The 56,570-nt window shown below is 62.8% G+C and carries 54 protein-coding genes (2 of these 54 only partly in view); 22 read left to right on the top strand and 32 right to left on the bottom strand.

Annotated elements, in window-relative coordinates; translation table 11 throughout:
* The 6 genes in view from EEB13_RS11195 to EEB13_RS11170 are tightly spaced (at most 57 nt apart) and all read right to left on the bottom strand, a layout consistent with a single transcriptional unit that may run on beyond the window.
* Positions 1-177, bottom strand: the 5' end (the start) of a protein-coding gene (locus tag EEB13_RS11195) for a CocE/NonD family hydrolase (RefSeq protein ID WP_141485272.1). It extends 1,545 nt beyond the left edge of the window; 177 of the gene's 1,722 nt are visible here — the first part of the coding sequence; the start codon lies at positions 175-177; its stop codon lies off the left edge, out of view.
* A 13-nt stretch (positions 178-190) separates the two neighbouring features.
* On the bottom strand, positions 191-1,132 hold the full coding sequence (locus EEB13_RS11190) for an MBL fold metallo-hydrolase (protein ID WP_141485271.1): 942 nt from the start codon (positions 1,130-1,132) through the stop codon (positions 191-193).
* Position 1,133: 1 nt separating this feature from the next.
* Complete coding sequence (locus tag EEB13_RS11185) at positions 1,134-2,051, bottom strand: alpha/beta hydrolase (RefSeq protein WP_045065921.1); 918 nt, start codon at positions 2,049-2,051, stop codon at positions 1,134-1,136.
* A 12-nt stretch (positions 2,052-2,063) separates the two neighbouring features.
* Positions 2,064-3,191 (bottom strand): FAD-dependent monooxygenase, encoded by a 1,128-nt coding sequence (locus tag EEB13_RS11180; protein ID WP_045065919.1) that lies wholly within the window; start codon positions 3,189-3,191, stop codon positions 2,064-2,066.
* A gap of 14 nt (positions 3,192-3,205) precedes the next feature.
* Positions 3,206-4,159 (bottom strand): phosphotriesterase, encoded by a 954-nt coding sequence (locus tag EEB13_RS11175; RefSeq protein WP_045066811.1) that lies wholly within the window; start codon positions 4,157-4,159, stop codon positions 3,206-3,208.
* A 57-nt stretch (positions 4,160-4,216) separates the two neighbouring features.
* The gene (locus EEB13_RS11170) at positions 4,217-5,230 is read right to left on the bottom strand and encodes a phosphotriesterase (RefSeq protein ID WP_141485270.1); all 1,014 of its coding nucleotides are present in this window, start codon (positions 5,228-5,230) and stop codon (positions 4,217-4,219) included.
* A gap of 148 nt (positions 5,231-5,378) precedes the next feature.
* Between EEB13_RS11170 and EEB13_RS11165 the strand changes: the two genes are divergently transcribed.
* On the top strand, positions 5,379-5,966 hold the full coding sequence (locus EEB13_RS11165; protein ID WP_045065917.1) for a TetR/AcrR family transcriptional regulator: 588 nt from the start codon (positions 5,379-5,381) through the stop codon (positions 5,964-5,966).
* Between the two features lie 12 nt (positions 5,967-5,978).
* Here the strand turns inward: EEB13_RS11165 and EEB13_RS11160 are convergent, their stop codons facing one another.
* From EEB13_RS11160 to EEB13_RS11135, 6 genes are all read right to left on the bottom strand, one after another.
* Positions 5,979-7,640 carry an MFS transporter gene (locus tag EEB13_RS11160; RefSeq protein WP_141485269.1) on the bottom strand — a complete coding sequence of 554 codons (1,662 nt, stop codon included), beginning with the start codon at positions 7,638-7,640 and terminating at the stop codon, positions 5,979-5,981.
* A gap of 222 nt (positions 7,641-7,862) precedes the next feature.
* On the bottom strand, positions 7,863-8,786 hold the full coding sequence (locus tag EEB13_RS11155; protein WP_141485268.1) for a LysR family transcriptional regulator: 924 nt from the start codon (positions 8,784-8,786) through the stop codon (positions 7,863-7,865).
* A 24-nt stretch (positions 8,787-8,810) separates the two neighbouring features.
* A complete protein-coding gene (locus tag EEB13_RS11150; protein ID WP_141485267.1) occupies positions 8,811-9,938 on the bottom strand; it encodes an NAD(P)/FAD-dependent oxidoreductase in 1,128 nt (375 codons plus the stop codon).
* Positions 9,935-10,129: a ferredoxin gene (locus EEB13_RS11145; protein ID WP_045065909.1), complete on the bottom strand. Its 195-nt coding sequence runs from the start codon at positions 10,127-10,129 to the stop codon at positions 9,935-9,937. Before EEB13_RS11145 ends, EEB13_RS11150 begins: the two co-directional genes overlap by 4 nt.
* A complete protein-coding gene (locus EEB13_RS11140) occupies positions 10,126-11,301 on the bottom strand; it encodes a cytochrome P450 (protein WP_141485266.1) in 1,176 nt (391 codons plus the stop codon). Before EEB13_RS11140 ends, EEB13_RS11145 begins: the two co-directional genes overlap by 4 nt.
* A 75-nt stretch (positions 11,302-11,376) precedes the next feature.
* Positions 11,377-12,144: an IclR family transcriptional regulator gene (locus EEB13_RS11135; RefSeq protein ID WP_141485265.1), complete on the bottom strand. Its 768-nt coding sequence runs from the start codon at positions 12,142-12,144 to the stop codon at positions 11,377-11,379.
* Between the two features lie 57 nt (positions 12,145-12,201).
* Here EEB13_RS11135 and EEB13_RS11130 point away from each other — a divergent pair, with 57 nt between their 5' ends.
* From EEB13_RS11130 to EEB13_RS11115, 4 genes are read left to right on the top strand one after another with little or no spacing between them, the layout of a single operon-like run.
* On the top strand, positions 12,202-13,338 hold the full coding sequence (locus tag EEB13_RS11130; protein ID WP_141485264.1) for a cupin domain-containing protein: 1,137 nt from the start codon (positions 12,202-12,204) through the stop codon (positions 13,336-13,338).
* Entirely contained in the window at positions 13,335-14,171 is an 837-nt protein-coding gene (locus EEB13_RS11125) for a fumarylacetoacetate hydrolase family protein (RefSeq protein WP_092805015.1), read from the top strand. The genes EEB13_RS11130 and EEB13_RS11125 overlap by 4 nt, the downstream gene beginning before the upstream one ends.
* The gene (locus tag EEB13_RS11120) at positions 14,168-14,866 is read left to right on the top strand and encodes a maleylpyruvate isomerase family mycothiol-dependent enzyme (protein ID WP_141485263.1); all 699 of its coding nucleotides are present in this window, start codon (positions 14,168-14,170) and stop codon (positions 14,864-14,866) included. Before EEB13_RS11125 ends, EEB13_RS11120 begins: the two co-directional genes overlap by 4 nt.
* An 11-nt stretch (positions 14,867-14,877) precedes the next feature.
* Entirely contained in the window at positions 14,878-16,131 is a 1,254-nt protein-coding gene (locus EEB13_RS11115) for an FAD-dependent oxidoreductase (RefSeq protein WP_141485262.1), read from the top strand.
* 10 nt (positions 16,132-16,141) lie between these two features.
* On the opposite strand, the gene EEB13_RS11110 is transcribed toward EEB13_RS11115, so the two are convergent.
* Positions 16,142-17,410, bottom strand: coding sequence for a reverse transcriptase family protein (locus EEB13_RS11110; RefSeq protein ID WP_141485261.1), 1,269 nt, complete (start codon positions 17,408-17,410; stop codon positions 16,142-16,144).
* Between the two features lie 327 nt (positions 17,411-17,737).
* On the opposite strand from EEB13_RS11110, the gene EEB13_RS11105 reads away from it, so the two are divergent.
* Together EEB13_RS11105 and EEB13_RS11100 are read left to right on the top strand one after the other, a co-directional pair.
* On the top strand, positions 17,738-18,208 hold the full coding sequence (locus EEB13_RS11105; RefSeq protein ID WP_033237083.1) for an NfeD family protein: 471 nt from the start codon (positions 17,738-17,740) through the stop codon (positions 18,206-18,208).
* A complete protein-coding gene (locus tag EEB13_RS11100) occupies positions 18,205-19,062 on the top strand; it encodes a slipin family protein (protein ID WP_080711885.1) in 858 nt (285 codons plus the stop codon). The genes EEB13_RS11105 and EEB13_RS11100 overlap by 4 nt, the downstream gene beginning before the upstream one ends.
* A gap of 11 nt (positions 19,063-19,073) precedes the next feature.
* Here the strand turns inward: EEB13_RS11100 and EEB13_RS11095 are convergent, their stop codons facing one another.
* On the bottom strand, positions 19,074-19,751 hold the full coding sequence (locus tag EEB13_RS11095; RefSeq protein WP_141485260.1) for a pyridoxamine 5'-phosphate oxidase family protein: 678 nt from the start codon (positions 19,749-19,751) through the stop codon (positions 19,074-19,076).
* 84 nt (positions 19,752-19,835) lie between these two features.
* On the opposite strand from EEB13_RS11095, the gene EEB13_RS11090 reads away from it, so the two are divergent.
* Positions 19,836-21,230 carry a PLP-dependent aminotransferase family protein gene (locus tag EEB13_RS11090; RefSeq protein WP_141485259.1) on the top strand — a complete coding sequence of 465 codons (1,395 nt, stop codon included), beginning with the start codon at positions 19,836-19,838 and terminating at the stop codon, positions 21,228-21,230.
* 41 nt (positions 21,231-21,271) lie between these two features.
* Positions 21,272-23,392: an NAD(P)/FAD-dependent oxidoreductase gene (locus EEB13_RS11085; RefSeq protein ID WP_141485258.1), complete on the top strand. Its 2,121-nt coding sequence runs from the start codon at positions 21,272-21,274 to the stop codon at positions 23,390-23,392.
* A 35-nt stretch (positions 23,393-23,427) separates the two neighbouring features.
* Here EEB13_RS11085 and EEB13_RS11080 read toward each other — a convergent pair whose 3' ends face one another.
* The 6 genes from EEB13_RS11080 to EEB13_RS11055 form a co-directional block, all read right to left on the bottom strand.
* Positions 23,428-24,444: an isopenicillin N synthase family dioxygenase gene (locus EEB13_RS11080; RefSeq protein WP_141485257.1), complete on the bottom strand. Its 1,017-nt coding sequence runs from the start codon at positions 24,442-24,444 to the stop codon at positions 23,428-23,430.
* 215 nt (positions 24,445-24,659) lie between these two features.
* On the bottom strand, positions 24,660-25,763 hold the full coding sequence (locus tag EEB13_RS11075; RefSeq protein ID WP_033237087.1) for an inositol-3-phosphate synthase: 1,104 nt from the start codon (positions 25,761-25,763) through the stop codon (positions 24,660-24,662).
* Positions 25,756-26,319: a PadR family transcriptional regulator gene (locus tag EEB13_RS11070; protein WP_033237088.1), complete on the bottom strand. Its 564-nt coding sequence runs from the start codon at positions 26,317-26,319 to the stop codon at positions 25,756-25,758. The genes EEB13_RS11075 and EEB13_RS11070 overlap by 8 nt, the downstream gene beginning before the upstream one ends.
* A 114-nt stretch (positions 26,320-26,433) precedes the next feature.
* Positions 26,434-27,204, bottom strand: a complete 771-nt coding sequence (locus tag EEB13_RS11065; RefSeq protein WP_141485256.1) for a DUF1707 domain-containing protein — start codon at positions 27,202-27,204, stop codon at positions 26,434-26,436.
* A 9-nt stretch (positions 27,205-27,213) separates the two neighbouring features.
* Positions 27,214-28,023 carry a DUF1707 domain-containing protein gene (locus EEB13_RS11060; RefSeq protein ID WP_141485255.1) on the bottom strand — a complete coding sequence of 270 codons (810 nt, stop codon included), beginning with the start codon at positions 28,021-28,023 and terminating at the stop codon, positions 27,214-27,216.
* Positions 28,024-28,043: 20 nt separating this feature from the next.
* The gene (locus EEB13_RS11055) at positions 28,044-28,883 is read right to left on the bottom strand and encodes a DUF1707 domain-containing protein (protein ID WP_141485254.1); all 840 of its coding nucleotides are present in this window, start codon (positions 28,881-28,883) and stop codon (positions 28,044-28,046) included.
* A 128-nt stretch (positions 28,884-29,011) separates the two neighbouring features.
* On the opposite strand from EEB13_RS11055, the gene EEB13_RS11050 reads away from it, so the two are divergent.
* From EEB13_RS11050 to EEB13_RS11040, 3 genes are all read left to right on the top strand, one after another.
* Positions 29,012-29,452, top strand: coding sequence for a DUF5318 family protein (locus tag EEB13_RS11050; RefSeq protein WP_072782680.1), 441 nt, complete (start codon positions 29,012-29,014; stop codon positions 29,450-29,452).
* 574 nt (positions 29,453-30,026) lie between these two features.
* Positions 30,027-32,177: a transglycosylase domain-containing protein gene (locus EEB13_RS11045; RefSeq protein ID WP_141485592.1), complete on the top strand. Its 2,151-nt coding sequence runs from the start codon at positions 30,027-30,029 to the stop codon at positions 32,175-32,177.
* Positions 32,178-32,194: 17 nt separating this feature from the next.
* Positions 32,195-33,808, top strand: coding sequence for a glycosyltransferase family 87 protein (locus EEB13_RS11040; protein WP_410055749.1), 1,614 nt, complete (start codon positions 32,195-32,197; stop codon positions 33,806-33,808).
* A 1-nt stretch (position 33,809) separates the two neighbouring features.
* Here the strand turns inward: EEB13_RS11040 and EEB13_RS11035 are convergent, their stop codons facing one another.
* Positions 33,810-34,046, bottom strand: coding sequence for a LuxR C-terminal-related transcriptional regulator (locus EEB13_RS11035; RefSeq protein WP_307718111.1), 237 nt, complete (start codon positions 34,044-34,046; stop codon positions 33,810-33,812).
* A 263-nt stretch (positions 34,047-34,309) separates the two neighbouring features.
* Here EEB13_RS11035 and EEB13_RS11030 point away from each other — a divergent pair, with 263 nt between their 5' ends.
* Positions 34,310-38,155, top strand: a complete 3,846-nt coding sequence (locus EEB13_RS11030; protein WP_141485252.1) for a hypothetical protein — start codon at positions 34,310-34,312, stop codon at positions 38,153-38,155.
* Positions 38,156-38,162: 7 nt separating this feature from the next.
* Here EEB13_RS11030 and EEB13_RS11025 read toward each other — a convergent pair whose 3' ends face one another.
* The 3 genes from EEB13_RS11025 to EEB13_RS11015 are packed head-to-tail and all read right to left on the bottom strand — an operon-like array spanning position 38,163 to position 40,881.
* The gene (locus tag EEB13_RS11025) at positions 38,163-38,915 is read right to left on the bottom strand and encodes a DUF4190 domain-containing protein (RefSeq protein WP_141485251.1); all 753 of its coding nucleotides are present in this window, start codon (positions 38,913-38,915) and stop codon (positions 38,163-38,165) included.
* A gap of 47 nt (positions 38,916-38,962) precedes the next feature.
* Entirely contained in the window at positions 38,963-39,547 is a 585-nt protein-coding gene (locus EEB13_RS11020; RefSeq protein ID WP_033237096.1) for a GNAT family N-acetyltransferase, read from the bottom strand.
* Complete coding sequence (locus EEB13_RS11015; RefSeq protein ID WP_141485250.1) at positions 39,544-40,881, bottom strand: glycosyltransferase family 87 protein; 1,338 nt, start codon at positions 40,879-40,881, stop codon at positions 39,544-39,546. Before EEB13_RS11015 ends, EEB13_RS11020 begins: the two co-directional genes overlap by 4 nt.
* Before the next feature lie 201 nt (positions 40,882-41,082).
* On the opposite strand from EEB13_RS11015, the gene rpsF reads away from it, so the two are divergent.
* The 5 genes from rpsF to dnaB all read left to right on the top strand — a co-directional run bounded on the left by rpsF (position 41,083) and on the right by dnaB (position 44,615).
* Complete coding sequence (rpsF, locus tag EEB13_RS11010) at positions 41,083-41,370, top strand: 30S ribosomal protein S6 (RefSeq protein ID WP_003941237.1); 288 nt, start codon at positions 41,083-41,085, stop codon at positions 41,368-41,370.
* Positions 41,371-41,435: 65 nt separating this feature from the next.
* Positions 41,436-41,960: a single-stranded DNA-binding protein gene (locus EEB13_RS11005; protein WP_033237097.1), complete on the top strand. Its 525-nt coding sequence runs from the start codon at positions 41,436-41,438 to the stop codon at positions 41,958-41,960.
* A gap of 39 nt (positions 41,961-41,999) precedes the next feature.
* Positions 42,000-42,242 (top strand): 30S ribosomal protein S18, encoded by a 243-nt coding sequence (gene rpsR, locus EEB13_RS11000; RefSeq protein ID WP_003941245.1) that lies wholly within the window; start codon positions 42,000-42,002, stop codon positions 42,240-42,242.
* A gap of 18 nt (positions 42,243-42,260) precedes the next feature.
* The gene (gene rplI, locus EEB13_RS10995; protein ID WP_033237098.1) at positions 42,261-42,716 is read left to right on the top strand and encodes a 50S ribosomal protein L9; all 456 of its coding nucleotides are present in this window, start codon (positions 42,261-42,263) and stop codon (positions 42,714-42,716) included.
* A 492-nt stretch (positions 42,717-43,208) separates the two neighbouring features.
* Positions 43,209-44,615: a replicative DNA helicase gene (gene dnaB / locus EEB13_RS10990; RefSeq protein ID WP_080711886.1), complete on the top strand. Its 1,407-nt coding sequence runs from the start codon at positions 43,209-43,211 to the stop codon at positions 44,613-44,615.
* Between the two features lie 180 nt (positions 44,616-44,795).
* Here the strand turns inward: dnaB and EEB13_RS10985 are convergent, their stop codons facing one another.
* From EEB13_RS10985 to EEB13_RS10975, 3 genes are all read right to left on the bottom strand, one after another.
* Positions 44,796-45,245: a hypothetical protein gene (locus tag EEB13_RS10985; RefSeq protein WP_033237099.1), complete on the bottom strand. Its 450-nt coding sequence runs from the start codon at positions 45,243-45,245 to the stop codon at positions 44,796-44,798.
* Positions 45,246-45,428: 183 nt separating this feature from the next.
* Complete coding sequence (locus tag EEB13_RS10980; RefSeq protein ID WP_095887478.1) at positions 45,429-46,223, bottom strand: thioesterase family protein; 795 nt, start codon at positions 46,221-46,223, stop codon at positions 45,429-45,431.
* A 307-nt stretch (positions 46,224-46,530) separates the two neighbouring features.
* The gene (locus tag EEB13_RS10975) at positions 46,531-48,075 is read right to left on the bottom strand and encodes an FAD-binding protein (protein ID WP_141485249.1); all 1,545 of its coding nucleotides are present in this window, start codon (positions 48,073-48,075) and stop codon (positions 46,531-46,533) included.
* 475 nt (positions 48,076-48,550) lie between these two features.
* Between EEB13_RS10975 and EEB13_RS10970 the strand changes: the two genes are divergently transcribed.
* Positions 48,551-49,330, top strand: a complete 780-nt coding sequence (locus EEB13_RS10970) for a GntR family transcriptional regulator (RefSeq protein WP_141485248.1) — start codon at positions 48,551-48,553, stop codon at positions 49,328-49,330.
* Positions 49,331-49,901: 571 nt separating this feature from the next.
* Positions 49,902-50,894: a phosphotriesterase gene (locus tag EEB13_RS10965; RefSeq protein WP_141485247.1), complete on the top strand. Its 993-nt coding sequence runs from the start codon at positions 49,902-49,904 to the stop codon at positions 50,892-50,894.
* Between the two features lie 189 nt (positions 50,895-51,083).
* On the opposite strand, the gene EEB13_RS10960 is transcribed toward EEB13_RS10965, so the two are convergent.
* The 3 genes from EEB13_RS10960 to EEB13_RS32010 form a co-directional block, all read right to left on the bottom strand.
* On the bottom strand, positions 51,084-51,509 hold the full coding sequence (locus EEB13_RS10960) for an acyl-CoA thioesterase (protein ID WP_141485246.1): 426 nt from the start codon (positions 51,507-51,509) through the stop codon (positions 51,084-51,086).
* 252 nt (positions 51,510-51,761) lie between these two features.
* Positions 51,762-52,349 carry a hypothetical protein gene (locus tag EEB13_RS32015; protein ID WP_261984498.1) on the bottom strand — a complete coding sequence of 196 codons (588 nt, stop codon included), beginning with the start codon at positions 52,347-52,349 and terminating at the stop codon, positions 51,762-51,764.
* Entirely contained in the window at positions 52,346-53,257 is a 912-nt protein-coding gene (locus tag EEB13_RS32010; protein ID WP_261984497.1) for a hypothetical protein, read from the bottom strand. The genes EEB13_RS32015 and EEB13_RS32010 overlap by 4 nt, the downstream gene beginning before the upstream one ends.
* Before the next feature lie 110 nt (positions 53,258-53,367).
* Between EEB13_RS32010 and EEB13_RS10950 the strand changes: the two genes are divergently transcribed.
* Together EEB13_RS10950 and EEB13_RS32455 are read left to right on the top strand one after the other, a co-directional pair.
* Entirely contained in the window at positions 53,368-53,553 is a 186-nt protein-coding gene (locus EEB13_RS10950) for a hypothetical protein (protein ID WP_141485245.1), read from the top strand.
* Positions 53,554-53,729: 176 nt separating this feature from the next.
* Positions 53,730-53,990, top strand: a complete 261-nt coding sequence (locus EEB13_RS32455; protein WP_141485244.1) for a DUF1214 domain-containing protein — start codon at positions 53,730-53,732, stop codon at positions 53,988-53,990.
* A gap of 119 nt (positions 53,991-54,109) precedes the next feature.
* Here the strand turns inward: EEB13_RS32455 and EEB13_RS10940 are convergent, their stop codons facing one another.
* Positions 54,110-55,798 (bottom strand): flavin monoamine oxidase family protein, encoded by a 1,689-nt coding sequence (locus tag EEB13_RS10940; RefSeq protein WP_141485243.1) that lies wholly within the window; start codon positions 55,796-55,798, stop codon positions 54,110-54,112.
* Positions 55,799-55,908: 110 nt separating this feature from the next.
* On the bottom strand, positions 55,909-56,570 hold the 3' portion of the coding sequence (locus EEB13_RS10935) for a M20 family metallopeptidase (RefSeq protein ID WP_141485242.1). It continues 523 nt past the right edge of the window; the window shows 662 of its 1,185 coding nt (coding positions 524-1,185); the start codon falls outside the window, past its right edge; it ends in the stop codon at positions 55,909-55,911.

Raw genomic sequence — 56,570 nt, 5'->3', positions numbered from 1 at the left:
AAGCGCCTGCAGCTCTTTGCCGTAGGGGCTCAGTGCAACGAGTGCCGGCCGCGGTTTTCCGTCGACGCCCTCGTAGGCGTCTGCCGCCAACTCGATCCCGTCGCGCATCGGGATCCGGATATCTTTGCGGATGTGGATTGCCTGTCCACCTGCGTTGAATGTTTCGAATTCGGCCATGGGTCAACGACTCCTATTCTTCTTCGTCGTACTGAGTGCGGTAGCCGTGCATCGTCGTGAAGAACGGGGACGGTTCGAGACTCGGGTCGCCCTCGTAGCCGAGTTTGTCGGCGACAGGTTCAAACGGTGAGTACGCCGAGTCCGTCTCCGGCAGACCGCCGCACAGGCACTGGTGCGCTGCGCCGCGGACGCCGACCTCGATGTCGACACTCTCGCGTAGCGCCTCGGACGCCTGGTCGCGGTCGAGTTCGACGCCGTAGGCGACGCCGTCGGCCCGGCGGTACGGATGCCCCAGATACAGGTGGTTCGGACGGATCTCGTCACGCAGGTACTGAAGACTCGACCGGTACGCGAGAGGATCTTCGTAGCCGGGGAAGCCGTTGGCCGCTCCGTGGACCTGCACGGCGTCGCCGACGAACACGTCGTTCTGGCCGTCAACCACGTAGGCAACCGATCCGGCCGTGTGGCCGGGGATGGAATGCACCGATACGGTGACACCGCCACCGAGGGAGAGGGTTTCGCCGCCTCGAACCAGGATGGACGGCTCCATCTCGCCGGAGATGACAGCTTTCGTCGACGCCATCTGCTTCTCCACACCCTGCGGGTCGTCGAGGTATCGCCCACGCCCCGTCAGGTATTCGTCGACGTGCGCCTGCCGCGAGCGCAACAGGTGTGCGTCGGCCTCGTGGATCACAACCTGCGCACGCCTGCCCGTGAGTTCCCACAGTGCGTGAGCGCCACCGATGTGGTCAATGTGGCCGTGAGTCAGCAGGATCCAGCGAACATCCTCGATTCGGCGTCCGATTGCCTCGAGTGCCGGGGTCATTCCCTGCGCCGGCGACGACGCGATCCCGGTGTCGACGATTGCGAGTTCGGGGGCGTCGATCAGGAAGCTGTAGAGGCCGAATCGGCCCCACGGCGAGACGAGCGGATGAATCTTCACGTCGTCTGTCATGTCACTCACCGGTGGAACGAATGAAGGCGGCAGTCTCCCCGAACACCTTGTGGTACTCCGGGATCCAGGAGAAATTCTGCGCGAAACCGTGGTTGGCACCGGCATAGCGGCTCACCGTCACCTCGACGCCGGCTTCCTTCAGGCGCTGGCCGTACAACTCGCCCTCATCGCGCATCGGGTCGTACTCGGCCGTGACGATCAGTGCCGGGGGTAGCCCGGAAAGATCCACACGCTTGATCGGTGAGACAAGCGGGTTCGCCGCGTCCGCACCGCTCTCGAAGTAGAAACTGTTGAAGCCCTTCAGTCCGGCCGTCTCCACGCCGTACCCCTCGGCGTTCTCCCGCAGGGATTCGTAGCGATCGACGTCGAAGTCCAGATCCAGCGAGGGGTAGAGCAGTACCTGGTGCGTGATGCGGTCGAATCCCTCGTCGTGTGCCAGTGCAGCGACGGCGGCAACAAAAGTGCCACCAGAACTGTCGCCGGCCAGTGCGAGCGTCTTCCCGTCCCACTTCAGAGCCTCGCCGTTCTCCGCTGCCCAGCGCACTACCGCGTGGCAATCCTCGAGCCCGGCCGGGAAGGCCGCCTCGGGAGCGAGACGGTAGTCGACGGAGATGACCTTGAGGCCGGTCTCCTTCGCGAGGTTGCGCGCAACGTGGTCATGCGTGTTCAGGCTGCCGAGGAAGAACGCGCCGCCGTGGAAGTACACCAACAGTCCGTACGCGTCGGCGTCGACCGGTGTGTAGATCCGGACGGGCACATCGCCCGCGGTCGTGTCCTCGACAGCGTGCAGTGGCAGACGTTCTTTCAGCGGAGCTACGTGCGTCTCATCGCCGGCGCGCATGAGCGCCGGGTCGAGCGGTCCCTCGGGCGGGGCCGGCAGAGTGGCGATGAGCTCAGCGATCTGGGGATGCAAGGGCATGTCGTGGCTTCCTTACTTGGTCGCAGCCGGCTGAGCTGCCGTCTTCTGGCCGGGGAACACGTCGTTGACTTCGTCTTCGGTCCAGCCCTGACGCGAGATGCGCTGCAGCTCGTCCGTCACCGGCTTGCGGTTTGCCTGGTACAACGCCAGTGCTTCCTTGACGGAATCTGCTTCCTTCAGAGCGTCGGCGAGACCGCCGGCGTCCAGGATCGCCGAGTTCGCGCCCTGGCCCTGGTGATGCAGCATCGAGTGGGCAGCGTCGCCCACGAGGGCAACAGAGTCGGTGTGCCACACGTCAACCGGGTCGATGTCGTAGACCGCGCGAATGCTCACCGTGTCCATGTCGAGGTCGCGAGCGATGTTCACGATCCGCTCGTCGAAACCTTCGAGTGTCGCCAGGATGTCTTCCTTGGTGATCGTCGGCGCCCACGTGCTGTCCGGGCACAGCGCCGTGATGTCGAAGGAGACCTGGCCGCGGTGGCGCAGTGGCAGCAGGTAGACCTTCGTGCCCCGTCCGATGTACATGCGGAGGTTGTCGTCCGTCGCCATCCCGTAGGCGTCGTCAACCGAGATGACCGTGCGGTACGCGTGCTCACCGGAGAACACGGGGCCCTTGTCGCTGAAAAGCTGTTGACGCACAACCGACTTGATGCCGTCGGCGCCGATGACCAGATCGGCTTCGACGGTGGTGCCGTTGGTGAAGGTGAGGACGGAGCGATCGCCCTTGTCCTCGAGGGTCTCGAGTTTGTGGCCGAGATGCACCATGCCTTCGGGGAGTACGCCGAGTAGAGCGTCGATGAAGTCGCCGCGGTGGATCAGGTGAGTCTTGGTGCCCTCGGTGTCGCCGGGGACAGCGGGCCACTCCTCCTTCATGATCGGATCATTTGTGCCCGTGAGGATTTCGAAGTAGTCACTCGGTGAGCTGACCTGCGCGACGGCGTCGAAGATGCCCCACTGGCGGAAGCGATCCATGGTGGACGGACGCAGACCGATGCCGGCGCCGACCTCCCGGATCTGGCTAGCTTGCTCGTACACGTTGACATCGGCGCCGAGCAGGCTCAGGGCCTTGGCTGCCGCAGCACCAGCGTATCCCGCGCCGACGATGGCGATTTTCAGGTTCTCGAGCTCTGAAGACTGCATTGTTCTTGTCCTTGTCAGTTCTGGATGGTCAAGAAGTCGGCCGGGTTCTCGACGAACAACTTGGTGATGGTGGCTTCGTCCAACCCGGCTTCGCGCAGGTCGGGAATGAGGTCTTCGAAGAGGTAGTTCAGGGTGTGGCCCTTGACGCCGGGCCATCCGAGCGGGCTGCAGTTGGCGTCGACGCCCGCGAGTGCCTGATCCAAGTGGCCTTTGCCGAGGAAGCGCAGGAAGTGGTCAAGACGCTCCTTGCGGGGGCGCGCCCAAAACGGGGGGTCCGGGAGTTCGGTCTCGTAGCCGAACGTGTCGAAGCCGACGCGTCCACCCTGTTCGGCAATCCAGGTGTCACGCGTCTTGTCGGCGTTCACACCGTCGTCGACGTGCCCGAACAGCACCCGATCCAGCGGCAAGCCCTCGTCGTTGAAGATTTTGATTGCGTTCTCGGCGTCGATAGCCAGGTGCGTCAGGATCGGCACGCCGGTGCTCAGCGCAGCGCGAGCGGCCGCGCGGTAGATGCGCTTGTCCAGATCCGTCATCCGGCCACCGCGGCTTACGCCGACCTTGATGACACCGGCCTTGCTGCCGGTATTGCCGATACCGACGGTGATCTCGTGAACGAACTGACTGGTGAGGTACTCGACGCTTGCTCGTTCGAAGAACGGAAGTGCGGTGTCGCCGCCGACAAAGCCGGTGCACGCGATGATGTGGACGCCGGTCTTGGCGGACAGTGACTTGTAGTAGTCGACGTCACGGCCGTTGCAGATTCCGGTGACGTCGACGAAGGTTCCGCCGCCGTACTCGTGGAATTTCCGAAGCTTGGGGACGGTCTCGGAGTACCGCTCCTCGGGGGTCTTCCACCACTTCGTGTCCAGCTCCGAGCCCGGCATGCCATACCCGATGTGCTCGTGGATGGCCACGATCCCGAGTTCCTCGGCGGGGATCGACCCCAGAACGGTGTTCACTCTCGACACAACACTCACCTCTAAGAAGATTCGAAAATTGGATGGTTATCCGTTGTCGCGGTGGGGTCAGCCCACGGCTCGCGTCGACGTAGCCCCTGACGCACTGAGCAAGTCGCGCGGGTTGTCGACGAGGATGCGTTGCACATCCAGCTCGCTCAGCCCCTGCGCTGTGAGGGCGGGGACAAACGTCGACAGGATGTAGCTGAACGGCAGATCGTTCCCGGGATGACCCTTGGCGACGCCGGTTGCGTTGCTGGAGAGCAGAATCCGGTTTCCGTAGCCGGCCTCGACCAGCTCGCCAACCAAAGCGGCACGCTCGGCGTCGGTGATGTGGACGTCATCTGCTGTGCCTACGTGGTCCAGCGCGACATAGGCGCCGCGGCGGGCGATTTCGGCCGGGGCGCCGGCGGCGACGGCATCCTTTCGGTCGAGTCCGCCGACGATGACACGCTCGGCCGGTAGCTTCTCGTCCGCGAGGATCTCGAGGTCGGCAACCGCATCGTTGCCGTAGCGAATGGAGACAGGGGTGCCGGTGGCGAGCGCGGCGCGGGCCGCTCCGCGGAACAGGCTTTCCTCGGTGGCGGTCATTCCCTCGTGATTCGCGGCGGTAGCCACCAGTCCGGGGATGCCGCGACGCTCTACGCGCGGAATCACCATGCCATCGGCGATTTCCTGAGTGAATAGTTCGGCGAACTTCTCCGCCGGCCAGGGCGTCGGCGGATTGGTCTGCGGCGTAAGGAAATAACCGCCGAGCATCTCCTCCGGACCGAGGCCCGTCGACGTGACGATGTGCACGCCGGTGGTGCGTGAGAGAGCCTCGTACAGCTTGACGTCGCGACCGTGGAACATGCCGGTGGCGTCGACGATCGTCGCTCCGCCGTGTTCTCGGAAGTCCTTCAGTTTGTCCGCCAGGGTCTCGAAGATGTCGGCGCGGTCCATCGTGATGTCGAATGCGTATTCCGCACCCGGAAGCACTGACAGCAGTGCTTCGTGGACCGCGACAACACCCAGCTGGTCGGCGGGAACGGGGCCGAGAACGGTGTTGACGGTGTTGCCTTCAGCGATCTGGTCGACCTTCATCGGCATTTCCTTTCGTCATCGTCATGCCGGCATGACGTGGTAGCGATCACAGTAGCCATTAACATTACAAAGCGTCAAGTGAGTTGGTTAACAGGCATCTGACTTGTCGCACTGATCTGTGGCTTTGCTGCGGCTAGAATCTGTGGCCATGTCGCTTCGCGCCGCTCAAAAACAGATGACCTACGAGCTCTTCCTTGCCAAGGCGCTGGAATTGTTCGGCGAGAAGGGTTACTCCGCGACCACGATCGACGACATCGCGTCGGCCGCAGGTTCGACCCGGACTACCTTCTACCTGCACTTCTCGTCCAAGGCCGACGTGATGAGTGCGCTGCTGACAAAGGTCGACGCGATCCTCACCGCGGCCGACAACCCCACGCTGACCGCGGTGGTTGCCTCCGGCTCGCGAGGCGAGATCCACGCGTGGCTCGACCGCAAGTTCTCCCAATGGGACGAGATCAAGCCCTACCTCACCGCGTCCTACGAGGCGTCATACGAGCCGGACGTCGAGGCCAAGACCGAGCAGTGGTTCGAGTCCGCCGTCGAGGACATGACCGCGGGGCTGGACACGGCAAAGCGTCTGCCGGCCGACCGGCGCCGGATCCGCTGCGTGCTGGCTTTCGGTCAGCTCGAGCACCTCTCGCGGCGCTACTTCTCCATCGGCTGGCGGACCCCGCGCGAGATCTGCCTCGACGAGATCACCGAATCCTGGTGCTACCTGCTCGCAGCGGACAACTGAGGTTCACCGGCCTTATCGGACGTTGACGTCGTCGGCCACATTGGCGATCTCATGCAGTACGTCGGTGCCCAGATCGACTGCGGCTTCGGACTCCGGGCGGCTTCCGAAGAGTCCGAACAGGGTCAGGACACCGGACGCGGCAGCGCACAGCGCACACACCAGGAACGCCAGGCTGTAACCGCTACCGAGCGACGAGAACGCCAGATCGCTGATGGCGGAAGGCATTGCGAGCATTGGATTGTCAGGTCCGGGTGCCAGGCTCGGATCGGTCGGCACCGGAATGACCGGCATCGAGTTGAGCGCCATCGCGCCGCCCTGCTCGCCGATCCCCATGGCAGCGCCGGCATGAGCCTGACCGAGATCGGATTCACCGACAGCCGCGCCGAGGCCGTCCCTGACCTCGTTGTTGGCGACACTGTTCGCAATAGCGGCGACGAGAACGGGTCCGAGAGCAAAGCCGAAGTCACGCAACAGGTTTGTCGTGGCACTGGCCATGCCGGCCAAGCGCAACGGCACGGTGTTGATGGCCACCGCGGTGATCGACGCGACCGTGAAGGCGAACCCGACGCCGAGCAGCAGCATCGGCACGATGAAGTCCGTCCACGTCGAGGTCCGGACGTCGAACTGCGAGCAGATGAAGCCGGCGATCGCGATCAGTGCAAAGCCCGACGTCAGCACCCAACGCGGTGAAACGCTGTGGATCAGGCGGGATACGAGCGGTACCAGCAGGAACGCGGGACCCTGGATGACCAGGAACAACACGCCGATTTTGAGCGGTGAGACATGCTGAACCGCACCGAGCCAAATGCTCATCGAGAAGCAGAGGCCCAGGAACGCGAACATGCCGACGACGGCGGTGATACCCGAGATCGCGAAGACCCGGTTGGCAAACAGATTCAGGTGCAGAAGTGGCACTTCGGTGCGCAATTCGATGACGACAAACGCGGCCAGGGATACGACGCCGATGACAAAGCCGACGACGATCGTGGTGTTGCCCCAACCGATCTCGGATCCCTGCGTCAGTGCCCAGAGGAGGGCGATCAGGCCGACCGCCAACGTTGCCTGGCCGGGCAGGTCGAGCTTGCGGCCTTCCGGCGACGACGAGTCCTGCGCGCCCAGTGAAACGACAAACGAGATCAGTGCTGCGGCGATCACTGCACCGAAAGCCCAACGCCAGCTGCCGAATTCGGTGAGCACGGCGGCCATCATCGGTGAGAGTGCGGCACCGAGGGACAGGAAGCCCGCCCACAGTGCGATCGCCCTGGCGCGGGCCTGGGCGTCGGGCGCTGCAGCGGCGATCATCGCCAGCGAGATCGGGTAGAGCGCGCCGGCGCCGATGCCCGCGATGGCCTGGCCAATCCACATCAGGTGAACTTCCTGCGCACTTGCACACAGGGCTGCGCCGACGACGATCAGCAGCGCTCCGCCGAGTAGCAGTCGTTTGCGGCCGAACATGTCGCCGAGCACGCCGAAGGTCAGTTCGAACACCACCATCGTCGTGGCAAAAGCGGCGCTGATCCACGTGAGTTCTGCGCCGGAGATGTTGAAGTCCTGCTGGAAGGTTCCGTTCAGGGCGCCGGGCAGCGAGTACGCCACCTGGGCCACCATGACGGCCAGGCATGCGGCTACGAGAGTCGCTACGTAGCGCGATGGCCGCGCAGTCGGGTTACTCATTTCTGTGAGCTCCTTGCTCGAGGATTCCGAACCGCCGGATCGGCAGTCCGAGCGCGCTTGTGATACGTGTCACGCACTGAGTGAGCAAGGTGTCACATCGGTTTACTCTCTGTCAAGCGAATTCTGTATCGCGGGTAATGGTGGACAGAGCGAGCATGTTTTCGGCAAAGTTCACACCCCTTCCAGCGCGCTGAAAGGGGTGTGAAATCGAGGAAAAGGGTGCTAGCTGGGCGCGGCTACTTCGACGAGAATCCCCCGCAACCAGGATTTGAACTCGGCATCGGCCAGGCGTGGGTTCCACACCATGTCGACGACGAGCGGTGCGACCGGTAGCGGGAACTCCTCGATCCGCAGGTCAACCCGCTCCGCCATCGCGACCGCGACGCGATAGGTGTGCAAGGCAACTCCACCGGCCGTTGCCACCAGGTGCGGGATGAGCAGGTGATCGGAGATCAACGTCCCGATGCGGTAGTCCACTCCGTGCGCGTCCATCGAGGCGTACGGCGGCACGCGGTGACGGGAGTCGTACGTGACATGAGGCAACGACGTCAGCAGTTCCAGTGCAGATGCCTCGGGGTCGCTGTCTCGGTGGGCGATCACCACCCACCGGTTCTCGTACAGACGCTCGCGCGGGTACGGCGAATGAAAGGCTTCTGACAGAAGTACGACGTCCACGCCGTTGTCGGTGAAGTCGGCAGCCTGTGGCGCGACAAAATTGCGGATGCGCAGCGTCGCATTCGGGGCCCGCTCGGCGATCAGTCTCGCCAACTCCGCCCCGACCACGAAAGCGGTGCTGGTAGTCATCGCAACTGTGATGGTGCGGCTGTCGTGAGCAGGGTCGAAGCCTGGGAAGTTCACCACTCGCGCAGTCTGGCGTAGCACTTCACGCAATGGATCGATCAGCTCCAGCGCGCGCGGAGTGAGCACCAGTCCGCTCCCCTGCCGCACGACCAGATCGTCCCCGATCATCCGGCGCATCCTGCCCAGGGCGTGACTCATCGCGGGTTGGGTCATGCCCACCCTTGCGGCGGCTCGCGTGACCGAACCCTCTTCGAGCAGCGCAAGCAGCGGTACCAGCAGGTTGAGGTTGACCCCGCCGAGGCGCTCCAGGCCGAGATCGCCCTCGTGGTTCCGGGGTTGGTTCATCCACACGAAGTTACGCGGCCTGCGTCATCCGGCGGTCGAGGCCATGCGTCGCAGTCTCGGGATCGCGATGCGGTGGTTGACCGCGACGGCGACGCCGCGGCCGTCGTCGTGAGTCCAGCGCATCACCGACGGTCCTTCTGGGCGCTCGCCGACGAGGAACTTGGGTTCGCCCACCACCGGCAGGTGACCGGTGGCCTTGAGGTTCAACCCGAACTGCTCGGTCCAGAAGTACGGATCGAGGTCGAGCTCCGGCGCGTCATCGCCGCTCAAGAGTGCGACGGCGGCAACTTTTGCCTGTTCTATTGCGCTGCTCCACAACGGAATCCGTCGTATTCCTTGACGCGTGGGGATGGCCGTGACGTCCCCGGCTGCCACGATGGTCGGCCGAATCCGCCCTCGTGAATCTGCTTCGAGACGGCCGTCTGCGAGTCCGCTGGTAGCCAACCATTCCGTGTTGGGTATATCGCCGATCGCAGTGACGATCAGCTCGGCCTCGATCCGCGATCCGTCCCGCAGGATCACTCCGCGAGGGCTGTCGATGCGAGCGGCCGACCCGTCGACGATGGTCAGTCCCTGCGCCACCGCGGTCGCGGTGAACGCTTCAGACAGGTGTGGACCCAGATGCGAGAGCATCGGCCTGCCGTCGGCCACCACTGTGACCTGGCAACGCGCGGCAATGGCCGCTGATGCGATCTCCATGCCCAGCGGGCCGGCCCCGACGACTACGACGGACGGCTGGGCGGCCAGTCGTTCGCGCAGAACCCAGGCATCGTCGAGCGTGCGCAGCGTCAGCTCCGCACTCTCCACGCCTCCCAGCCGGCGAGCCCGTGAACCGGACGCGATGACCAGTCCGTCGTACGGCAAATTTGTACCGTCGTCGAGGTGCACCCGGCGTGATTCGACGTCGAGACCGACTGCCGCCACCCCGAGCAGCTCGGTGGCCTGGTGCATCGGCGAAGCCAGTTCGGGGGAGCCGCCGTCGACCAGGAGTGCCTTGGAGAGTGCCGGCCGTGAATATGCCGTCCAGGGTTCGTCCCCCACGATGGTCAGGCTGCCGTCGAATCCGGCGGTTCGAAGGCTGTCGCAGGCTGTCTGGCCTGCAATTCCATTGCCGACCACCAGAATTCGTCGACGAGCGTCAGCGCCGTTCATGCCAGTTTGAGTGCGGCGACGGGGCAGACCCGGACAGCTGCGCCGGCGTCGGCAAGCTCGCGGCTTCCCTCGGCGAACTCTTCGAGGTCGAGGACCAGTTCGCCCTCGTCGTCGAGGTGCATCAACTCGGGGGCAACACTTTCGCATAGACCATGGCCTTCGCAACGGGGCCGATCGAGCACGATTCTCATGCGGGGATCACTTTCAGGACGTCGAGTTGATTGATCGAGCGAGTAATGTTGCTGGGCAACAGAATCGGATCGGCAGCCACAATCCGTCGAGCGTGCTTGGCCAGTGCCCTGATGACAGCCTGGCCTTCCAGACGAGCCAGCCCTTGCCCGGCGCAGCCGTGCGAGCCGTAACCGAAGGAAAGATGGTCCACCGGATTCCGTTCGACCGAAAAGGCGTCGGGATTCTCGTAATGCCGTGAGTCGCGATTGCCCGCGCCGAAGAGAATCGCAACCTGGGATCCGGCCGGGACCAGCGTTCCGTCGATCTCTACATCCTTGGTGACAAAGCGCCCCCATGCATGCACCGGCGCCCAGAAGCGGAGCGTCTCGTTGAATGCTGCCGGTGCCAGCTCGGGATTCTGATGGACTAGATCGAATTGGTTCGGAAAGGCTGAGAACAGCGCGACGATGTTGCCGATCGCGGCGATCGTCGTATCGACTCCCGCGCCCAGATACTGGTGGATGATCTTGCCTGCAGTATCGGGCGGGATCGCTCCCCGGGCCTCGGCATCGAATATGCCGCGGCCCACAGATTCTGGTGCCAGATCCTCGGCGCGGACTTGCGCGCACCAGCCGTAGAGCTCTCCGGCAACGGGGAAGTTCTCGGCAGTTCGTTGGTTCATCGGGCCGATAACCTCCATCGCGGCTTGTCCCCAGCGCAGCATGTCGTTGCGCACCGAGCCGGTGAAGCCGATCAGGTCAGCGACGATCTCGAGGGGAAATGCGCGTGCCAGCGCATCGATGGCGTCGAACGATCCCTGGGTAACCAGGTCCGCGACCAGGGCATCGGCCTTGCTCTGGATCTGGCCCGCGAGCCCGCGCAACGCCCGTGGGGAGAGGTTCTCCGTCAGTGTCGCCCGTAGTTCGGTGTGAACAGGTGGATCCGACGCCAGCGACGTGCCTTCTAATGCCTCGTTGACCATCGGGTTGAATCCGATGCTGCGAGACGAGAACGTGCCGGGATCAGCCAACGCGTCGCGGATCGCGTCGTAGCGCGTCAGGGCGTAGACGTCATTGGTGGTCAGATGCACCACTGCGCCGAGTTCGCGGAGTTCGGCGTAAATCGGATAGGGATCGGTCAGGACGTCGTCGGCGAACAAGTCGACGGTGGAAGTGGCGGGAGAATTGGGCATACACCCAGTGAAGTGACTGCAGTCACATAAATCCAACTCATATTTTGCATAGAGAAACATGCATCAAATTGATGTTCAGTGAGCCAGGTCCGCCTCGATGCGATCGGCAGCCATGCGCAGGGTCGCTACCAGGGATGGCAGCTGCTGCCGGTCGTAGCGCACGGAGGGGATTGAAACAGACAGTCCGGCAAGGGCTTTGCCGTTGGCATCACGCACCGGTACTCCGACGGCCACGACACCGCGCTCGGAGCGGCCCTGGTTGACCGCAAACCCTTGCTTGTGGATCCGCGCCAGCTCGGTATGTAGTTTCGGCAGGTCCGGCTGGTCGGTCACATCCGCGTCTGACCTGCTCTCGTAGGCCTGGCCCAGTTCGTCGGCGGAGAGTTCGGCGAGCAGTAGCAAACCGCCGGAAAGGCGGTGTGCCGGAAAGACCATGCCCTCGCGTGATCCGACGCGCAGTACCTGGGCGGACTCCACCGAGACGATGAACCGGGCCTCGACGCCGGTGCGAATGGTCAGATTGGCAGACTCTCCGACCGCCTGGACCAGGAGTTCCATGTGCGGCAGCGCGGCCGATCGAAGCAACGAGGTCGCGGAGCGCGAGTGTTCGGCCAGTTCCAGGACTGGTCCGGCGCCGTACTGACGGCCGGGGTGCTGCACCGCGAAGTCCCGATAGACCAGCATTTGCAGTAGTCGGTGTGCTGTCGATCTGGCGACCCCGAGTCGCTCTGCCGCTTCCGCGACGGTCAGGTTTCCCTCCAGTTGCAGGATTGTCGCCAATCTCAGTGCATGGTCGACGCTGGCGATCGCATACGCCGGCGGGGTCTTCTGTGGCTTCTCCATAATTCTGTATAGCAGAATCTAGTGTTCTGTCTTGAATAATCCAGTCACTCTTATGTCATGACTTCGACCGACTCCCCCGTCCGGCTCCACGCCGTCGACGCGCCAGGCCAGCCGGATGTGACCCCAGAGCTCGAGGAGCTTTACCGCGGCTTCGAGTCAGAACTGTTGGTGCCGTTGTGGACTGAGATCGGCGATCTCATGCCGGCTCATCCGCGCTCGCGCGCTGTCCCGCACCTGTGGAAGTGGGAGAACCTGGTACGCCTTGCGGAGCAAGCCGGCGAGATCGTCCCGGTCGGCCGCGGTGGTGAGCGTCGTGCGATTGCGCTGGCAAACCCGTCGCTGGGTGGCCGACCCTTCGCCACCCCCACCTTGTGGGCGGCGATCCAGTACTTGATGCCGGGCGAAGATGCTCCCGAGCACCGCCACACCCAGCACGCATTCCGATTTGTCGTCGAAGGCTCCGGCGTCTGGACGGTCGTCGGCGGTGACGCCGTCTCGATGAACCGCGGCGATTTCCTGCCGCAGGCGGGCTGGAACTGGCACGCCCACCACAATGCCACCGACAAGCCGATGGCGTGGATCGACGGCCTGGACATCCCGTTCCAGTACCTGACGGAAGCGCAGTTCTTCGAGTTCGGCCGCGACGAGATCAGTGACGCCGAGCGCATCACTCCCGAGCGCTCCCGGTCCGAGCGGTTGTGGGGTCACCCCGGACTGCGCCCGCTCAGTGCCACGCAGGTCGCTCCCGGCAGCCCACTGCTCTCGTACAAGTGGGAGTTCACCGACCGCGCACTGCGCGATCAGCTCGCGATCGAAGCCGAAGGTTACGGCGGCACAGTCGAACCCGGCCACGCGGCGGTTCGCTACACCAACCCGCACACCGGCGGCGACGTCCTGCCGACGATGCGCACCGAGTTCCACCGCATCGTCCGCGGCGCCGAAACCGCTCCGGTGAAAGAGACCGGTTCGAGCGTCTACCAGGTGTTCGACGGTTCCGGCACGGTGACTGTTGGCGACCGCACCTGGACAGTGACCCGCGGCGACCTCTTCGTCGTTCCGTCCTGGACGCCGTTCTCCGCGAAATCCGAAGCGGGAAAAACGGACTCGGATTCCGGCGCACTCGACCTTTTCCGCTTCGGCGACGCACCCGTCTTCGAAGCACTGCAGCTCAACCGAATGGAGATTTCACGATGAGGCTCACGACAATTCGCACCGGCGCAGCGACGCGCGCAGTCAAGCTCGACGGCGACCGCCTGGTCGACCTCGGTGAGAGCGATCTGGGAATCTTTCTTGCCCATGAGGATTGGAAACGTCGTGCAGAAGCTGTGTCCGCCGACGATGCCACCACGTACCCGCTCGAAGGTGCCGACTTCGCGCCGGTAGTTCCGCAGCCGTCGAAGGTCATTTGCGTCGGTCACAACTACACGAATCACATCAAGGAGATGGGCCGCGAGCTCCCGTCGTATCCGACGCTGTTCCCGAAGTTCGCCGACAGCCTGATCGGCGCGAACGACGATATCGTCCGGCCCGACGAGACCGAGGCCTTCGACTGGGAGGTCGAGCTGGTCATCGTCATCGGCAAGCAGGTGCGCCGCGCCGACGATGCTCAGGCCGAGGCTGCGATTGCCGGTTTCACCGTCATGAACGATGTGTCGGTGCGCGACTGGCAGTTCCGCACGATCGAGTGGACCCAGGGCAAGATCTGGGATTCCACGACTCCGGTTGGGCCGTTCCTCGTGACGCCGGACGAGGTCGGCGGAGTCCGCCCGGCTCTCGAGGTCACGACAACCGTCGACGGTGAGGTCATGCAGCGTGACGACACCGGCACACTGCTTTTCGATCCGATCACGCTCGTGAAGTACATCTCGACCATCACACGCCTCAACCCGGGCGACATGATCGCAACCGGCACACCCGCCGGCGTGGGTCATGCCCGCGATCCGAAGGTCTACCTGCTCGGCGGCGAGACCGTCGTGACCGCTATCTCGGGCCTCGGTGCGTGCACCAACAAGGTAGTGAAGGAATGACTGACGCCCGGCGCTGGATGGAGCACGGAACGCAGCTGTTCCTGAGCGGCGTCGACGGCCTCGATGACGCCGGTGTGGCTGCGCCGTCTGGGCTTCCGGGCTGGAGTCGGCGCCACCTCCTCGCTCACGTCGCCGCCAACGCCGAAGCGCTCGGTAACCTCGTTCATTGGGCCGAAACCGGCGAGGAGACACCGATGTACGCCTCCTCCGACGCCCGCGCCCGTGGGATCGAGGAAGGTTCCCAGTTGCCGGCGGCCACTCTGCTTGCGTGGCCGCGGTCCTCGGCCGAGAAGCTCGACGCTGCTATGGGGTCACTCTCCGATGAGCAGTGGACCCAGCTGATCGTGACGGCCCAGGGTCGGACCGTCCCAGCCACGGAGATCCCGTGGATGCGGGCGCGGGAGGTGTGCGTCCATGCCGTTGATCTCGGTACTGGCGTCACCTTCGCCGATCTTCCGGCCGATTTCCTTGTGGCACTTGGCAATGACATCGTGGGCAAGCGCGGCGCGGTGCCTGGCGTGGCGCTTCGGATCGAATCCACCGACGCTTCGGTGGCCTGGAACCTCCCCGGCGCGGATGCACCGGTTAGCGTCGCCGGTCCGCTTGCCGACCTGGTCGCCTATCTGAGCGGCCGCCCTCACGATTTGTCGACCAATGACGGATCTCCTGTGCCGGCACTGCCGGCGTGGCTGTGAACGGAGCAATCATGAACACACCTGACGTCATTGTTGTCGGTGGCGGCATCGGCGGCCTCAGCGCTGCATTTGCCCTGACGCGCCAGGGTCTTACCGTGCGAGTGCTCGAGCGGTCCGCCGAGTTCGGTGAGGTCGGCGCCGGCCTGCAGCTCGCACCGAACTGCACCCGCATCTTGAACGAGTACGGCCTATTGGACGAGGCCAAAAGCCTTGGCGTCGTGCCCACGTCGATGGTGATGCGTGATGCCGTCGACGCGTCGGAGCTGACGAAGCTGGACCTGACCGATCTCGAACGCCGATACGGGTTTCCGTACCTGGTCATCCACCGCAGCGACTTGCACGGACTGTTCCTGCGTGCGTGCGAGCGTGCCGGAGTCGAGCTTGTCACCGACGCCAAGGCCGTTTCCTACGAAAACTCCGATACCGGTGCACAGGTGCGTCTTTCGAGTGGTGAAGTGCACAAGGCCGGTGTGGTCATCGCGGCTGACGGTCTGCACTCGGTTGCACGCAGGCTGTTGATCGACGATGAACCTGTGTCGTCCGCCTACGTCGCTTATCGTGGCACGGTGCCGGTGGCGGATTTGGCCGACCGTCCCGTCGATCTGTCGGAGGTCGTGGTCTACGTCGGGCCGGGGCATCACTTTGTGCACTACGGTCTGCGCGGCGGCGAGATGCTCAACCAGGTTGCCGTCTTCGAGTCACCCAAAGCAATTGCAGGTGAGGAGGACTGGGGCACACCTGATGAACTCGACGCGGCATTCGCTGATTCTTGTTCGGAGGTGCGCGAGGGTATCCCGTTCATGTGGCGTGACAAGTGGTGGCGGATGTACGACCGAGACCCGATCATGACGTGGGTTTCGGGCCGGATCGCTTTGCTCGGCGACGCGGCACACCCGCCGTTGCAGTACATGGCGCAGGGCGCGATCATGGCGATCGAAGACGGCTGGGTGCTCGCCGAACATGTTGCCCGTCTGCGGAGTGCCGACGGCGTGATCGACTGGGACGCAGCTCTCGCGGCCTATGAGGCCGTTCGCCCTGAGCACTGCCGCCGGGTACTGACGACGGCACGCGTCTGGGGCGAGTTGTGGCACCTCGACGGCGAGGAACGGCAGCAGCGAAATCTGTTGCTGCGAGCCCGCGGCACACAGGACTACACCTACACCGACTGGATTTACGGGCCGACCGCCCTGGTGCCCGAGGACGAGCCGCCGCTGTATCCGATCGTCCCTCTGGCCTCGGCCGCCGAGTTGGTCGCGAATCGCTGAAATTCATGGGTCAGTCCGACTCGAGAATCTCGGCGCCCCAATCGACACGGTCGGCCAACCGCAATAACGTGCGTCGGCGCGTAGGGCTGGTTTCGCCGATGTGCGCGATCCGGCCGTAGATGTGAGCGCGAAAGTTCGCGACTCCCTCTCGATTCTGTTCCTGGGCAGAGGTATTGGCAGCGTTGTGGAGCAGGGCGCGTAATCGGTCGTATTCGTCACGCGGATACGACGGTTGGTTGTTGATGACCAGGCCGGTGAGGTGCTGGCGTCGGTGCGGACGCATCACTTTTGTCTTCCGTGGATGGACGGCGAACCCTTCGTCTCCGGCGATCTGTTCGACCGTCCACAGGAGGGTGCCGACGTCAGTCACTTCGATTCCGGAGAACGCCAGGTCGTCGGCGTAGCGGGTGTAGGTGAGCCAGTTCGTCTTCGCCAGCCCACTCAACCGGATATCGAGCCCCCGCGCTACAAGATTCGCGAGCGCAGGCGACGTCGGCGCACCCTGAGGCAGGTGCGCCGTTCGCAACTGTGACGCCTGTGCGTATGGCACTCCGCGCAGGGTATCGGCAGGCGTTGCAACAGTGCACAATCCGGTGAGAACTTCCGCGACGGCGGGCGGGTAGCCGAGGGCGGTGAAGATCGCGTGAACACGGTCGCCGGTGATGGACGGGAAGAACTGAGCGAGGTCCACACCGATCACGATTTCCGACAGTGCGTGCGGCGCTGCAAATGTCAAGGGACTTCGACCACGGACAAATCCGTGTGCCGCCTCGTGTGCTGGTACTTGATCGAGTATGCGGCGCAGGATCTTCCGCTGAATTTCGCGCAGCCTTGGTTTGGGTATCTCGAGTAGTCGAGCGCCGGCCTTCTTGCTGATCTGCATGGGCCGGTAGTGGCGCAGCGGGAGAGGTTTCGTGCGTAGCCATTCACCTCGATCGGCGAACCACTCGAGTTCCGAGATTGTGAGATCGAGGGAGCGGGCCAGGTCGGCACTGGTGTTGTAGCGGGGAACGTCGAACCGCCACACCGAAGATTCATTGGTGTCCAGTGAGAGAGGAACAGGCCGCAGGCGAGGTAGTTCGCGAAGCAATCGGTACAGAGTCTGCGGTTCGAACGGTGGGGCGGGCATGAGATCGAGGACTCGGACCGCCAGGAGTGTCGGGGAAACACCGAAGACGGTTGCGAATGCCTCTTCGAGGCCGCCGACGGTCCACGGTGCGTCGTCGGCTGCGTCTGCCAGCCGACGCGCCAATTCGGCGTCGAGTTCGAAGTCACTCATGATTCGACTCCGGGATGCGGCGGCGCGGGGTGACCAAATCCTTTGTCCGGGGCGGCGGGGAGCACGCGGAGCGTGCCGAATGCCGTCGGACGCAGTATCCAATTCTTCTGGCCGACCCAGGGGTTACCCCTGAGACTGGTCGCGTGGACCAACTCTCACCCACGCGCCGCCGCATCCCTTCACAATGGCAGACCGTCCGGTATCTGTCACGTGGATCACTTCAGGTTGTGGCAGATCCGGACAAACGTGATTACCGTTGATGTCGAGGGCCCGATCGCACGATGGCTACGCGACGCGACCGAGTCCTCGTGAGCGTGGAGACGAGTGATGACGACATTGGGTATCGCGGCCCTGCTGTTGGGTGTCTTGTTGATGGTGGTCGAGGCACATGCCCCGACTGCGGGGGTGCTCGGCGGTCTTGGTGCGCTCCTGATCGGGGCGGGTGTCTGGTTGCTCTTCACCTCCGGCGATGCGGGCCAGGTGATTGCAATTCCGGTGACGGCAGGGGTTGCAGTGGTCGGCCTGGGTGTTACCGCGGTGGCGAGCCGGAAAGTTCTGACCGCTCGGCATGCACCTGTGCGCACCGGAGTGGAATCGCTGATCGGATCCGATGCGACGGTTCGCAGTTGGGACGGCTCGCGCGGACAGGTCGAGGCTGCGGGTGGATTGTGGAACGCCCGAATGGATTTCGGGTTCAGTGACGATTCTGTTCCGAAGGCCGGCGATCCTGTCGTAGTGGAGCAGGTCCGGGGTCTGACCCTGACAGTGCGCCGTCGTGAACCGTGGGAGTTGCTATGACCACCATTCTCATTTCCCTGTGCATCGTTGTTCTGCTTCTCGTGACGCTGGTCGGCATGTCGATTCGGGTCTTGCGAGAGTACGAGCGTGCAGTGGTGTTCCGGCTCGGGCGGTTGATCGCGTTGAAGGGGCCGGGTCTGGTAATCCTCATTCCGGCAATTGATCGGATGGAGCGGGTCGGCCTACGGACCGTGACACTGAAAATTCCGGTGCAGGAAGTCATTACGCGCGACAACGTGCCGGCAAAAGTCACAGCCGTCACCTATTTCCGAGTGGTCGATGCCGATCGCGCAATCGTCGAGGTCGAAGATTTCCTGGCAGCTACGTCGCAGATTGCGCAGACAACTCTGCGGTCGATCCTCGGCAAGGCCGACCTCGACGCCTTGCTCTCCGAACGTGAACGTCTCAACGAAGACCTGCAGAAAGTGATCGATCAACAGACGGAACCGTGGGGAGTCAAGGTCACCACGGTGGAGATCAAGGACGTCGAGATTCCTGCCAACATGCAGCGCGCCATCGCCCGTCAGGCGGAGGCCGAACGAGAACGGCGAGCCAAGATCATCAATGCGCAAGCCGAATTCCAGGCGTCGGCTACGCTCGCCGACGCAGCCGACGTGATCAGCCGCAACCCGACCACCCTGCAATTGCGTTACCTGCAGACGCTGCACGCGATTGGGGCCGAGAACAATTCGACCGTCGTATTCCCGCTGCCCCTCGACCTGGTTCGTCCGTTCCTGGGGAACCGGGGCGAGGACAAGCAGGACGAGTCCGGATCGGCCACGCCGGTGACTTCCGAGCCGCGACCTAATGGTCTGGATATTCGCCCGCCGTTGTCGCCGCCGATCCCGCGGTAGCGTTGCTTCGGCTACATCATTGCCGAGACATGTTCCGGCAGCGTGATATCCGCATCGAGGTCTTCGGCTCGGATGGGTTCACCGAACTGTACGGATGCCGGAATGACACCGGCCCAGACCTTTTCGACGCCGATATCTGCGTCGTCGTCGCCGGGGCCGCCGGTGCGTGCCTTCACCGACGCCTCGAACAGGGGCAGTGCAAGCACCACTGTTGCCGCCAGTTCCTTGCGTGTTGACGCCCGCAGGTGTCCGGAACGGTCGGGAACTACTTGATCGACAATCAAATTCAGTGCACTGAGCCGTTCGTCCGGGTCCGTGACGATCCGGGGTCGACCGAGAATCACGGCGCTGCGGTAGTTCATCGAATGGTGAAAACCGGAGCGCGCCAGAACAAGTCCGTCGAGCACTGTGACGGTTACGCAGATCTCGCTGTCGGGTGCGAGGCTACGTGACGCTACCGAACCGTGCAGGTAGAGGGTGCCGTCTTGATCCGGGCCCTCGGGATCAAATCCGTATGCGGTCGGCAGCACGAGAGGCACACCGTCGGTGGACACGCCCAAGTGGCACAGCTTGGCGGAGCGCAGGACGTCGAAGAGCGCTGCTCGATCGGTGACACCGTGATGACGCGCGCGCTTATGGGTTGTACGTGCTGTTGGGGACAGTGGGGCGAGTGCGACGGTGTGTGTCATGTGAGCAATACTCCTAGCCAAGTGGCTTTGCGTCATGGTCCAATTTGTGGGCACTTTGGTAGGCCACTTAGGGAAAGGGAAACGATGCTTCTGCCCTCGGCGGTAGCGGTGGTGCTCGACCGGACCGATCGGCGACCTTTGCCGATCCAGGTTGCCGATCACCTGCGAGCAGACATTCGCGGTGGATCGGCTGTTGTGGGATTGCGGCTGCCGAGTTCGCGGAAACTGGCTGCTGAGCTCGGTGTTGCCCGCGCCGTGGTGGAACGAGCCTACGAGCAACTGATTGCCGAGGGCTGGCTCGTAGCGGTGCGCGGCTCGGGAACCTTTGTGGCCGAAGCTCCTTCATCCGTTGTGCTGTCTACTCCCAAGCCTACAAAGGTAGTCGCTCCCGCACCGCCGCAGGTTCAATTGCGCCCCGGAGTGCCGTGGACTCCGCCGCGGGCGAGTGCGGCCTGGCGTCGGGCCTGGCGAGATGTCGGTTCCATGCCACCACCTTTCGGAGATCCTGACCCGGCGGGCGACGTCGAATTGCGCTCTGCGCTGTCGCAACTGTTGGGCCGGGCTCGCGGCATGGCCGTCGAACCCGAGCGCATCGTCATTACCTCCGGGGCTACACACGGCCTCGGACTGGCGTTGTCAGCGCTGCGCTCCCCCAACGCTGTACTGGCAATGGAAGATCCGGGCTATCGAAGCGCGTCGACGGCGGCGCTTGCCACCGGATGGTCACTGCTCGACGTGCCGGTAGATGCACACGGACTTTGCGTCGACGAGCTGGAATCGGCGCCCCGGAATGTTCGTGGTGTGTACGTGACGCCGTCACATCAGTATCCGACCGGTGGACTTTTGCCGGTGAGTCGGCGAAATCAGTTGATCGACTTTGCGCGGGCTCGGGACGTCCTCCTCTTCGAGGACGACTATGACTCCGAATTCCGTTACGACGTAGCGCCTTTGCCAGCGCTGGCGCAACTCGCGCCGGATCGGGTGGTGTATCTGGGTACGGTCGCCAAGACGCTCGGCGCCGGAATTCGGCTGGGTTGGTTGGTTGCGCCGGAAGAGCTTGCCCGTCGAATTGCGGCGCATCGGGTTCGCATCGGGGATTTCCCGTCTCTTCCGCTGCAACTGGCTCTGCTTTCACTCCTGCGGGACGGTGAATGGGACAGAACGGTACGGGCTGCGCGTCGGCGATATCGGGAGCGCGATCGGTTGGTAGGCGCTGCGCTGTCCCGCTTCGGGGAACTGCGCGGGCTGGGAGCCGGCATGCACACGACGCTGGTCTTGGATGCGGATCTGGCCGAGACCGTCGCACGTCATGCGCTCGAATACGGAGTGGAGGTACCGACTCTGACGGAGTCTGCGCGCAGTCACAAAAACCCGGGCGGACTCGTGATCGGATACGGCAGAGTGGACGCACGCGACCTGGAATATGCACTCGAGGTGATCGCTAACTGTCTCGCAGATCACGGCGTTGAATCCCGTTGATCGGGAACGGCGCCCCGAGGTGCGGCTCTCGGTTCTAGCGTTTGCTCGTGATCCGCAACCAGACCTTCCCGCACTTGCTCGCACCCGGGACCATCGGTCCCATCACCGTGCCCAACCGCGTTGTTCTGCCCGCCATGGACATGAACCTCTGCGAAGACGGTGAAATCGAGACGGGCGACATCGACCATTTCGTCGCGCGTGCGGCCGGTGGAACCGGGCTGATCATCACCGGTTGCTGCGCTGTTGCGTATCCGTTGGGCTGCACCAGCCGCAAGGAACCGGGGCTCTCGGAAGACCGGTTCATCCCCGGACTCAAGGCATTGGCCGACGCGGTGCACGACGCCGGCAGCAAGCTGTGTGTGCAGATGACGCACCACGGCAAGGTGGCGCGCATCGACACCCTCGACGGCCGACCGCAGCTGGTGCCGTCCATGCCGAAGCCGCCGGGTGACATGAGTGCGATGGCCGATTGCACACCCGAAGAACTGGGCAAGATGGCTGCCATCAATGAGGGCAAGAGGGCGACCTACCACGAGGCCGACCAGGAAGATCTTGATTGGCTGGTCCGCATGTTCGCCGAGGCTGCCGGACGGGTGAAGGCGGCGGGCGGCGACGCAGTCGAGATTCACTGCGCCCACAACTACGTCCTCGGAGCGTTCCTGAGTCGGTACACGAATCAGCGCAGCGACGAGTACGGCGGTTCCATGGAGAATCGGGCTCGCCTGGCTTGTGAAGTTATTCGCGCAGTCAAGGCGGAGGTCGGCGGATCGCTTGCCGTCATCGTGCGTCTGGCCGGTCAAGAGTACGGCGAAACCGACGGGCTAACCGTCGACGAGGCTGTTGCTGCCGCCAAGATGTTCGAAGAGGCCGGTGCTGACGCCATCCACGTCACCGGTACCGCACTGAATGCTTTTGCCAACTTCACAGACGGCCCCCTGCCAGACAAGGTCGGCTTTTACACCGACAATGCAACGCGAATCAAGCAGGCGATATCGATCCCCGTGATCACCGTCGGACGTATGCTCCCCGAGGTCGGCGAGAAGATGATCGCGGAAGGACGCACGGACTTCGCCGCAATGGGCCGTCAGCTCCTGGCAGACCCACAGTTGGTGAACAAACTCAAAGACGGGACACCCGAGCGGGTTCGGCCTTGCATCAATTGCTACGTCTGCGTGCAGGAGAACTTCTGGGACGAGACCCCGCTGTGCGCTGTCAACCCGGCGCTCGGCAACGAGGCGCTCGTACCTTTCGTCAAGTCGACGACACCCAAGCACGTCGTGATTGTCGGTGCCGGACCAGGTGGCCTCGAGACCGCGCGAGTCGCCAGTGAACGCGGACATCGAGTCACCGTGGTGGACAAGGCAGATCGACTCGGCGGCACGCTCTGGTTCTCGAGCCTCACGACGCCGGACAACGGTCGTCTGCTGGATTGGCTCAAGGTGGAAACCTCGCGCCTGGGCGTCGATATCCGGCTGAACACCGAGGCCACGGTCGCTTCGATCAAGGCTCTGGGCGCCGACGTGGTTGTGGTGGCCACCGGCGCTGTTCGTGACCGTCCGTCCGTTCCCGGCGGCGACCTGCCGCACGTGCACACCGGTGATACGTTGCGCGCCTTGATGACCGGGGCCGGCGACACCTCGCAGGTTCCGCCGTTCCTGCGGACGATGGCCAAGCTGGGCAAGCTCTCCGGAATCACCAAGAGCCCCGCCGCGATTCGTGCGGTGACCCGCAAGTTCCTGCCCATGGGCAAGGACGTCGTGGTTATCGGTGGTTCGCTTGTCGGACTTGAACTTGCGGAGTTCCTGGCCGAGCGCGGTCGCAACGTGACGCTGATCGAAGAAGGCCAGCAGTTGGGCATTCCGATGGCGATGCCGCGCCGCTGGACCGCTGTGCGCCACGCCAAGCATGTGGGTGTGAACATTCACCGCAATTCGACGGTGCAGCGAATCACCAAGGAACACGTCGAATTCCGTTCCGGTGACAAGACACTGACAGCTCCGGCCGACATGGTTGTCGTCGCCTCGGGTGTGTCGGCTCAGGCGCCGCTGGCCGACGCATTGGCAGGTGTGGTGCCTGACGTACGTGTTGTCGGTGACGCCTCCGAGGTCGACTACATCGAGGGCGCCATGCACACCGCGTGGAAAGCTGCGATGGATATCTGAGCCCTCTGCTGTGCGCCTTTATTAACCGCCGGCGGTTAATAAAGGCGCACAGCAACAATGTCCGGCCACCATCGTGCGGCAACATCGGGATGCGCCCGCAAGCGACTCTTGAGCGCGTTGGCGCCATAGGAATCGTGGATCGGGTTGTTCGCATCGACGGTGACGCCGGTAGCGTGCTTCGCCAATTCCGGTGGGAGATCGAACTCCGGGACCTGGGTGGCGTAGTTCGGATTGAAGAAGAACGGCACGGAGATTCGCTCGCCCGCGCCTTCCGGTGAAATAACCCGGTGCACAGTGGCTTTCAGATATCCGCCCGTTGCGACCTCGAGTAGTTCGCCGATGTTGACCACCAGCGCGCCTTCGAGTGGCGGTGCGTCGATCCAGTCGCCGTCGTGCTCCACCTGCAGGCCGGCTTTGCCGGGTTCGACGTACAGCAGGGTCAGTACGCCGGCGTCCTTGTGGCCGCCGACTCCCTGAGTTCCCGCGTCCTTCGGGCGGCCTGGATAGCGCACCACTTTGATCAGGATCGACGGATCCTTCGCAAACGCGGCATCGAAAATGTGCGGATCCTGCCCCAGAGCGACAGCCCACTCCCGGAGCAGTCGCAATGCGACGCCGGTAAGTTCGTCATTCCATTCGGTGATGACTTCGCGTAATTCGGGAAGGGCGTCTGGCCATTGGTTGGGCCCCTGCAGGATCTCCCAGTCCGGCGACGTGGCTGTGCGCGCTGCAGCGGGTTGCTCGGCACCGATATCGATCTGCTCGCGCCAGTCCTGCTTACCTTCGGTGAGTTCACCGCCCAGGCGTGTGTATCCACGAAAGTGTGGGCTGCGCAGATTCTCGATCGCCAGTTTCTCCGCCAAAGGGAGAGCGAAGAACTCGCGCGCGACCGTGAGGAGGCGTCGTTGCAAAGCGTCGGGAATTCCATGGCCGACGAGGTAGAAGAAGCCCATGTCGTGGGTCGCGTCGCGGAGCTGAGTCCGGAACTGCTCGGCAGTCTCGGGATTCTCCGCCAGTGCGAGGTCGAGAACAGGCAGGGACGCAATCGACATGGGGTCCTCGATTCGTGTGATGGTCCTTACCGTCCATCATTCCACGCAGCCCGGCAGCTGGCCCCGCGCGGCGTTTCCGCATCCGCAGGCGTGATCAGCCGCGCGGCTGCGGAAACGCCCTGCGGGAAACAGAAATCGGGGCCCTGCGCCAGTGGCGCAAGACCCCGAATCCGTGTGAGCAGAAAAGACCTACGCCTCATCGGCCCGGTGTAGACCTACGCCTCATCGGCTCCGATGATGAACGCTTCGAGCTCGGTGCGAGCCTTGTCGTCGGCCATCTGAACCGGCGGGGACTTCATCAGGTAAGCGGATGCCGGGTAAACCGGTCCGCCGATGCCGCGGTCCTTGGCGATCTTGGCTGCGCGGACGGCGTCGATGATGATGCCTGCGGAGTTGGGCGAATCCCAGACCTCGAGCTTGTACTCCAGGTTGAGGGGAGCGTCACCGAAAGCACGGCCTTCGAGGCGCACGTATGCCCACTTGCGGTCGTCGAGCCACTCCACGTAGTCCGAGGGACCGATGTGGACGTTGCGGTCGTGGACCTTGCCGGCGAGGGAGCCGGTGAGGTTCGACGTGACGGCCTGAGTCTTGGAGACCTTCTTGGACTCCAGGCGATCGCGCTCGAGCATGTTCTTGAAGTCCATGTTGCCGCCGACGTTGAGCTGGTACGTGCGGTCGAGCACGACGCCACGGTCTTCGAACAGCTTCGCCATCACGCGGTGGGTGATGGTGGCGCCGACCTGGCTCTTGATGTCGTCACCGACGATCGGGACGCCGGCGTCCTTGAACTTGGCAGCCCACTCCGGGTCGGAGGCGATGAACACGGGAAGCGCGTTGACGAACGCGACGCCTGCGTCGATGCAGCACTGTGCGTAGAACTTGTCAGCAGCTTCGGAGCCGACGGGCAGGTAGGACACGAGGACGTCGACCTTGGCGTCCTTGAGTGCCTGGACTACGTCGACGGGCTCGGCGTCGGACAGTTCGATGGTCTCGGCGTAGTACTTGCCGATGCCGTCGAGTGTCGGGCCGCGCTGGACGGGGATGTCGAGCGGCGGGACGTCAGCGATCTTCATGGTGTTGTTCTCGCTGGCGAGGATTGCCTCGGAGAGGTCGAAGCCGACCTTCTTGGCGTCCACGTCGAAAGCAGCGACGAACTGCACGTCGCGGACGTGGTACTTACCGAACTTGACGTGCATGAGGCCGGGAACGGTGCCGGTCTCGTCTGCATCCTTGTAGTAGTGGACGCCCTGAACCAGGGACGAGGCACAGTTACCCACGCCCACAATTGCTACGCGCACCGCGGTGCTGTTCTCACCCATGGTCGGGCTCTCCTTCTTTCTTGGATGTTCCTGGTATCGATTGCTCGGCTGCGATCAATTCGTTGAGCCAACGCACTTCGCGTTCACTCGACTCGAGTCCGAGCTGGTGGAGCTGGCGGGTATATCGGTCCAGCGATCCGCTGGCCCGGCCGACGGCGTCGCGAAGGCCTTCGCGGCGCTCTTCGACTTGGCGTCGTCTGCCTTCCAGGATCCGCATCCGCGCTTCTGCGGGGGTGCGGCTGAAGAAGGCGAGGTGAACGCCGAAGCCGTCGTCGGTGTAGTTCTGCGGTCCCGTGTCGGCAACCAATTCAGTGAACCTTTGCCGGCCTTCCGGGGTGAGCTGGTAGACGCGACGGGCCCGACGCTTGAGTGGGCCGGTGGTGTTGTCGATGTCTTCCGAGATCAAGCCGTCGGCCTGCATGCGCCGTAGTGCCGGGTACAGCGATCCGTACGAGAACGCACGGAATGCGCCGAGCAGACCGGTGAGCCGCTTACGCAGCTCGTATCCGTGCATCGGTGACTCGAGGAGTAGCCCGAGAATTGCGAGTTCGAGCAAGTGACACCTCCCGAGTCTGTGGATCTAACCGCTTGATGCGATACCCAACTATATCGCGCCGATATATAAAACCATACTGCGGCCCGATACGTGTACCAAGGTGTCACGGCTAGATCAGGGGGTGAACGGGTTGATCGACATGATTTCCCCATCGAGGGCAGCGGTCAGGGACCCGCTTTCGTCGAGGTCGTTGCGGACGTGAATCTCGATGGTCGGCACAGTTTCGGTGCCGTCGACAGAGACGTATCGCGTGGTCGGATTTTGCACCGACGTCGTGGTTCCGGCGCCGTCGAGCAGGGCGATCACGATGCGAGGATCGAGCTGTGTGACGTCGATCTGTGCCACGTCGGGTTCGCGCGATCCTCCCGAAGTCGTGTCCTCGAGGTCGCCTCGGTAGTAGCTGTCGAGGGCCTTGCGAGGTGCGGCAGGATCGGCGCGCGTTACGCGTGCGTAAGTGGGATAGATGGTCATCTCGTCGACCAGTCCGCTGCCGTACTCCGTTTCGATGGCACGGAACATCGCACCCAGGCCGTCCACGGTGTGCAACTGTGGCTCGGGGCTCGAGAAGATCGTGGCGTCGGACGCGGCGTATTTGATTCCGAAACCGATAGCCGAGACCAGTGACAGAGCGATGATCGCAAGGGCGATCCAACGCATGTCGAGCGAAGGTTCTTTCCGGAGAACAGGCAGAGACGCCTCGGTCTGCAGATCCGACGTCAAATCTTCGAGATCGCCGAGAGTGACTGCAACCGCGGCGAGTTCGGTCAATTCGTCGTGCTCGGTCGCCGTGAGTTGCCCGTCGGCGAAGGCGGTGTCCAGCACTGCGCAAGTGGCCTCGCGATCGGCATTGCGAGCACGGGTGGTCCTGGTCAGATCGTTCGGCATGTCCGGGGCCTATCGAGGAGTGAAGGGAGACAAGCGGATCGGGCGGCCATCCGGGGTCAACTCCATCGATCCGCTCGCGCCGAGGTAGTTGCTGGCGTAGATGGAAATGCGTGGCTCTTTGTTTGACGAACTCATGCCGATGTGTGAGACCTTGGCGTCGGGGACGTTGAGATTTGTCGACGCTCCCGCCAGATACCCGGCGAGTTTGTCGATGTCGACGGTAGCGAGGTCGAATGTTGTGGTGCTGGCCGATCGGGAGGTGGACCCCTCGCTGGTCGTGAAACCGCCTCGAAAGTCGATGTCCTCCTCAAAATCCGGCGAGATGGCGGCTGCGCGAGTGACGCTTGCATGGTCGTCGAAGAAGTTCGCAGAATCGATCACCGTCGTGCCGAACTTGTTGTTGTACCGGGTTATGAACTCCCGTATTCCGCTTGCGGTGACCGTGTTCAGCGTCGAACTCACGATGGGGGCAAGTGGTTCGGCCCCCTGGGCTGCAACCGGCAACGGCGCCGGGGACGAATCGTCGGCGGACACGGTGAGGAAGCCGACCATGGCCGAGAAGACAACAGACGCGGCCGCGACGTACCAGATCTTGTCGATACGACGAACTTTCGCGACGGCGTTCCGCAGCGTCGCTTTCTGCAGATCGTGGACCAATAGGTCGAGCTGTCCGAGCGTGGTCGCGGTCATGGCCGACGCCGTTCGGGTCGTGTGCTCGTCGACCGTGATCTGGCCGTCGGACAGGGCGGCATCGAGCACAGCGCAGGTATCGGAACGATCGACGTCACGCGCTCGCGTACGCGAAGAGTTAGTAGTCATGTCCCGCTCACCCACCCACCCTAGTTCTCGTACGGGTACGAACGAGCGATCTCGCCCCATGGCGTGACCTCGATGCGACCTTTGTGGCCAAGTCCGTTCTCGCCGTAGATCCTGATCTTCGGTACGCCGTTGTTCACGTCCACGATCAAGTGCGTGATCGCGGCGTCCGGCACATTGATGTAGCCGCCGATGTTCACCATGTACGGCGCGAGCTTGTCGATCTGGATGGAACCGAGATCGAAGGTCGGCTGGTCCGTTCGCCGCGGAATGGACGTCACATCTCGCTCGAAGCCGTCGCGAAAACTGATGGATTCGGTGAGAGCTGGAGCATCGGGGACCGCCCGGCTCACCAGAGAGTGGTCGCCGTGGAAGCTGGCGTCATCGATGAACATGTCGCCGAACTCGTCTCGATACCTCTCGATAAATGCGCCGATACCCTCGGGAGTCAACGTGTCGATGTGTGCGATCAGGATCGGTTCGACGGTCGGCTCCGGCACCAGGGTGGTGGTCGGCAACGGTGGCGCGAGCGAAGTGCTGCTGGCATAACTGGCGGTGATGTGTTCCGAAGGCGTCAACGGTGAGCGACTCCAGGCCACAGCGGCGACGGCGCCGACGACGATCAGAGCAGCGCCACCGATGTACACAGCCTTGCGCGTCACCGACGTCCGAGGTGCCGTTGTCGTATCGATCTTCGGCACCTGCAGATCGTTGACCAGGCGCGCGAGCTCGAGCAGGGTCTTCGCGGACTTCGCCTTCCCGGTCCGTTCGAAGTAGTCCCCCGCGCTCAACTGCCCTTCGGCGTACGCGGCGTCCAACACATTGCACGTTTCGACGCGATCGAGATCACGAGCACGCGTCATCGGGGAACGGGATGACTTCACAGGAAGTGATCGTAATGGCTGGTCGCCATGCCTCCGGACCACAAAATGTGTTCATCGTGACCCTCCCGAACCGTCCGTGACCGGTTGGACGCACGTACTCTGGTCAAGTGCGGATACAGCGGCAAGTTGTGGACTACGCGCTCGCGCGTCGGTCTGTGCTGGCCGAAGTGTCTGCGGGTAGGACTGGCGTCAAGCAGGTATGCGACGCCGATCCCTACCTACTCAGAGCCGCGAAGTTCCACGGCCGGGGCAGTGACGTTCTCTGCCCCATCTGCCGTAAGGAACAGTTGACGCTCGTGTCCTGGGTGTTCGGCGAGAAGCTCGGCCAGGTTTCGGGATCAGCCCGAACGACGGACGAGCTCGCTCGGCTTGCGGAGACAGCAGAGGAGTTCACGGTGCACGACGTAGAAGTGTGCCGTTCCTGCAGCTGGAACCATTTGGTGCAGTCCTATGTGCTCGGCGCAGTACCTGCGCCGCCGCGCCCGCGGAGAGCACGTCCACCGAGCAGACGAACGCAGTCTGCGAGCCGGCGCACCGCCAGCGAGTAACGCCACACCCGAAAAAGGGCCCGATCGAAGTCCCATGTGATCGGTCCATGACCACTGGAGATTTGATTTCGTGAGTTCCCCCGACAACACCCCCGGCGACCGTCCCTCGGGACCAGGTGGTCCGAGCGGTCCGCCGCAGGGGCGCCCCCCGCAAGGCCGTCCGCCTCAAGGTCCGCCGCAGGGCCGCCCGATGGGCCCGCCCCCACAAGGACGCCCGCCTCAGCAGGGACGCCCGATGGGCCCGCCGCAGCAGGGTCGCCCGATGGGCCCGCCCCCGCAGGGCCGACCGATGGGCCCACCCCCGCAAGGGCCCCAGCAAGGACGCCCGCCGCAGGGCCGCCCGATGGGCCCGCCGCCGCAAGGCCCGCAGCAGGGCCGTCCGCAGCAAGGCGCACCCCAGAATCGACCGGCACCGGGCGCCGAACCCACACAGCGCGTCGCAGCCGCTGCGGCACTGCCTCGCACTGATGCCGGTTCCCGTCCGCCCGCTGGACCCCCGCCGACGAAGCCGCCGACAGGCGGTCCCGGTGGTGGCGACGGCAATGGTGGAGAGCCCCCGAAGGGACAGAAAGCAGTGAAGAAGAAGTCGAAGTGGCGCACAGTTCGCCGCTCGGCGTACGTGTTGGTGGCGCTCGGCCTGGTGCTGCCGGTGCTGGCCTTCATGGCGGCGTACATCGTGCAGGACGTACCGAAACCCGGCGACCTCCCGACCAATCAGGTTGCGACGATTTACGCGTCGGACGGAAGTTCGGTGCTCAGTACCGTTGTTCCGCCGGAAGAAGGCAACCGTCGCGAGGTGGCGCTCGATCAGATTCCGGTGCACGTGCGTAACGCAGTGCTTGCTGCCGAGGACCGGGATTTCTACACGAACCCCGGATTCTCGATTTCCGGTTTTGCACGCGCGGCCCGTGACAATGTCCTCGGCCGAGACAGTGCGGGTGGTGGATCGACGATCACGCAGCAGTACGTGAAGACGGCGGTTGTCGGTTCGGAGCGTTCGCTGACGCGAAAGATGAAGGAACTTGTCATCTCGTCGAAGATGGCAAACGAGTGGTCCAAGGACGACATTCTTGCCGCGTACCTGAACACCATTTACTTCGGTCGTGGTGCGTACGGCATCGAAGCCGCGTCGAACGCGTATTTCGGTAAGCCTGTCGACCAGCTGACCGTCGAGGAAGGCGCCGTCCTGGCGTCGTCGATCCAGCTGCCGTCGCTTCTCGATCCGGAGACCAATCCGACTGGCGCGGAATCGCGTTGGAACTATGTGCTCGACGGCATGGTGTCTGCGGGGACGCTGGATCAAGCCGCCCGTGCGCCCATGAAGTACCCAGGTTTCATTCCACTTTCCCAGGTGGAGAACGGAAGTCAGGGTACAACGGGGCCCGAGGGCCTGATCAAGAACCAGGTACTCCGCGAGATCGCGGATGCCGGGATCACTGAGCAGTCGCTCAATACCGAAGGCCTGCAGATCACTACGACTATCGATCCGCAGGCTCAGGCCGCGGCGATGGACGCCGTGCGCACCAATATGGAGGGTGAGAACGAGGAGCTTCGGACCGCCGTTGTTTCCGTCGATCCACGTACCGGAGGCGTCCGCGCGTACTACGGCGGCGACGACGGAATCGGCTTCGACTACGCAAATGCCGGCTTGCAGACCGGTTCGTCGTTCAAGGTTTTCGGTCTGGCGGCAGCGCTCGACCAGGGAATTCCGCTCTCACAGATGTACGACAGCTCGCCGCTGACGATCAACGGCATCTCGATCGGCAACGTCGAAGGTGAAAGCTGTGGAACCTGCACCATCGCAGAGGCTCTCAAGCGTTCGCTGAACACCAGCTTCTACCGTCAGATGCTCAGCCTCGACGGCAACGGACCGCAGGAAATTGCGGACATCGCGCACAAGGCAGGTATCCCGGAGAACATTCCGGGTATCGGCGAGTCGCTGACCGAGCCCGACGGTTCCGGCCCGAACAACGGAATCGTGTTGGGTCAGTACCAGTCTCGGGTACTGGATATGGCGTCGGCGTATGCAACTCTCGCGGCGTCAGGCACGTTCCACACTCCGCACTTCGTGGAAAAGGTTGTTGCCGCAGACGGAACGGTTCTCCTGGACCGTGGCACGCCGACCGGTGAGCAGCGGATCGATCCGGCTGTCGCGGACAACGTGACTGCCGCGATGCAGCCCATCGCGGCGTACTCACGTGGGCACAACCTGGCCGGTGGACGTCTGTCCGCATCGAAGACGGGTACCGCTCAGCTCGGTGACACCGGTCAGAACAAGGACGCCTGGATGGTCGGCTACACGCCGTCGCTGTCGACTGCTGTGTGGGTCGGTACCGCGGACGGCCAGGCGATCACCAACTCGAACGGCGGATTGATCTACGGTTCCGGGCTACCTTCCGATATCTGGAAGGACACGATGGACGGTGCGTTGGACGGTACGGACAACGAGACCTTCCCCAAGCCGGGCAAGATCAACGGCCAGGCCGGTGGTGTTCCCGAGTACACGGCTCCCGCTGCTCCGAAGACGTCGGCGCCGCCGACAACCACGGCAGAGCCCAGTACGACTACGGCGCCGCCGGTTGTCGTGACCACGACGGACGTGGAGATCCTGCCGGGCATCACGATTCCGATTCCGGGAATCTCGAGGCCGACCACGGAAACCGAGGAACCGGGCGCCGTCACCACGACGGAAGAGGCTCCGGCGGGTGTCAGTCCCGGCCGCTAAGGCGGTAGCCTCGCGGAGTGGCCGCCAATGTAGATGATGCCGATGCGACTTCTGTGACAGACGATGCGGAGTCGCAGGCGATCGAGTCTCCTGCGCCGTTGGCGGAGGACACGCGGTCGGCAGATTGGCGTGACGTTCCCAGTCGTAACGATGTAATGGTGTCTGCGTTGTCAGGCACGGTAGGTGGTCCGGTCGGTCGGCATGCGCTGATCGGCCGGACCCGTTTTTTCACCCCGATGCGGGTCATCTTGCTGTTGGCCGTCGTGTTCCTGGCGTTGGGGTGGTCGACCAAGGCTGCGTGTATTCAACAGGCGCCGTTCGGCGAGCAGGGTCAGCTGGGTCTGGACTGGGGAGGCTCCCGCCAGTACGTCGCCCTGTGTTACTCGGACACGGTTCCTCTGTACGGTGCGGAGCGCCTCGATCAGGGTGCGTTCCCGTACAAGAAGTCGTGGGAGGAAACCCGATCCGACGGTTCCGTGCAGACGCGGTACATGGAGTATCCGGTTCTCTCGGGGCTCTATCAGTACGGCTCCATGAAGGTCGCAAAGGCGTGGGATTCGATCACGTGGCTGCCGGGCGCAATTCAAGTTGCCCTGTACTTCAACGTCGTTGCGTTCGGCTTGGCGTTGGCGTGGTTGGTGACAGTGTGGGCGACGACGCTCTTAGCCGGCAGGCGGGTGTGGGACGGCGCGTTGGTCGCGTGTTCACCGCTCGTGATCGTGCACGTGTTCACCAACTTCGATCCGTTGGCGACGGCATTTGCCATGGGCGGTTTGTTGGCATGGGCGCGTAAGCGACCGGTCCTCGCGGGCATTTTGTTGGGGCTGGGCGGCGCCGCGAAGTTGTATCCGCTGTTGTTGCTCGGCCCGCTCCTGGTTCTGTGCCTGCGGGCGGGCAAGACGCGTGAGTGGCTGGTGACGGCGCTCAGCGCGGCCGCGGCGTGGCTGGCGGTGAATCTTCCGATCGCAGCGCTCTACCCGCACGGTTGGTACGAGTTCTTCCGGCTCAACTCCGAGCGCGGCGCCGATCCGGACTCGATCTACAACGTAATCGCGTCGTTCACGTCGTGGACGGGCCTCGACGGTCCCCTGGCGCAGGGTGAATCGCCGTCGAATCTCAATGCCGTGTCGTTCATTCTCTTTGCTGTGGTCTGCGTGGGAATCGGTTACGTCGCTTTGACGGCGCAGCGACGCCCCCGCGTCGCGCAACTGTGTTTCCTCCTTGTCGCGGGATTCCTACTGACCAACAAGGTGTGGAGTCCGCAGTATTCGCTGTGGCTGGTGCCGCTCGCGGTTCTTGCGCTGCCGCATCGCAGACTGCTTCTTGCCTGGATGACCATCGACGCGTTGGTGTGGGTTCCGCGGATGATGTACTACCTCGGGGTCTCGAACAAGGGTCTGCCCGAGCAGTGGTTCACGGGAACTGTTGTGCTGCGCGATATCGCGGTTCTGGTGCTGTGTGCGGTCATTCTTCGCCAGATCTACCGCCCCGACGAAGACCTCGTGCGGTACGGGTTCATCGACGACCCGGCCGGTGGTGTTCTCGATCAGGCACCGGACAAGCAGCCGTCGTGGTTCCCGGGGTGGCTGCGTCCGAAACCGGTGCGAGAGCCGGAGTTTTCGTCCGTCTGAATCACCATTCGTCGAGAGTGGTGTGACCGTCCTGGATGGCGCGCGCGAACAGTGCCGCTTTGGTCGGCGCGGGTCGCCCGACGTTGATGTACTTGGTCCTGATCCGGGAGATGTGCGTGTTGACAGTGCCGACGCCCACTCTCAGTTCGAGCGCAACTTCCTGTTTGGAATCTGCCCGAAGCCAGGTAAGCAGGACTTCGATTTCGCGGGCGCTCAAGCGCGGTGTACGGGAGTTCACGCGGCGTCCCCTGACGAGAACCATGCATGTTGGGGCCATTCGCGTCGACTGGACAAGCTCCATGACAAAGACACCTTTCGGCTGAGGTTCCAAGGGAGGAAGTGCCCGCATCGGCGCAACTTTGCAGAAGGGCTGCGGGCGGGCCGGAATGCGACGTGATCAGTATGTCCAGGCGTTCGCTCGAAATTCCGGTCGAAGGCGCGATCAATACACAGTCCATACAACGCGCGATTCTCTGACCTGGTCGGATAAAGTGCCTCGCTATGAACTCGAAGGCGGAATCCGGCACCGAAAATCATGTCGATCCCGCAAATATCGAGTCGCGGGGGCAGTTTGCTGAATCGCTAACTGCGTTGCGGAAGGCCGCGGGGCTGACAGTCCGCGACGCCGTCGAACGGTCAGGCGGTCTCCACGGAACCGTGGCCGGGTGGTTTTCCGGGCAGCACCTTCCGACACCGAACAGCATGCCGAAGTTCGTTGCGCTGTTGAAAGCGTGCGGAGTCGATTCGGGCGAGCAACAGGAGAGCTGGATCAGCGCGGTCCAGCGCGTGCGGCAACTGACTGCCCGCCGCCGCGGCGACACCGTCGTTCCGTATCGCGGACTCGAATCCTTCCGTCAGGAGGACGCCGAGTGGTTCTTCGGGCGAGGTGAACTCACCACTGCTCTGGTGGAACGAGTCGCGGCGGCGACGCGGGGTGAGGGCAGCCGTCAGTTCATGGTCATCGGAGCGTCTGGCTCCGGTAAGTCGTCGTTGCTGCGGGCTGGTCTGGCTCCGAAGATTGCCGACGGCGATCCGCGGTTCGACGGTTGGCACGTGGAGGTTCTGCACCCGGGTTCGCAGGACATTCCGTCGTCGATCGGCGACACTCCCAAGGTCCTGATCGTCGATCAGTTCGAGGAACTGTGGACGCAGCGCGATCGTGATCGTCGCGAGGAATTCCTTCGGGCGCTCGCTGATCTGGGTGAGACCACGATCGTCGTGATCGGGATGCGGGCCGATTTCTACGGGCTTGCGGCCGAGGAGCCGTTGCTGCTTCCGTTGCTCGACGATTCGCCGATGGTGGTCGGTCCGCTCACCGAGGAGCAGTTGCGTGACGTGATCGTCGAGCCGGCAGTGAAGGCCGGGATGACGGTTCAGAGTGAGCTGGTTCAGGTTCTGGTCGGTGAGCTGACGCCGCGCGGTTCGCACACGGCAAGTGACCCGGGGGCACTCCCCCTCCTGTCCCACGCACTGCTGGGAACCTGGCAGCGCTCCACGCGTAAGACCCTGACGGTGTCCGACTACTACGCAACCGACGGCATCGCGGGTGCAGTTCAGCAGAGCGCCGAGGAGGTGTACGGCGAGCTGACCGAGAAGCAGCAGAAGTTGGCGCGCAGGATCTTCCTCCGGTTGGTCAACGTCGACGAGGTCACGCAGACGCGTCGACGAGCTCCCCGTACCGAGCTTTTTCTCGGCGACAACTTCGGCGACGTCAATACCGTCATCGACCTTTTTGCGCTGAGGCGTCTGTTGACTGTGGACGAGGAGACCGTCGAGGTTTCGCATGAGGTATTGCTGTCGGCGTGGAGTCGGCTGCGCGATTGGATCGATTCGGATCGCGCCGGTCTGGCGGTCCACCGCCGATTCACCTATGCGGCGCAGGTGTGGGAAGACAGTGGCCGCGACCCCGGTGCTTTGCTCGGGGCTGCCCGCCTACATCTGACCGAAGAATGGCTACGTACCGGTGAATTGGGCCTCGAACTGGAACCAAGCGAGACCCGCATCGCCGATCTCAACGCGACCGAGCGAGAATTTCTCGCCGCAAGTATCGCGCATCGGGATCAGCAGGAAAGTGCAGATCGGCGACGGACCCGCGTGCTACGACGGCTTGTCTCGGCGCTGGCTGCCGCGTCGGTGATCGCTTTGGTGCTGGCCGTGGTCGCGATGGTCGCCGGGTTCAGTGCCAATCATCAACGCGCCGAGGCAGATACGGCCCGTGACGAAGCGATGTCCCGCCAGGTTGCCACCGAGGCGACGCGGATGCGCGCCAAGGATCCGTCGTTGGCGGCGCAGCTTGCATTGGCCGCGTATGACGTCAGCGAGACCACGGAAGCCCGCTCGGCGCTGCTCGACGCGTCGGGTGTGCATGCGGCGACGCGCATCGTCGGCCCGCCCGGTGCCATGAAAGCTCGAATCAATCCCGCGGGAACCATTGTGGCCGTGGCAAGTTCCGACGGAATGGTCCGCCTGTATCCGATAGTCGAGGGTGCCGCGTCGGTAACGCCGGTGTCGGAATTCTTCGGGGTGGCGGAAGGGACGGTTCTGTTTGCGGCGTCGTTCAGTCCGGACGGGCGTTTGCTGTCGACCGGTGGAGCAGGCGGCGGCGCGCTGTGGGATGTGTCGGACCCGGCCAACCCGGTGCGCGGAACACTGTTCGTCGACGCGGATCACGTGGTGCAGGACATGGAATTCAGTCCGGACGGAACCAAGTTGATTGCCGGCACGTCGACGCCGGACGTGTTGCGATGGAACATCGACGACACCGCCGACGCGGTTGCACTGCAGCCGCTTCCGCATCCGGCTTCGGGAACCGTCACTGCCACGTTCAGTCCCGACGGCCGTTTGCTCGTGGCCGGTGGGCGCCAGAGCACTCTGCGGGTGTGGGATGTGACGCAGTGGGACAATCCCGCTGCGCCACCGATTTTTGCAACCGAACCCGACGGCACCACCAATCACTATCTGGGTGTTGCGTTCAGCGCCGACGGGCGGGAATTTGCTGCGGGATCTACGGCGCGAGAAGTGGTGCGCTGGGACATGGCAGATCCGGCTCGCCCGCGCCCATTGGCTGCGCTCACCGGGTTTTCCAGCTACGTCAACGAAATCAACTACAGCAACGACGGAACCCGTTTTGCTGCAGGTAGTTCCGACAACACCGTGCGAGTGTGGGATCCGCGTACAGCAGCGCTGATCGAGGTACTGCCGGATTCCGGCGCCATCACCACGGTCGACTACAGCGAGGACGGGCAGATTCTGGTCACCGGCGGACTCAACGGGGTGACACGCGTGTGGTCGATGCCGGGGCCAGTGTGGGCGGGAGCACGAGACACCATCTACACCAGTCCTTTTGCCGGTGACGGTTCGCGACTTCTGGCTGGCGTCGGCGCCAAGGGTAGTGCGTTGCTGGCGTGGAACACCGAGGATTTCGACAATCCGGTGTTGATGCCCGAGATGACACCCCGCGGTGAGGACAGGTTCACCGGGGCGTCGGCGATATCGGCAGATGGCCGGCTGGCGGTGGCCGGAACAGGTACGGGTGGAGCGTATTTGTGGGACATCAGCGATCCGACGACGCCGAGACTCGCCAGTGACCGGCAGGAGTACGTCGATGGCATCGTGGCCGTTGTTGCACTCGACCCGTCGGGAACGCTGTTGGCGGTGTCGTCACAGGATGACAACGTCTTTGCCTTGGTCGACGTCTCCGATCCTGCGGCGCCCGAGCTTCTGTCGAGGACCGATGCCGGGTCGTACCCGCAGATGATGGCGTTCCGGCCGGGTGACACCACGCTGGCCGTTGCCAACGCCAAGAACGAGGTCGATCTGTGGGACATATCCGATCGAGCTGCTCCGCGGATTGTTGCCAGTGTCGGCGGTTTCGAAAGTTATGCCCAGGCGGTGATGTTCAGTCCGGACGGTACGCTCATGGCGACCGGTAGTGCGGACCACAGTGTGCAGTTGTGGAATGTCGAGAATCCTTCGGAACCAAGGCAACTCGCACGAATGGTCGGTCCCGAATCGGCGATCTACTCAGTGTCCTTCAATCGGGCAGGTGAGTTGCTCTCGGCCGGCGTGGGTGATGGCACGGTGTGGTTGTGGGACATCACGGCGCCGCAGGACCCCGAGCGGTTTGCAGTGTTGACGGCGCAACCCGTGCGAGTCAACGATGCACAATTCGCGGGTGCGGCCGACCTGATTGCGGGTAGTGGCACCGAGAAGACAATTCGCGTGTGGGGCACCGATCCGGATGCTGTCTCCGCGCGGATATGCAGTACCGCCGGAACTCTCATCACCGAGGCCGAATGGGAGCGATACCTCCCCGGTGTGCCGTACCGAGATCTGTGCGAGGCCTAGAAGCCTCTCAGTTCAACCAGACCTCGACGGCCGGTTCGCTGCCCAGTTCACTTCCGCCGTCCAGGACAAGTAATCCATTGGGGCTGAGTTGGTAGGTGACGTCGTCGTTGCGGGCGGCAAAGCCTTCCCTGGTACGGATCGGATCGTCGATCTCGATTGTTGCTCCGTCACTGAGTCTTTCACCCTTGTAGTAGTAGCGGCCGACACCGGTTTCACAGACGACGACTCGTGAACCGGTAGTGATCGCAACAGCAACGGCGGGGTTGGACGCATTGCAGCGGGGACCGTTCGAGATGAAACCTTGCCGGTCCGTCCCGGTGACGGTGGGAAGGGGGCCGGACACCGTCGTGGTTACCCGGGGCGCGGTGGTTGTTTGTGGAACCGTTGTGGTCCGGGGTGCCGTGGTCGCTGCGTACGACTGCGCGGTGGTGTAGCTGTAGGTATTCGACCGGGCGTCGTCAGCAGCCTCCGTGACAGCGGTCGCGAACAGTCCCCAGAAGGCGATCCACGCGATGAAGAAGAGTATGCCGATCGCGGTGAAGATGTAACCGAGGATCAGGCCGGCGAGTGCCAAGCCGTCGCCCTGCTCACCGGTCCGTTTGATCTGACTGCGCGCGATGTGGCCGAACACGATTCCCAGTGGGGCAAAGAGGAACGCGAATACCAGCGCCAGGACCGCCAAGACGTTCGTTGGCTGCGGTTGCTGCCAGTTCTGTTGTGGGTACTGCTGCTGGTATCCGTACGGGCCCGGTTCGCTCATGCACTGATTTTGCGGTACGAAGTCAGGCAAACCGCGCAGGCGGTTGGTTAGCTGCGGACGCGTCGCTCCAACTGCGGTGCGATCGTCGGCCAATCCTCGTCCGTCATGGAAAAGAGGGCGGTGGTGCGCCAACTGCCATCCGTTCGCTGGCGGTGCTTGCGGAGCAAGCCCTCGTACTGCGCGCCCAGCTTGGCGATGGCGGCCCGGGATTGTTCGTTGAACTCGTCCGTGTGCCATTCGACGCGGACGGCGCCGAGATCGTCGAATGCCCGACGCAGCAGGAGAAGTTTTGCCTCCGGATTGATCCGAGTTCCCTGAGCGGACTTCGACAGCCACGTGTACCCGATCGCAAGACTGCGATACGCCGGGGCGATTTGATACAGCGAGGTGCTGCCCACTACGGCGTCGGTGCGCGTGTCGATCTGGGCGAACGCTACCCGATCCGGATTCGATTCGGCCGCCTCGATGTAGGCGACCGCCTCTGCGTGAGTGTTGATCGGGGCGGCTGTCCAGCGGAAGATGCTCGGATCGTCCGACGCGGCAATCAGTGCGTCGGCGTGCTCACGGACCAACGGTTCGAGCCGGACATGCGTGCCGGTCAATGTCGGTGATTGAAACCAGCTTTCGGTCATCTGCTGAGCTCCGGTATCGGTGGGGTTTTCTCGACAGCCGTCCCGGCGAGCGGATAGCGCAGCGGTACCCGCAAGAACAGGAAGAAGAACACGGCCAGCAACACCACATGACCCCACACGCTGGCCTGCACGACGGCTTCGTACTTGCTCGGATCGAGGTTCATGTCGAGTTGGTAGAAGTAGCGGAAGATGCCGATTCCCAATGCGGCATCGGCCACGAGATACGCGGCGATCCAGAACCATCGGATCTGAAACAGCACCAGGAACGGCAGCAGCCACAAGGTGTACTGCGGCGAATTCACCTTGTGCAGCAAGATGAATCCGCACAACATTGACGCGCTCACCGCGATCCACGGGAAATAACCGTCGCGCACAAAGCATCGCCAGCCCAGATACATCGCCAACGCGAACGACAACAGGATCATCAGAGGGGACAGGATGCTCACCAATGCGTCGTAGTCCGCGTTGAGTTCGCGTACACCGAAGCCGTAGAACGGTCGAAGACCCCAGAACCACAGCGAATTGGTGGTGATGTCGGCGCTGCGCTTCTCCTGGAAACTGAAGGACGCACGCCAACCGTCGTACGAGATGAGGGCAAACGGAAGGTTGACGAGAACCACCGTCGCCACCGCGGCACCAGCCGTCATCAGCGCGCCGCGTACGTCGTACTTCTTGCCGTCTCGGCCGCGTGTCAGGACATACGCGAGAAGCGGAAGAACAAAGATTCCCGGATACAACTTCAGGCAGAAACCGATGGCCAGGATGATCGACGCCAGTATCGCCCGCGTCCGAAAAGGTATGCGCTCGAACGTCATCACGAAGATCGCGCCGACGCTGGTTGCAACGACGGGCAGCTCCCAGTTGTGGAACGCGTACAACACCAGTGGCGGGGTGGCCGACCAGATCAACGCGTACGCGCCGCTCATCCGGCCAAGCATCCACGCCGTCAGCAAGCCGAACGGGGCCAGGATCAACGCGGAATGTAGCAGGAACTCGGCATCGTTGTGGGATCCGATTCCGCCCAGCCACATCAGGATTCCGCTGAGCACCGGATACTCGACGGTTCCGCCGTAGAGGAAACCTTCTGGCGTGATGCCGCCGGTGACAAACGGAAAGAGGTGTTGGTCGATGCCGCGTCCGAGCCACAGAAGCTGGATGTCGGAGTAACAGACACGGACGTTCTTATCGACATCGAAGGCAAGGCTCCGGCCGTCCGGCGCAAAGGGCGCGCCGGCGCACCGTGCCTTGTTGAAGTAGCCCAGGGTCATGGCCAGCCCGCAGAGACCGACGACAAGCGTCAGGATCGACGCCGAGGTTTTCCGGTCCGTTCGCATGAAGCCCACCCTAGGGGCTCGCGCTGCAAGACGGTTCGACGAGCGCCCGTAAGCGCTCTGGGCGTTTCCTGTGATCGGGGACGCGATTTCGCTGGTCAGGGGCACCTCGTGTAACCTACGAGGGTTGCTGACGCAACGACCCTCCTGCCACGGATAGTCCGTGGCCGTTTTCACTTAGTCCACAGGAGGTGATGAGGTCTTATGCGTCATTACGAATTGATGGTCATCCTTGACCCCAGCCTGGACGAGCGCACTGTCGCTCCTTCGCTGGATACGTTCCTCAATGTTGTGCGCCAGCACGGCGGCACGATCGACAAGGTCGATGTCTGGGGTAAGCGTCGTCTCGCCTACGAGATCCTGAAGCATGCTGAAGGTATCTACGCGGTGATCGACATCAACGCCACTCCCGCCACCGTTGCTGAGCTCGATCGTCAGCTCGGTCTGAACGAGTCGGTTCTGCGCACGAAGGTTCTGCGCCACAACAAGTGATTTCTGTCGGTAGCGAACTCTAACCTCGCACCCAACAGACTTACATCAAAAGCAGGAGGAACCACATGGCTGGCGACACCATCATCACCGTCATCGGAAACCTGACGGCTGATCCTGAGCTTCGTTTCACCCCGGCGGGTGCTGCGGTGGCAAACTTCACGGTTGCTTCCACACCCCGCACCTTCGACCGTAATTCCAACGAATGGAAAGACGGCGATGCGCTGTTCATGCGTTGCAACATCTGGCGCGAAGCAGCCGAGAACGTCGCGGAGAGCTTGACCCGTGGCTCACGAGTAATCGTGAGCGGCCGGCTCAAGCAGCGTTCGTACGAAACTCGTGAGGGCGAAAAGCGAACTGTCGTCGAGCTCGAAGTTGATGAAATCGGTCCGTCACTGAAGTACGCCACGGCAAAGGTCAACAAGGCCAACCGTGGCGGCGGCGGTGGCGGCGGCAACTTCGGAGGTTCCTCCGGCGGGTCGGGCGGCGGACGTCCGAGCGCTGCACCTTCCGGTGGAGACGATCCGTGGGGCAGTGCCCCTCCGGCTTCGGGCTCCTTCGGTGGCGGCGGCAACGACGAACCGCCTTTCTGATCCGTACCTGATCAGGGACATCCAGAAAAGAGCAAAGACATGCCGAAGCCGCCCTTGCGCGACAAGGTTATGAAGAAGAAGGTCTGCACCTTCTGCAAAGAGAAGAACACGCAGATCAACTACAAGGACACGACGTTGCTGCGTAAGTACGTCAGCGACCGCGGAAAGATCCGTGCTCGTCGTGTCACCGGCAATTGCGTCCAGCACCAGCGCGACGTTGCCATTGCCGTCAAGAACTCACGTGAGGTAGCACTGCTGCCTTACGCCACCGTGGCTCGCTAAGGAAAGGGAGGAAAGAACATGAAGCTCATCCTCACCGCTGACGTGGACAACCTCGGTGCGCCTGGCGACACCGTCGAGGTCAAGGACGGCTACGGCCGTAACTACCTGCTCCCCCGCCGGCTGGCAATCGTCGCTACTCGTGGCGCCGAGAAGCAGGTCGAAGGAATCCGTCGTGCACAGGAACTGCGCGCAGTGCGCGGCCTGGACCACGCCAAGGAGCTCAAGGCCGCTATCGAGGGACTCGAGTCCGTAACGCTGTCGGTCAAGACCGCCGGTGGTTCGGGCAAGCTCTTCGGTTCCGTTACCGCTGCTGACGTCGCTGCTGCGATCAAGGCTGCCGGTGGACCGGTTATCGACAAGCGCACCATCGCGTTGCCGAAGGCTCACATCAAGAACACGGGCAAGCATGCCGTGTCCGTGAACCTGCATCCCGATGTGGTTGCCAAGTTCAACCTGAACGTCGTCGGCGCATAGTCGATTCGTTCTCTTGGCGAGCCCCGCACACTTCGGTGTGTGGGGCTCGACCTTTTTGTGCACATAGCGACTCGATCCGGGGTTGGGGATAACTGTCACAGTGTGACGTTCAACTTGTTGATCCGTGATCATTTGGGCTCCGCAACACGCCCGACACGCCGACGCGCCGACTGCGGAGATAGTTTTTTCATCAACAGGTGTGTGAAATTGCACATGCACATCTAGCTGGGGTTTTATGGGAAACACCAAAAGTTGTCCCCAGGTTATCCCCAGATGGTGCACACAGTTTTTCAGGAGTTTCCACAATTACTCCACAGATTCATCCACAGGCCCGTTTGTTTGTGGGCTGGCAAGTCCCTAACGTCGTCTCGGCGTCTATCTACCGACCGGTGATTTTCCACCAGCACGATGTCGGTGGGGGCAGGTACAAATAGTGAGGGCCCTGCGTTTTTCTCGCAGTGTCATCGAGTGTTTTACGGGAAGGTCTCTCTGATGGCTGTTGTGGATGATCGAGGACCTTCCGACTACTCCGGACAGGATTACCCGGGGCCTCCCGAGTCCGAGCCTGATCAGGAATTCGGCCGCCAACCACCCCAGGACATGGTTGCCGAGCAGTCCGTCCTCGGCGGCATGCTGCTGAGCAAGGACGCCATCGCTGACGTCCTCGAGGTCTTGCGGCCAGGCGACTTCTACCGGCCGGCCCATCAGTCCGTCTACGACGTGATCCTGGACCTATACAGCCGCGGTGAGCCTGCCGACCCGGTGACTGTCTCCGCCGAACTGGACCGTCGTGGTGAGCTCCGCAAAATCGGTGGCGCCTCGTATCTGGTGACTCTCACCCAGACAGTGCCCACCGCCGCCAATGCTGCCTACTACGCCGAGATCGTGGCCGAGAAATCAGTGCTACGACGCCTCGTCGACGCCGGCACCCGGATCGTTCAATACGGCTACGCCGGCACCGACGGCCAGGATGTCGCCGAGGTTGTCGACCGCGCGCAGGCCGAAATCTTCGAGGTCACCGAGCGTCGTACCACCGAGGACTTCGTGCCCCTCACCGAACTCCTCCAGCCCACGATGGATGAGATCGACTCCATCGCCAGCCGCGGTGGCATCTCCCTCGGCGTGCCCACCGGGTTCAAGGATCTCGACGAAATCACCAACGGTCTTCATGCCGGTCAGATGATCATCGTCGCGGCTAGACCTGGAGTCGGGAAATCCACCCTAGGAATGGATTTTTTGCGTTCCTGCTCCATCACCCACGGCATGGCCAGCGTCATGTTCTCACTGGAAATGAGCAAAACCGAGATCGTGATGCGTCTGCTCTCGGCAGAGGCAAAGATCAAGCTCGGCGACATGCGTTCCGGCAAGATGACCGACGACGACTGGACCAAGCTCGCGCGTCGTATGAGTGAGATCAGTGAGGCGCCGCTGTTCATCGACGACTCCCCCAACCTCACGATGATGGAGATTCGCGCAAAAGCTCGGCGGCTCAAGCAGAAACACGATATTCGCCTGATCGTCATCGACTACCTGCAGCTGATGAGCTCGGGTAAAAAGGTCGAATCGCGTCAGCAGGAAGTTTCCGAATTCTCCCGTAGCCTAAAGCTTTTGGCGAAGGAGCTCGAAGTTCCGGTTGTCGCAATCTGTCAGCTCAACCGTGGTCCTGAGCAGCGAACCGACAAGCGTCCGCAGGTCGCCGACCTTCGTGAATCGGGCTCGCTGGAGCAGGATGCCGACATGGTCATCCTGTTGTACCGCCCTGATGCGACTGAGCGCGACGATCCTCGCGGCGGTGAAGCCGACCTGATTCTGGGTAAGCACCGTAACGGTCCGACCGCGACAATCACTGTGGCGCACCAACTTCACCTGTCCAAGTTCGTGGACATGGCGCGAGGCTAGCAATGTTGTCGAGATGCAGCGCAGATTAGCGAGACACGCCCCGCTACTTTGACGGGTCTTGGGCGAGTCGCCGAAGTTCGTCAAAGTATGTGCGTCGGACCGCGCGGTAGGTCGAGGTGGCGGGGAAGATATTGGCGGAGCAAACCATTGATGGTTTCGTTGCCGCCGCTATGCCTCTCGTCAGGCAGGCGTAGACGGCGCGTGATCGTCGAACTCATCGCTCTTGGCGGCATGCTTGGCGCGAAGGGCCTCGAGTTGGGCAGACTTGGCCGCGGCCATGCGTTCGCGGGTGGCGGCGGTACGAGCCGGAGCCGGTGCCGGGGCGGGGTCGACGAGGTCGGCGTCGAGGTCGGCGTCGAGGTCGGGGCGACGCGCCCCGGGAGGCGCCCCGACCTCGACGGTGTGCATCGCCTGGCCCAGCAAGATGAACGGGAGGATGAAGACCCAGAGGAAGATTGTGTACTCGCCGCTGTGGAAGAACACGGCCAGGTAGATGCCGTAGCTCAGGAACGCGGTGCCGATGAGACCGTTGACAACGCGGCGGCCGGGGTGCAGCTCGGAGGTCACCAGCGCCAAAACGATCACGCCGATTCCGCTGACGAACAGCGCCGTCACATAGAAGCCGAACACGTATTTCCCCCGTCACGAGCGGATAGAACGATGATCACCCTAGATCACCGGCGCCGGGACCTCTAACGTTTCGCTAATCTTCGCTGCATCTCGACACAACTGCTGCTGCCCCGCTGGAAAATTGGCGGTGTGCGTTGCTGCCGAGTGCGTCGGACCTCCACCACGTTGGTGGACGATGACCTCTTAAAGTGGAGAAAAAGCAGCGAAGTCGATCTGCCGACGAGCGTTGGACAGTGCAGTGACCACGCAGGTGCCGAGCGGGCCTTTCCTGTCGTAGAGGGTGGCAGTACCGATCGAAATTCCCTCGGAGGCAACAGCATTGTCTGCGCGAAGACCCAGTTCGTAACCGAGAGGCAGTCGCGACAACGTGAGGGTCATGTCCGCATTGATGTACCCGGCACCCTCGGATCCCCAATGGCATATGAGGTTTGCGGTGTCACCGAGCACCGCGGCGCGTTGGAACGGCGAGATCGGTTCCCCGTCCACGAGCGCAGGCAGGCTGTGCCACGCATTTTTGCGGTCGCCATTCTGGTTCGCTGCAAAATCGTGTGTCCACTCACGGTCGCTACTCTTGAACAGCGGCGGCGACCCCAGCGGCGAAACGCATCCTTCCGGAGGCACCGGAAGGTCCAGTACCGGACTCCACACACGACCGGCCGGCTCCGATCCAGTAGTCAGGAACACCACCGAGGCTCGTGCCCGCACTTGCTCGTCCTGCACGATGAAAGCATCCGCGGCGGTGATTCGCGTGCCTTGGCGGACAACCTCGCTGCGTACCTCGATCGGGGCAGTCGAGACCGGCTTGAACAAGTCCACTGTCAGCCGGGCCGGAACGAAGCCGGTCGGACAGTGAGTCTCGAGCTGGCGAGCGAGTAAACCACATACGGCATGACCGCCGACCTGGGTCGGTGCCCAGGCGCTGACCGCCAACTGCTCCGCTATGAGTAGCTCCCCGCGTTTGGTGAAGAAACTGACCATCGTTGCGGACTTCCTTTTCAGTTCATCTCGTCTGCTCGAATATTTCGAGATGTAACATGTTCTAGTTTCTTCTGGGTGAATTTCGGTTGCGATACCGATTCCAGGAAGGATGAACAGTGTTATGAGACAACGCTTTCAGCGTGAACACCCACCACGAGCTCGCCGGCCTCGCCTGTGTACTGGCCGTCCTATCGACGCTCCTGTGATCATGTGGCGCAGGTTTCGTTCGCAGATCGCTGGGGTCGCGACGTTTGCGGCCCCAGCGCGTTCTCATTCGAAATGGTTCAGTTGGCGGAGGGATCCGTTCTCAAGCTTGACGGCCGACCATGTCGAGAGCGGCGAGGTGACTGAAGAGCATGCTGGTTCCGATCGGGTTTCCGCCGCCGGGATAGACGGTGCCGCTGGGTGCGGCCATCGTGTTGCCTGCCGCGTAGAGGCCCTTAATCGGATTGCCGCCGGTGTCGAGTACCCGCGCTGCGGTGTCGGTCCGTAGCCCTCCCTTCGTGCCGAGGTCGGAGATGCCGAAGGTGGCTGCGTGGTACGGGCCGAGGTCAATTGCCACCAAGGGTGATTCACCGTTCGTGAACGCACGGTCGTAGGCCTCGTCGCCGCGGCCGAAGTCTTCATCGACACCCTTGGCGACCATTGCATTGAACCGGGCAACTGTTGCGACCAGATGATCGGCTGGCACACCGATCTTTTCGGCCAGTTCCTCGAGGGTGTCAGCTGTGTGCCACAGGCCGGCCGCCTCGTACTTCTCGGTCTCGACCATGGAGACGTTGGTGGCTCGAACCGGTGGACGCTCGCCCTCCTTGTTGTCGTAGATCATCCAGTACGGCAGGGTGACCGAGCCATCCTCCATCTGGTCGATGACATCACGGCCGAGGCGGTCGTAGGCCGACGATTCGTTGACGAACCGCTTGCCGTCCTGATTGACAAAGATTCCGCCGGTGAACCACAGTGCAAACACCGAGCGGCCGTCCGGATGAGTCATCCCCGGAGCCCACCAGGCTTCACTCATCAGATCGATGTCGGCACCGACTGCCATTCCAGCCTGGTGCGCCCCGCCGAGGTTGCCCCGGGGGCTCACGGTGTCGCGGGCAGTGCCGGGCACACCGTACTTCAGGCGAAGCTCATCGTTGCCCTCGAAGCCGCCGGCCGCGAGCAACACGCCTTTGCGGGCCCGGATAGCGCGGCGTTCGCCGTCCTTATCGACAATTGCGCCGACGACAACACCCTCCTCGACTACGAGCTCGACAAGTGGTGCGCTCAAACGCAGGTCGGCATTCGGATACTTCGCAATTGCTTTGAGGAGTCGACCGATGAGCGACTGGGCCCCGACCAGCATGTCGGGTAGCGGAGCCCCGAGACGTTCCGTGTCGAGAGGTCCTCGCATGGACGCGCGGAGGTCCCCCACCTCTACTGCCGGAATCGGCGTCGGGACGATGTGTCGCTGGCCGTCGAGTCGGGCCTTCGGCGCTTTACCGAAATAATCAGGCCACGGCCGCATTTCGAACTCGAGGTTCTCATCCTGTTCGAGGTATTCGATCAACGGTGCTCCGCCCCGGACATACGTATCCTGCAGTTCGCGCGGGGTGCGGTCGCCAACTACCGCGTGGTAGTACTCGAGCGCGTCTTCGATCGTGTCGTCGGTGCCGGCACGCTGCAGGACCGGGTTGCATGGGAACCACACACCGCCCCCGCCGGAGTAGGCGGTGGTGCCCCCGAACTTGTCGGTGGCCTCGACCAAGATCACCTCGAGTCCTTCTCGCGCCGCGGTATAGGCGCCGGTGAGGCCGCCGCCACCCGAACCTGCTATCAACACGTCGCATTCTTCGTTCCAGCTGACCATCGTGACTTGTCCTTTCGATTGATACTGATTTGATGGAAGTGGGCTAACGTCCGGGGCGTTGTGTCAACAGGCGAGGTGCGTCTCAGCGCATCGGTTGGGCATCGTCGCACAAGATTTCAAAGAAGAACATGAATTGCAGACCAAGGCGACCCCGCCAAAAAACGATAGATAAAGATTTCCGGAAACCGTTGTGTTGCAACCATATTTCTCGGCAGATCGGACCATGTTCTGCAACGCCTGGACCGACAATAGGTCATCACACCTATTGCGACAAGCGACTTCGAAGCGGCATGGGAATTGCTGAGTGCGCTGGGCAGAACAGTATCGGCGTATCGGCGAAACCGAGAATCAAAACACCAGCTCGCAGCGTTATGAAAAATACATTAACGGCGTAATATGCGGGGCAACAATATAATTGAAAATCTGTACTACACTTCGTCGAGACTCGTCAGAGTTGGAGCGCGAGGTAGGTTGGATGAAGGCAAGACCTGATTCGGTTCGACGAACTAGGGATCTTCTCCGGGCAGCGGTGCTGCGTGGAGATTTCGTTGACGGCATCCTTCCGGGCGAGCGCGAACTCGTAGGTTCCTATTCGGTGAGTCGGGGGATCGTCCGCGAAGTTCTGACGCTCCTTCGGGACGAAGGGTTGATCGCACGGACTCAGGGCGTGGGGACACACGTAGTCGCCCCTACCGCGCACAGGCGTATCGAGGACATTCAAGACACTGCAGAATCGAAGAGCGACAGTCTCTTCAATGGGAGATTGCGTCTGACATCGTTCGAGAGCACAGTGATCTCAGCGCCCGGTGCTGCATCGAGGGCGCTCGACGTGCCAACAGGAACACCATGTTTGCGCGTGGACTACGCGGCGGGCACGATCAGTGGAGACGTAGACGCTGCGGCCACCAACTACGTGCTATTCCCGGAAGCGCAGCGATTGATCGACACTCCCTTCGTTGTCGACTGGTATGCCTACCTCTCGAGTGCTGGAGTGAAAATCGGCGCGTCTGATTTCACGGTCAGTGCGGTGCTCTCAGATGAAACTCTGGCGTCGGTGTTGAGAACCACCGAGGGAGCACCCTTGCTGTTGTTGGAACAAACCATCCGAGACATGTCGGGGCGAGTCTTCAACTACGCGATTGCCCACGCACGACCCGACCGCTTGCGGGTCGTTTCCCATTCTGCGCGGGGCGCAGCAACTTTCGACAGGACAGCTGTCCCTGAACGAGGCGAAAAACCGAACCGAATTCAGTGACTGCCTAAGGGTGTGCGATGGCCGTGCTGAGACCGGCCGTCGTCGCGGGGTGCCAGCTGAGGCGTCGTGCGACCTGGTGGTCACCAACCTCGACGGTGGCGTTCGGGTGCGCCCCCCCGGCAAAAGCGTTCAAGGCAGTTGGTTGATGCTCGGACCGGCTGGCCTAGCGGCATGTTCTCACTGAGTGAGACCTGGGACACCCTGGTGTGCGTTGGATCGTAATCATGACGCAGACGGATCGCCAGTGTCTGTGCGAATGGCGGTGTTTCGGCTCGTTATGTACTAGTTCATGGAGACTGATGCTGCTGTCCATGTATGCGCGGTGGTTGTAGTTACGGATCGGATGTGCCCGACTCGTTGCTGCCAGGCCCTTCCTGTTGGATTTGCCGTCTCGATAGCACAAGAATGTGAAAACTACTCCGGCACAGCGTAACCCGCATTTTGCTTCCAGGTCTGGACGAAGTCTGCGTTCCTTCGCCTTGTCTCCGGTGAAACAAACACATGCACGAGTATTCAATCCTGCACTTGAAATGAATAGGTGCGGGCGTAATTCCCCGATGAGGAGTCAGAAATGGCACAGGTTGAGACCGTTCGAGGTTCGATTGATACGTCCGCGCTCGGACGAACCTATATGCACGAGCACATCTTCATTCTCAATACCGAGATGCAACAGAACTTTCCAGAGGAATGGGGAGACGAAGACGATCGCGTCGCGGACGCGGTCGCGAAGTTGCGGGCCCTGGCGGCGCAAGGTGTGCAGACAATTGTAGATCCCACAGTGGTGGGACTGGGCCGTTACATACCGCGGGTCCAGCGTATCGCCGAACAGGTACCCGAGTTGAACATTGTGGTAGCCACTGGCTGCTACACCTTCACCGACGTCCCGTTCTACTTCCAACATCGGGGGCCGGCACTCAATTCGGTGATGGGCGCGGAGGTTCCTGACCCGATGGTCGATCTTTTCGTCAAGGACATCACCGTGGGCATTGCCGACACCGGAGTCCGTGCCGCATTGCTCAAGTGTGCGATCGATGCTGAAGGGCTCAGGCCGGGTGTGGAACGGGTAATGCGCGCAGTGGCGAAGGCGCACCACCTGACCGGCGCCCCGATTACGGTGCACACTCATCCGGAGAGTAAGACGGCCCTCGACGTCAAGCGAGTGATGTGTGACGAGGAAGGCGTCAAGCCCGAGCGGATTGTGTTGGGCCACAGTGGCGATAGCACGGATCTAGATCATTTGACTGAACTGGCGGAGAGCGGATTCATACTAGGAATGGATCGATTCGGTCTCAACGTCAATGTCTCTTTCGAAGAGCGGGCGGACACGCTGGTCGAGATGTGTCGACGGGGGTACGCCGAGCAGATGGTGCTCTCGCACGACGCGAACTGCTTCTTCGACTGGATGGACCCTGCGCTCAAGGACATGATGCCTGGGTTCGACTACCTGCATATCGAAAAGGAGGTCCTCCCGTACGTGCGTGAGCAAGGCGTCACCGAGGAGCAGATCACGGCGATGTTGTTCGAAGTTCCCCGCCGCTACTTCGAGAACGTCAGCACTTACTAGAGTGAGTTCTCGCGCCGCCGTACTTCTGGGCGAAGACGCTACGTCAGCCCGGAAGTATCGACGCGGCACCGTCAAATTGTTGAGATCACCTGAGCGGCGACGATGCTGTGGTGTCGTCGATGTCGCTGAAAGCCATTGCCTGGGCGTGCCTCGTGCGATTCGCAACCGGGCTCAACGCCGATGCGTGTGTCAGTCTTCGGTGGTCCACGCCGAGAGCGCGGCCCGCTCGTCCGCGGACAGGCGACGCAGCGTACCGGCGTCAGGGTCGGCGAACGCGAGTTGGGTGGTGGCAGTGACCGCGGGCTTCGAGTCCGGCGCGGCGTGTGCGGAGCGGACCTCGTAGCGGAGGGTGACATCGACGGTGCGGAGCTTCTCGATCCACATGGTGACCGCGAGTGGGCTGTCGGAGTGCTTGAGCGGGGTGCGGTACCGGACCTCGATCCCGGCGACGACGGACGTCTCGAAAAGGTGCGCGATCTCGGGGCCGGCGGAGAGCAGAGAGTCGATGCGGGCTTCCTCGAGGAGCGTCACCATCCGGGCGTGGTTGACGTGTTTGAAGATGTCCATGTCTGACCACCGGACGATGACATGTGAGGTGTAGGTGCGGGCGGTCATCGGTGGAAATCTCCTCGGCTCGTGGTGAGGTTGTCATTGTCGCAGGGCGGATGGCTTCTGGTGGAGACTTGCCCAGCCAGGCTTCGCGAGCCGTGATCCGATCAACGTCCGCTAGATCAGTGCGCCGGAATGCACCCAAGCACTCTCAGGGAGGCGCACCCCGCCATCCGGGAACGACTTGTGTGCAGAATTACCCACACACGCCGGCTAGGGTCCGGATCGGACACCTTCACCGATGTGGAAATATTGCCGCTACGGGTGGTCGAGGAGCGCCGCGACATCCAGCGGATTCGGCCACTGCATGGATTGCTCGGGAAGGGACTGCAAGCCGTCGGCGATGATCCACACTGTGCCCGTTGCGTCGACCGTGATTGCCGGTCGGATTGCGAAGATCGGTGCGCTTTTCACCGGTTCGAGGGTGGCGGCATCCAGGAGCGTGAGCAGTCGATACCGTCGTGTCGGATCACAGTCACCCGGCCGCTGTCCGATTGGAGAGGCGTCGCTCGATGGATGAGCCACCGTACAGACATAGGTGCCAACCTGCTTGACGTGGAACGGTTCCCAACCGAGATCGTACTCGTCGCCCAGTGACAGGTCGGGAAGGATCGTCGACGCCGTACCGTGATTGAACAGCCGCAGCGGGGATCCAGCGAGGAAGAGACGCTGCCGACGCGGGCCTGGAACCGATGACAGGACGGGCCCTGTGGTGACGTCACCAGCAGTGGTAACCCGCATCAGCCGTCTGCTCGATTCTCGATCGGATACTCTCGCCTCGAGTAGTGCGAGAAACGAATCACCCTCTACAGCAATACTGTTGACGTACTCGTCCGGAGCCTTCACTGCAATCGGATCCGCCCCCGGTGTGTGCAACCACCACCGTCCGCCCGGTGAGCAGCCAGCAAGATTTCCCCGACGACAGCACCGGCGTGTACCGGGACGTCGCTGACGCGGCAAGGTTCGAATCCTGTTGTGCATCGATAGGTTCCGTCTGTACCGGCCACCCAGCACCCGCCCGGGGTGGCCCACACGTGCCGTGAGACTCCGATGGGCCCGGGTAGGACATGTTCGGTGGCAACATGTTCGGAGTCGATACTGGCCACGATTGGGAGTCCACTGTCGACCGTCCACAGCACGTCTCCCGCCGCACTCACATCACCCGGAACGAAACGCGGCCGAACGGGGTGGGGTGGGACGTCGTCGAGGTCGAGTTCGATCCATGCCCCGCTTTCGCGATCCACCTCGTATACGTCGTCGCGCATGAACACGTCGGTGTCGAAGAACCGTGGTGATTCGGTGACCTCGCGCAGTGAGCGGTGTCCTGGCACGATCGCCCACCCGTGACTGTCGGGTTCTCGCCGGTATCGCAAGCTGAGCAACTGGACCCGGGTCACACGGCCACGCACTCGTGAAGTGATCTGGTGACTCAGCGTTCCGTAGAAGCGGCCGGTCAGCTCTACGTGGCCGGAGCGCGGGTGAAATCCTCGCCACGACGCCTCCCACCCGTCACCGCGTAGCACCCCGCTCCATTCCCAGCGGCGCGGTGAATCCTCCCCCGTGTACTGGAAGATCGGGGGATGCCCATCGGCTATGAGGACCGCACGAATCGTTACGGCGTCGATGTTCTCGGCCGGGAGTTCCGTGAAGTGAAGTGGGAAGTCGAGCACCATGCCGATCTTCGGTGGCGGTATCTCCCCATCTTCGATGGCGAGTCCTTCGATCTGCACGGCGAGCGTGCGGTGACGGCTCATGCGCCTTTCGGTGAAGTCATAGCGTCGACAGTACCCATACCCACTGCCGAAAACTCGCATGCACGGAAACTTCTGGCATCAAACCCAGAAGAGATAAGAGAGCCCTCGCGGTGAGCGCGGCATCAGCTGGGGACGCCTGCGTCAATCGGCGCACAACACAATGGCGCTACGCGAATCCGATCGACAAGGCTTTCAAGCGCGTGGATAACGGGTCCCAGGACAGCCTTGTGTCGTTCTGGACGGCAGTAGGTCCGGAATCGGCAGGCAAGCGTCGTCGTTGGTTCCTGTGGGGCTAAGTGCCCGGCATAAGCCGTCGTCCTGGTGGCAGTTTCGGAATCATCTGCACTTTCCGAAGTCTGCTGCACCGGTCATCGAACTCGACATCAGAACTGCGCCACTACAAATCTGACTGTGGTCGTTCCGCAGGTCCACCTGCGACGGAGCGAGGTGCTGCGCGGTTGAGTGAGGGAAAGTGGTGATAACTCGTTGCCCGGTCGACAATGGAGTCGGATTGCCCTCGATAGCCTCGAACCAAAATCTCACGCTCAACGCCGACGGTTCGGCCGATCTGTATTTCGGACCTGACGCCCCCGGCGATGGAAAGAACTGGATCAGAACGGTTCTGGGGCGGGGGTGGTTCGTTGCTCTGGTACGACGCAAGCGTTCTTCGATCGCCGGTGGACGCCGGGCGAAATCACGAAGATTGGGGTGTGATCGCCGGTCGATCGGATAACAAGTCCGGAACCTACAGGTGCAGTAGGTTCCGGATCTCGTTTGCCGGTTCCGAGCCTATCTGCCCCGCAGACAGGCGCGGGTTACGGAGATCGCCTGATCTGAGATCATCTGCGGAATTCAGTCGCCGAGCTGGATGGGTGCGATGGTGTCGAATACCATTCCGGGGCCGGGGTTTTGCGTGGTGCTGGCACCGCCGAGGTGGTTCATGATGCCCCAGACTGCGTTGATGGCGGTATGGATGGCGCCCTCGGCCCAGCCTGCGGTCCAGGAGATGTCGTCACCGGCGAGGAAGATGCCGCGGTGTCTCGGGTCGAGGGTGTCTTGCATGAAGTGGGTGAAGAGCCGTTGTTGGTAGCGGTAGTGGCCGGGCAAGTTCGCCTTGAAGGCGCCCATGAAGTCTCTCTCGGTTTCCCACGAGAGGGTGACAGGGCTGGCGATGATGTGACTGCGGAAGTCGACGCCCGGGTAGATCTGCTCGAGTGAGCGGAGCATGAGATTCATTCGTTCGGTGGCATCGAGGGCGAGCAGTTTGAGGGAGTCGTCTGACCAGGTGTAGGAGAGGCAGATGACACCTGGGCGGTCGTCGCCTTGGTCGAGGAGGTAGGTGCCGCGGCTCATGCGGTCGGTGAGTGTGGTGCTGACGATCTCGCGTCCGGTCTGCGGGTCCTTGTCCTTCCAGAACGGCCGGTCGACAAGAGCGAACACCTTGGTGGAGCCCATGTAGTGGGTGCGTTCGATGGCCGTCCAGTGATCGACCGGGAAGAGGTCGTCGTCGCATCGAATGTTGTTGAGGAGCATCCAGCTCTGCGCGGTGACGACGGCGGCCGCGAACGTCTCGATTCGTCCCGACGAATCGGTCACCGTGATCTGGTTGCCGGCGGTGCGACGGAGTTCGGTGACGCGGGGCCGCGGTGTGCCGTCGTTGAGGGATGCGACGGAGGTGCCGGTGGGCCAGTGCGCCATTACCTTTGGGCTGTTGTGCCACAGTCGGAGTGGTAGCTGTTGCGAGCCGCCGACAATGCCCTGATGGTCGTCGTCGGCCGCGGTGCAGACCACGCGCAGAATCTCGAGGATCGAGTTCGGGTAGTCGGTGTCCCAGCCGCCGGTGCCGAATCCGACCTGGCCGAACAATTCTCGCAGGCGGAAGGAGTCGAAGTGCGGTGATGCGGCGAGGAATCCGTAGAAGGTTTGATCGTCGTATTCGGTGACGAGTCGGTTCCAGATTTCTTTGATGGTGCCGGCGTCGCGGGCGCGGATCGCGTCCTGCAGCGCGTTCAGGTCGGCATGCTCCTCGAGCGTCTTCTGCCATGCCTCGGCGGCTTGCCGGAAGACTGGGGGAAGGTCGTCAAGTGTTCGGGCGTAATGGCTTTCGCCCTTGAGGTCGATGACGGTGCTGGAGGTGGCGTCGGCGAGCGGGTTGGGGAATGGCGTGGTCTGCAGATCGACTTCGTGCAGGTAGTGGAACAGGGTGGTCGACGACAGGGGGAAGCGCATGGCGCCCATCTCGGCAACGACACCGGGATGTCCGTCGAATTCGACCGACCGCATCCGGCCGCCGATCTGATCGGCCTCGTACACCACCGGTTTCAGGCCCAGTTTGAGCAGTTCGTAGGCAGCGACCATTCCAGACAGGCCGCCGCCGACGACGGCGATCTCGGTTCCGTGTGCGGTGGTGGGTACCGTACCGAGTCCGGCGGGATGGGAGACGTGCTCGTCGTAGGCGAACGGAAAGTCGGGGCCGAACATGGTCAGCGGCTTTCTCGCCGTTGTTGTCTCGGGAGTGGTGTTCGTGGTGGGCGCGGTCATCTGGGGTGTGTTCCTTGGTGCGGTCAGAGGTCCTCGCGGAGGCCCGCGAGTGAATGGGCAGAGCGGGATCGGGTCAGCGCCGAAATGCGCTGACCCGTAGGGAGTTATGACTATCGCTGCCGGGTTCGTGCGGTCAGTCGGGTGAGCAGGTCGGTGCGGTGTGCTTCGTCGGTGGCGAGCCCGATCGCGGTCCAGGCCATGGCTAGCCCGCCGTCGAGGACGGCGCGGTCGGCTTGGGTGGTGATCCCGTACCGGGTGAATTCGGGGTTGTGCATGATGGTGTCGCCGCAGTCGTAGCCGATGGTGGGGTGGATCGTCGGGACGATGTGGGAGACGTTGCCCATGTCGGTGGATCCCTGTCGGCCGGGCGTGGTGTGGTCGACGTTGCGTCCGAGTGCAGTGACGGCGTCGCGGTAGATCCCGCACAGGGCTAGGTCCTGGCGCAGATCGGCGTAGTCGTTTCCGACGGCCTCTAGGGCGAGTTCGGCGCCGGTGGCGAGGGCACCAGCCTGGAAGCAGGCCCGGATTCGGGCTTGGAGTTCGGCGAGCTCCTCGGCGGATTCGGCGCGGCAGTCGTAGGCGGCGGTGGTGCGACCGGGGATGACGTTGGGTGCTTCACCGCCGGAGGTGACGATCCCGTGGACCATACCGCCTGGCAGCATCTGCTGCCGGTACGCGCTGATCGCGACCTGGGCGATCATCATCGCGTCGGCGGCGTTGATGCCCCGGTACGGCATCGCGGCGGCGTGCGCCGGGCGTCCGGTGTATGTGA

This window comes from Rhodococcus sp. WS3, from assembly GCF_003797085.1.
Lineage (GTDB): Bacteria > Actinomycetota > Actinomycetes > Mycobacteriales > Mycobacteriaceae > Rhodococcus_F > Rhodococcus_F globerula.
This window is presented reverse-complemented; position numbering and strand designations above follow the sequence as displayed.

Coding starts and splice junctions, on each gene's coding strand:
- EEB13_RS11190 (WP_141485271.1), bottom strand. CDS start 1,132: ATGACAGACGACGTGAAGATTCATCCGCTCGTCTCGCCGTGGGGCCGA.
- EEB13_RS11185 (WP_045065921.1), bottom strand. CDS start 2,051: ATGCCCTTGCATCCCCAGATCGCTGAGCTCATCGCCACTCTGCCGGCC.
- EEB13_RS11180 (WP_045065919.1), bottom strand. CDS start 3,191: ATGCAGTCTTCAGAGCTCGAGAACCTGAAAATCGCCATCGTCGGCGCG.
- EEB13_RS11170 (WP_141485270.1), bottom strand. CDS start 5,230: ATGAAGGTCGACCAGATCGCTGAAGGCAACACCGTCAACACCGTTCTC.
- EEB13_RS11165 (WP_045065917.1), top strand. CDS start 5,379: ATGTCGCTTCGCGCCGCTCAAAAACAGATGACCTACGAGCTCTTCCTT.
- EEB13_RS11160 (WP_141485269.1), bottom strand. CDS start 7,640: ATGAGTAACCCGACTGCGCGGCCATCGCGCTACGTAGCGACTCTCGTA.
- EEB13_RS11155 (WP_141485268.1), bottom strand. CDS start 8,786: ATGAACCAACCCCGGAACCACGAGGGCGATCTCGGCCTGGAGCGCCTC.
- EEB13_RS11150 (WP_141485267.1), bottom strand. CDS start 9,938: ATGAACGGCGCTGACGCTCGTCGACGAATTCTGGTGGTCGGCAATGGA.
- EEB13_RS11145 (WP_045065909.1), bottom strand. CDS start 10,129: ATGAGAATCGTGCTCGATCGGCCCCGTTGCGAAGGCCATGGTCTATGC.
- EEB13_RS11140 (WP_141485266.1), bottom strand. CDS start 11,301: ATGCCCAATTCTCCCGCCACTTCCACCGTCGACTTGTTCGCCGACGAC.
- EEB13_RS11135 (WP_141485265.1), bottom strand. CDS start 12,144: ATGGAGAAGCCACAGAAGACCCCGCCGGCGTATGCGATCGCCAGCGTC.
- EEB13_RS11130 (WP_141485264.1), top strand. CDS start 12,202: ATGACTTCGACCGACTCCCCCGTCCGGCTCCACGCCGTCGACGCGCCA.
- EEB13_RS11125 (WP_092805015.1), top strand. CDS start 13,335: ATGAGGCTCACGACAATTCGCACCGGCGCAGCGACGCGCGCAGTCAAG.
- EEB13_RS11120 (WP_141485263.1), top strand. CDS start 14,168: ATGACTGACGCCCGGCGCTGGATGGAGCACGGAACGCAGCTGTTCCTG.
- EEB13_RS11115 (WP_141485262.1), top strand. CDS start 14,878: ATGAACACACCTGACGTCATTGTTGTCGGTGGCGGCATCGGCGGCCTC.
- EEB13_RS11110 (WP_141485261.1), bottom strand. CDS start 17,410: ATGAGTGACTTCGAACTCGACGCCGAATTGGCGCGTCGGCTGGCAGAC.
- EEB13_RS11105 (WP_033237083.1), top strand. CDS start 17,738: ATGACGACATTGGGTATCGCGGCCCTGCTGTTGGGTGTCTTGTTGATG.
- EEB13_RS11100 (WP_080711885.1), top strand. CDS start 18,205: ATGACCACCATTCTCATTTCCCTGTGCATCGTTGTTCTGCTTCTCGTG.
- EEB13_RS11095 (WP_141485260.1), bottom strand. CDS start 19,751: ATGACACACACCGTCGCACTCGCCCCACTGTCCCCAACAGCACGTACA.
- EEB13_RS11090 (WP_141485259.1), top strand. CDS start 19,836: ATGCTTCTGCCCTCGGCGGTAGCGGTGGTGCTCGACCGGACCGATCGG.
- EEB13_RS11080 (WP_141485257.1), bottom strand. CDS start 24,444: ATGTCGATTGCGTCCCTGCCTGTTCTCGACCTCGCACTGGCGGAGAAT.
- EEB13_RS11075 (WP_033237087.1), bottom strand. CDS start 25,763: ATGGGTGAGAACAGCACCGCGGTGCGCGTAGCAATTGTGGGCGTGGGT.
- EEB13_RS11065 (WP_141485256.1), bottom strand. CDS start 27,204: ATGCCGAACGATCTGACCAGGACCACCCGTGCTCGCAATGCCGATCGC.
- EEB13_RS11060 (WP_141485255.1), bottom strand. CDS start 28,023: ATGACTACTAACTCTTCGCGTACGCGAGCGCGTGACGTCGATCGTTCC.
- EEB13_RS11055 (WP_141485254.1), bottom strand. CDS start 28,883: ATGACGCGTGCTCGTGATCTCGATCGCGTCGAAACGTGCAATGTGTTG.
- EEB13_RS11030 (WP_141485252.1), top strand. CDS start 34,310: ATGAACTCGAAGGCGGAATCCGGCACCGAAAATCATGTCGATCCCGCA.
- EEB13_RS11025 (WP_141485251.1), bottom strand. CDS start 38,915: ATGAGCGAACCGGGCCCGTACGGATACCAGCAGCAGTACCCACAACAG.
- EEB13_RS11020 (WP_033237096.1), bottom strand. CDS start 39,547: ATGACCGAAAGCTGGTTTCAATCACCGACATTGACCGGCACGCATGTC.
- EEB13_RS11015 (WP_141485250.1), bottom strand. CDS start 40,881: ATGCGAACGGACCGGAAAACCTCGGCGTCGATCCTGACGCTTGTCGTC.
- rpsF (WP_003941237.1), top strand. CDS start 41,083: ATGCGTCATTACGAATTGATGGTCATCCTTGACCCCAGCCTGGACGAG.
- EEB13_RS11005 (WP_033237097.1), top strand. CDS start 41,436: ATGGCTGGCGACACCATCATCACCGTCATCGGAAACCTGACGGCTGAT.
- rpsR (WP_003941245.1), top strand. CDS start 42,000: ATGCCGAAGCCGCCCTTGCGCGACAAGGTTATGAAGAAGAAGGTCTGC.
- rplI (WP_033237098.1), top strand. CDS start 42,261: ATGAAGCTCATCCTCACCGCTGACGTGGACAACCTCGGTGCGCCTGGC.
- dnaB (WP_080711886.1), top strand. CDS start 43,209: ATGGCTGTTGTGGATGATCGAGGACCTTCCGACTACTCCGGACAGGAT.
- EEB13_RS10980 (WP_095887478.1), bottom strand. CDS start 46,223: ATGGTCAGTTTCTTCACCAAACGCGGGGAGCTACTCATAGCGGAGCAG.
- EEB13_RS10975 (WP_141485249.1), bottom strand. CDS start 48,075: ATGGTCAGCTGGAACGAAGAATGCGACGTGTTGATAGCAGGTTCGGGT.
- EEB13_RS10970 (WP_141485248.1), top strand. CDS start 48,551: ATGAAGGCAAGACCTGATTCGGTTCGACGAACTAGGGATCTTCTCCGG.
- EEB13_RS10965 (WP_141485247.1), top strand. CDS start 49,902: ATGGCACAGGTTGAGACCGTTCGAGGTTCGATTGATACGTCCGCGCTC.
- EEB13_RS10960 (WP_141485246.1), bottom strand. CDS start 51,509: ATGACCGCCCGCACCTACACCTCACATGTCATCGTCCGGTGGTCAGAC.
- EEB13_RS32010 (WP_261984497.1), bottom strand. CDS start 53,257: ATGAGCCGTCACCGCACGCTCGCCGTGCAGATCGAAGGACTCGCCATC.
- EEB13_RS10940 (WP_141485243.1), bottom strand. CDS start 55,798: ATGACCGCGCCCACCACGAACACCACTCCCGAGACAACAACGGCGAGA.